The organism is Collinsella sp. MSK.8.10 (assembly GCF_019041915.1).
In the GTDB taxonomy this organism is placed as follows: domain Bacteria; phylum Actinomycetota; class Coriobacteriia; order Coriobacteriales; family Coriobacteriaceae; genus Collinsella.
Window position 1 is genome coordinate 1 of sequence record NZ_JAHPYF010000004.1, and the last position, 57671, is coordinate 57671.

Here is a 57671-nt window from a genome sequence, read left to right on the forward strand (position 1 = left end):
GCGGCGTGGTGGACGCCTCCGGGGGCATGGCTCCGCATGTGGTGGTTGAGCCCGAGGGCGCCACGGCGCCGGCGGGGGAGACCGACGGCGCGGGCGAGCCGGCTGGTGGCGCGGGCGAGCCGGCTGGTGGTGCCGGCCCCACCGTTGAGCAGCCCGGTGCCGGGCCCGCGACGGGCCCCGTCCCGAAGCCCGCGACCACAACGCCCAAGACGACCACGACAAGCAAGACGACCGTGACCAAGGCCACGGCGCCCACGCCATCCAAGGCCAAGACTGCTAGCGCCGCCACCGCCACGCTCCCCAAGACCGCCGACAGCAACTGGCCCGCCGCCTCATTAGCGCTATTCCTGCTGGGAACAGCGATTCTAGGTAGGCCAAAGCGCAAGGGCGATTGACCGAGCTGCCATGCACTTTCTAGGTAGGGGCAATTGCGACGTGTATGCCGCAAAGTAGGGGCGCACGCGGCGCACAAGAAAGGCGAGAAAGCCCCGGCAAGCTTGACGGACGGCCGAGCATGTGGTACTTGCACGAATACACTGATACGGCTTGGGTACTCTACGGAGCCCAAGACTGAGGAAGGTCGTTCGCCACGAGGCGGGCGGCCTTCTCTCATTTCAGAGAGGAGCCGGCATGGCCCGCAAGCCGTTCAAGACCCTCGAAGAGCAGGTGGCCATCCTCGAGTCCAGGGGGCTCTCCATGCCGGAGTACGCCGCCTACGCCCTCCTCGGCGAGGACTACTATTGCGTTGTCAACGGGTACAAGGAGCCGTTCCTCGACAAGGAGGCCAGCGCCGAGGCGGGTCACGATGTCTACGCCGAGGGAACGGGATTCGGAGACCTCTACGGCCTTTTCCTCTTCGACCGCGACCTGCGCAACCTTACCTTCAAGTACCTCCTCAAGGCGGAGGCCCGCGTGCGCTCGGTCGCCGCCTACACCTTTTCGGAGGCCTATCGGGAGCTCGATGCCTACCTGAAAATCGCCAACTACACCGATGCCAAGGACTACATGGTGGGGCCGATCCATTACGACGAGGACCTGGCCGGGCTCATCGCCCTGCGCACCCTCGTGGACTTCCGCAACATCTGCGCCCGCGACGAGCGGCTTTGGTGCGCCAGGGTCGGGCCCGTGAGGGACGAGGACTTCTCGACAATGGTGGCCAAGCTGGCTCTCATCCTCGACTCCGAGACGATCAGCTCCTTCAAGTCCGAGCTCGCGTCCCTTGTCGGGGGCTACGCCGCCGAGAGCCAAAGGCTGGGCGAGGTGCTCTACAACTCTGACCTCGGTGTTCCTAGACCGGAAGACGACAAGTGAATCGCAATTTGCTCCCTGGTCAAAAGGTCGCGCGTCTTTCTCGCGTCGGGTATGCGGGCCAGAGGGCCGCTGCCGCCTTTGAGCACGAACCGCTCCCCGACGCCGGCGAACACGCGGCAGAGGAACCGGTCGCGCAGCATCTAACGATAGGCGTTACCGGCCACCCGACCCGACTCCCGTATCGCCTTCTTGGCGGCGCGATCGAAGCGCGTCGGCCCGGCCGGGCGCGGGCTGTCCGTCGACGCCTCGCGGCTCGATGCGGCCGGTGCCGATGGCGGCGTCGCATGCACGGGCGGGTCGCTTATGTCCGCGCGATTTGTGACGCCAGTGGGCGGGGCCTTCGGCGCCGGCGGGGTGGTGGATGCCCCAGGGGCCATGGCGCCGCATGTGGTGATCGAGTCCGAGGGCGCCGCGGCGCCGGCGGGGGAGGCCGACGGGTGCGAGGTGCCCGGTGGCGCGGGCGAGCCGGCCGGTGGCGCCGGCCCAACCGTTGAGCGGCCCGGCGCCGGGTCCGCGACGGATCCCGTCCCTAGGCCCGCGACTGCGACGCCCAAGACGACCACGACAAGCAAGACGACAGTTACCAAGACCACGGCGTCCACGCCATCCAGGGCCAAGACTGCTAGCGCCGCCGCCACGCTCCCCAAGACCGCCGACAGCAACTGGATCGCCGCCTCCTTAGCGCTATTCCTGCTGGGAACAGCGCTTCTAGGTGCCACGCGCTGCTGCTGGGACACCCGTCCAAGTTACTGACGAAGTGGGGCTTGCTTTGGCAGTGTTAGCAATAAGGGCGGCTCCGCTAGTCTCGGGAGACCGCGGCATTCGGCTGGCTTGCTGAGTGCCGCGGGCAGTAGCGGACAGTAGCATCAAACCCTCAATTCAATCTCCCTCGTACGTAGGGAGGCCCCGCCATGCTGTCCACCGCCGAGCCCCTCACCAAGGCACTCGATACCCTCTTCAGGCGCAAGACGGTCAATGTGGCCGCGTTCGCCAACGGCGACGGACCCGTGAGCGAAATCTCGTTGGGCTACTTTTCCAGCGACCACGTCAAGAAGCACCCAGAGAAGTCGAATAACGGGTTTGCGGTCGAGCACGTCGTGCTTATGGCGAGGGCCATTGCCGACGAGATCGCGGACTATCGCGCCGCCGCCGGCTGGCGCGGCCTGGACGAGGCGCCCTTCGAGGGCTACGCGTACGGCGTCGACGACTTCTACTCGGTCAGCTTCTTGCATCCGTGCCAGGACAAGGGGAGGGGCAGCCTGTAGAACGAGGTCGGCTCCATAGAGATCTCCTCGAGCCTTCCGTTGCCTCGCCGAACCCATGGAATCCCATTCGCGTCGACGAAAGCCGTTTCGGGCGCCGTGCGCACTCCCATTCCGTGCCCTCCCGTTGGGAGCCATATGTACCATGCTCCAGGAGGAAGCGTGCCGACGCAGACGCGGTCGGGAAAAGCGGGACCGTTGTCCTCTCCTTTGAAAGAAGGGCCGGCTCCGCTAATCCCGACGCAGGTGACGATTGCGTCGTAGACGGGGGACTCGCTTTCGTTTCGAAGCACGACGAACTGCCAGAAGAATCGGTTGTCATCGGGCTGATCGATTCGGTTTCGACCTTCTTCGTACCATGCCGATATGCGGGATGGCTGATGCCGCTTGATATCGTCCTCCCTGTTTCTTTTGGTCTGGTTGTTTTGACAGAATGCGGCAATCAAGGTCCCCAAGGTAGCGGCTCCGATGAATGCTTGGACAATCAGATTGGCGGTGTCTATATCGATGCCAAATATCATTGGATGGTCACCGGCTTAGTATCGTGGGGCGAATATTCTAACTCTGAATAATACGGCATGATTGATGGTTGGCGTTGACCGAATTCCCATTGACGGTAACAACCCACCGCACTCCTCGACCACCTCGATTGCCTTGCGATTCTGCTTCTCGAGCGCGGAGACGATAGCGAGGAAGCACCGCTCTTTCTATCGGGGGCTATAATTAACCGTTCAAGCCAGATTCTGCCGTCTGTGGTAAAACAGCATGCTATTAAAGATTCTGGCCTTGATTAGAGTTTTTTATCCCAGTCATTGTCGCCGGATCTCCCTATGCGGCGGGGCTCGACTTCGAGGACGTCGTCGACTCGGCCCTCGAGCGTGCAAGACTTGCTGAGCTAGGTGGACTAGAGTAAGAAAAGAGAAATCAAAAGGCGAATTTACCGCGAGGAGCAAAATGTCCCATATAAATCAGATCCAAGAAGAGCTAAGGCAGATCGAAGGCGGGCGTTTTCAAACACTAGCAAATCAGTATCTATATAGGAGATATTCGCTTAACAACATCATTGAATTGGGATCCCAATGCGGCACGGATAAAACTACGACCGGAGTGCCCGATATGTACTCCGTAGGAGAGAATGGACACTACATCTTCGCGGCATACACAACCTCTAAATCCGACATCCGCAATAAGCTGCTAAATGATGCTATAGACTGCCTCGACAGGAGCAAAACCGGCATCGATCCGCAACTCATAGATCGAATCATCCTGTGCCACACATACTTTCGCCTTTCACCTCTGGTACTCGAGGAAGTCCGCGCCATCGATCCACGGATAGAAATAATCGGGCCAGAGACAATTGCGAGCGACCTTGATAGAAAATTCCCTGCGCTAGCGCATACGGTTTTGGGCATTCCGCTCGGAAAGGGGTCATTCATCGCCCCAGACCGCTTCATCGAGCGAAGCCTGAACGGCCGTTTCACAACCGACCTGTCGAAGCCCCTCATGCACAGGGATTCCGAGTTTTCAGGCATCATCGAATCGATAGAGCAAAGTAGGGCAGTAGTGATTCAGGGGCAGTCTGGATCGGGGAAAACCAAGATCGCCCTCGACGCATGCCTCTCATTCAGCAATCGGCATCACTGGGATCTTCTGATCTTGGACTCTAGGTATTCGTCGCATCTCGACGATGATATTGAGCTGATTTTGTCGGAGTCGGAAAACATTATCCTTCTGGTCGATGATGCAAACGGCAACCTGTCACTTGAGCACTTGCTGGGAATCTGCTTGGAAAACAAAAAGCTAAAGATTGTCCTCACCTGCAGGAAGATGCACCGAAGCGAGTTGACCGCGAAAATCGGCAGCTATCTAAATTTCAAAGAAATAGAGCTGGAGCCTCTAACCGCGGAAAACATTGAAGCGATACTCGAGACCGAATACAACATAAAAAACCTAGCACTGAGGGAGAGAGTATCGGCAATCGCAAACGGAAACCTGCGCTTGGCTATCATGGCAGCAAGCCCCATAGCAGACGGCAATTTCGAAGCCATCCAAGAGCCATACGATCTTCTGAACATCTATATGAATTCCGCCTTAGCTGGGTACTCCAGCAGGGAGCAGCGTCTCGCAGAGGTCCTTGCAATCTACGATTGCTGCGATCTTATTGAAGGAGACCCTTGTTACGAGGAACTCTTGGGCCTGGAGTACGACGATGCCGAGATTCGGGATTTTGCATCCAGATTGAACGACCAGGAAATCGTCACGATCCTTACCTCCGCTGGTGGCGTGCTAGCCATAAGAATGGAAGAGCAGAATCTTCGTGACTTCTTGATATGCCGCCACTTCGCAAAAGAAGGGAACGGCAGTTTTGCGGATTTCATTCTGCATACCGCAGAAATGCCGAACGCGCCGTATCTCAAAGCCGCCAAGTCAATGGCTGAAGTGTGCGGAAGTGCGAGCGTGTACGACTACCTTCGAAGGGAATGCGGGAAAGCTTGGGATGAAATTAAGAATCGGGATGCGCGAATTGCCGATCAGTTCATAATCACATTCAATCAACTCCTTCCCATACAGGCGCTCGCCTTTGCCTCAAACCGCATCGAAAGCGCTGCTTGCGCTGACGTATCGGAAGATATTCTCGGCATGAATTCGACATCCGACGGATCTATGCCCCTGCATATTTCCGTATCCCTGATGAGCTCGAGCGAGTATTCGCAAACAGCCTTAGAGTTGTTCGTGACGTGTGTAGAAAGAGGCACCGAGCGAGCGGCCGAGTACAACTGGGCATGCGGACCAGACGGTGCTTTCGCTTATGATCTCGATCGTACGGGATTCGATTTGGAAAACAGCAAACTCGATGCCCTCGCTCAAAAATATCAACAATCGCATTCCCGTAATGTTGCAGCATGTCTGATCGTCTTGACGAGTTCATACCTCTCTTCAAGGGCCCAGCGCGTTTGGCAAAATGGCATAACGTACACATACAACACCCTGACCTTCAGTTTCACATCAGAGTTGGCCGAGCTCCACGCCCATTGCTTCCGGGCGCTCTCCGTTCTAGTCGAAACCGAATTCAGCAGGCAAGTTAAATCCACCTTTCGGCAGCACTTCTCGTTCTATGGCAAAGAACCTGAAGCGGAGCACGCAGAAAACATGCATTCGGTGCTCTCGAGGATCGAAGAGCTATTCCCCAAATATATAAGCGAAGACTCGACAACCGATCTTTCATGCGGCTTAAGCATCAACCAGATTTACGAAACATGCGCGCAGAACTCCCCTCTGAGCCTCGATGGGTTCCGCCAGAGCACATTCGACGCGCTTGGCTTGGAGAACTCTTGGTCTCTCGAAGAGAAAGAACCTAGAATATCCGCGGAAGAGTTACCGCTAGAACGACTGACCGAAGCCCTGGGAAAGCTGGCCGAAGATTATGAGATTTCCGGTAAAGAGTGGGAGTCGGGCAGGGCTATCGGAAAAGTCCTTCTGGAAATTGCCAAAAGGACCCCAGATACCGCTTCAAGCATAATCGCACGCAATATCGCATCGTTGCCCTCGACGATCCCCGTTCCGTATGAAGCACTTGATTACCTTGCTGAAGCCATCGGCAGGAGGGTCCTTAGAAACGAGCTGGGCGCGGTGCTCGACGTGAGTGACCATCCGGCCCTGTTTGACTATCTTGATTTGCTAGCAATAAAGAGCGGGCCCGACAAGGAGGAGCTCGACGAGATCCTCGCAAGACTCGATGACGGCAGAACGCATCTCTGCTTGGAAGATTTGGAGATAGTCGAGCCAAAGCATCCTGGCTATATGCTCAAATATGCTTTTAGGTTTTCCGAACATACACACAATGATGAGGTTTGGCGGTTTTTCGGCAACTGCGGAGACGAAAAGCGCGTCTCCGCTCTAGATTCGTACTTCGGATCCAATCCCTCACCGGCTGTCAACCTGTATTTTCTCGCACTTGAAGGACGCCCTTCTTTCGACTATAACCTCGCTTTCCTACGCTGCCTTTTACGCCTTGACAGTTCAATGATTGACCGTTTTTTGGAATACGCTGCCAACCTCGACTACCGACAAAGGCACGATCTCCTGCGAAGAATCAGCTCGTTTTGGACCGTCCAGGACGATCACGCTTGGAATCTGCTGAAAGCAATGATCGATGAAGCGCTGAGCAAACCACTCGGCAGGTATGAAATAGCCTTTTTGTTTCCCGTTCATGATGCAAATGCGCTCTCGAGCGATATTTTTTGGGAGCGCCTGGAATATACCATCCGCGAAAGGATCGCCGACGCAAATAGTCTCGATAGAATAAGCTGGGCCTTGTCCGATTGCAATGACGAGGCGAGGGTTAGGGCTATCACCCTCATTCTGACGCTCGATAAAGACGGGATATCGATCAACCATTTGGATCTCCGTCGATCTTCAATGAGCGGGTCCCCTGAAAAAGGCTTTATTCCAGCAAAGCTCAAGGAGATTGAGGCGATTGACTCGATTGCTGCTCAGCTGCCCGCAGGTGTTGCATATTTAAAACACAGAGAATGGCTGTCAAAAGTGAAGTCATCAATTGAAGGAGACATCGAAGACGAAAAGTGGGGGCTATTCCACGACAGGCAGTAATCGACTTTGACACCTAGAATTAGGACAAGCCTCGGGGCTCCTGCCTAGCCCTTCGACCTGCACTGCGTGCAGAAGACGGTCGAGGGCGAACCGTGGTGCAGCTCCATGAGCTCGAGCTGCATCGCCCTGAACAGGTCCTCGGGCTTGTTCAGCAGCCGCTCGTCGATGTTTGTGTCAACGGCCTACTGAATACTGTTCAGTTTTACGCTACCACTGACGGCGAGGTCGAAGTGGCTCGTTGCTATTTCGAAGCCGCGCGCGCGGCGCGGAAGGGCGGCGTGGACCCCGAGGCCACTGCCTACAAGCTCGACAAGATGATTTGGTTGCTCTGCACAAGCGACTTTTACCTCGAAGGGGGTCTAAAGCTCTTTTCAACCAATGCACTTGTTGAATCGAACCTGAGCGCTTATTCGGGGGATGGCATTTAAATCGGAGCCACTTTCAGAAAAGCGGCGCTGCAAACGCATGCCAAAACTGGCAAATTATTATGAAAGGTAATCTTATGGCAAACGCAGAGGAATCAACTAAGGCCGGTCTATCGCGCTTGCAAGACGACGCAAGGCCGACTATTTGCAGCGACTCTCTCGAACTTATTTCGAATATCGCAGAGGTTGGCCTGGACGAAATTCTCCAAAACGAGTTCTTGAAGGACATCCCCGTCATCTCAAGCCTAGTGAGCATCTACAAAATCGGAAACAATATCCACAATGCGCATCTGCTGAAGAAGTATGCGTGTTTCCTCGATGAGTTCAACCGCGACTCTTTTGAAAATGGCTCATGGAACAAGTACAAGCAATACTTTGAAGAGTCAAATAGGAAGCGCGATATTGAGTACCTGCTTATCCTGCTCGAAAGATACATTGAGGAGGACAAAGCGCGGCGACTAGCAAAGATTTATGAGGCCTACCTAGATAAAGAAATTAGCTGGGACGATCTTCGTTTGTTTGCAGAGACTTTGGACAGATTTCTACCTGGAGACTACGAAATGCTTCGAGAAAAGGAAACTTTTCAGACGCTCAGAGGCAGAGATGCAGAAGTTCTTCTTCGATTAACCGGACTGGGATTGCTGATTGAGGATATCCATCGGCAGCAGTGGGACGTAGTAGATACGACGCTCATCTTCGACGATCCCGACGAAATTGAGAAAGAAGAAAGGGTTTATCGTAGGACCGAATTTGGAAACAGGATGGTATCTATACTTGGCTAGCTACTGCAGACAGCAATCTGAGCGCGCTCTTGTCGTCTTGGTTAAACTGCTCGGATCTACCAGTGATTTTTACTGCATTAGGCATTCGTAAAGGGAATCGGTTCTTCACGATTCGCATCCTTTCTAGTGCTGCCTTTATTTAATGATCGAGATATGCTCGGCGACTGCGGTGTTCTGCCCCTTAGGTTACAGACGGTTGTTTCTATTGAGCTTCCAGAGGAAATACATGGGGTTCTCTTTTGCCTTGGCTTCTCGCAAGAAATCTGCGGATTGAGATGCAACGGCCCCTATGCCGGCAGCCCCGAGGAAGGCCATGGCATCAGAAGGTGATGCGATTCCGTATTGCCCCAATGTAAAGCTCGCAATTCCGATAGCGGCTTCAATGCCTGCGGAGGTGACTAATCGGGATCGCTCGTTTTTCATCACTAAAGATATCTTGTGAAGCTCGGGCTCAATTAGGTCGTTCTTCAGGTCAGCTAATGTCGAGGTGTCGATGGGCCTTTCGCTCAGGCCTTTGGACAAGGTATCCCTAAACACAAGAAACGACTCTTCGTTTCTAATGCGGCAATCAAGGATGCTACGCAACGTTGCATTTTCAGCAATGGGGAGGGGGCAAGATAACCGGCGAATGGGTATGGTCTGATCTTTTCGAGGATAAAGGGTGGAAGTTGCGGACTCGAGGAACTCAATCTGAGCTGGACGAGTGGTTAAATACGAGCTATTCGAAAAATAGGGATTGACGAGGGCTTGAAAGCAATCGTCCAACAATGGCAGTAGGATAGTCAAGATGCCGCCTTTCTCCAGCATGTCTCTATCCAATCGCGTTTCGCCTTGGCTTGCATAGAGCGATTCGTATTCAGACGGGATTACCAGGAAATCGACATCCATCTCATCATGGGACCCATATGCATCCATTCCCTCAATCGCTACATACAGATTCCCATCTGGTGCTTGTTTTAAAGTGCACGAGGTAGAGGAACAGAATTGTCGTACGAGTTCATCCCAATAACTCGATATCAATCCTTTTGCTTTTGATTCTCTTTCGATTTGTCGTGCTAGGCAATCTTTGCAAAGAGGAATGTAATTGCTCGAAAATCCGAGTATTCCAGCTTTGACTATGTCTTCGACTCGCATGGTCAAATAGATCCCGAATGCAAGTTCATCGACTGAGACATAATCATCGTGCCCCATTTCGAATGCCGATTCTATAGGGCAATGAATCAGTGTTTTATCTGCATACAATGCTGAGAACTTTGCCAAATGGTAAATGTTTTGCTCTCGACAGGCATAGTCAGTGCAGGGGAATTTGCCTCCTTCAAGGGTGGAGTCAACAGAAAAATTGAACAGGGATTGATTTTCGATTTTTTCGATTGGGATAAGGGGTGCAAGGCCCCTAATAAAGGCGTCGAACCTCCTTTGCCCCAGTTCTTCTAGGTACGCAATTATTTCGGCAAGAGAGCTGTTCTTGAATGCGGCTAGATAAGAATAAAGGTCATCGTATGCATGAGTCGCCATTTCGCTCACCTACACTTTCGGAAAGAGTTTTGCGTCGTTATTTCCGAGGCGTCGTTGGGCTCGCAATCGACTCTAGTGTGCAGCTGCTTCTCGACGTACTCCCTCATGTTCTGCCTCCACATGTAACTAATTGATTTGCTATGTGCCATTATGAATGGTATATAGCAAATCAATTAGTTACATTTAATGGAGCATTGCGAGCGTGGCGCGCGCAAAGAAGAGTCGTTGTATGGAGGCTTCCGGCAACGGCCTTTTGTACGTCCGTGAATGTTGGGTGCTATCGCGGATGACGTCATTGTTGCCTGCACTCTCGATCCAAGGATGTAATTACGGAAGTGCGGGGAAAATCGAGAACCTTCGAGCACAACGCGATTTTTAGCACCAAAACCGCAGTTCGCGGAAGCGAAAACTGGGGCCTGGTTAGCATTTCTTCGATTTTCCCCGCACTTCCGAATTTGACCCCTTGCCGCACCTTGATCACGTCTTCAAGTGGCTGGTTCATCGCTAATGGAGTTTTCTGCGGTGCTTGAATTGCGGTGTTGTGATTAGGGCAAAAGGCTCTTGGCTCCGGGGAGGCTCATCGCACGAAAATTCAAGTTGCTTCTGAAGTAGGGCTTGCTTCGGCAGCGCTAACAATAAGGGCGGCTCTGCTAGTCTCGGGAGACCGCGGCATTCGGCGGGCCTGCCGAATGCCGCGGTCAGTAGCGGTCAGTAGCGGTCAGTAGCGGTCAGTAGCGGTCAGTATATTCTTCGGAGCCGTTTCTCTGGGCTTCGGCGGACTTGCCAACTCGCGCTTGGGCACTACTCAGTAGATTACTCAGCAGTGCCCAGTAGATTACTCAGTAGTGCCCAGCAGGGGGAGGGCAGCAAACGCAATGGGCCTGTTTCCCGGCTAGGACCTGCAGCCTCAAACTTCGCTTGGCATCCTGTAGAACTGGTGCGGGTCTTTCGGGCTTTTCCCTACCCATTCCAACAGGCCTCGCCCGGCAAGGTCTTTCAGAGTCTTCGAGGCCGTTTTCCTACCGACATTGGACTCCCGCGCGAGGTCGGAGGTCGTGATTTTCCCCTGAGCGGCGGCAATTGCCATCGCTGCTCGTTCGCGCTCGCTGAGGAGCGGTCGGTTGTCGGCCGCGGTTCTCCTGAAGGCCGCTTTCTGTAACCCAGGACGCTCGAAGACGACGACGGTGCTGTTGACGGTCTGCTCGAAGCGGAACCTCACGCCGGCTGCCTCGCAGGCCTCCTTGATGCGCGGTATGCCCGTGCCGTACTGCTCGATGACGCCGGCGCGGAACAGGGTGCGCGCGATCGCGGGGTTTCGGAGGCCGAACTCGCTCGCGGTACCGTCTAGGTGCTCTTGCGGCGAGTCGCCCTCGGGGAACAGGCCCGGGCTCACGATCTGGACGGTGTCCATGAACACGTTGACCTCGACGGCGGTGCCGGTGGTGTAGTCGCGGTGGCACAGCGCGTTGGCAACCGCCTCGCGGATGGCCTCGGCCGGGATCTCGGGGATCTCCTTGCGGTACATGCCCGTCTCGCCGATGACGAACTCGCGCCTGATGTTCGACGTCACGAAGTACTCGGCGAAGTCGAGCAGCTTGAGCATGGTGCCGCACTCGCGGCGCAGGTCGAGGATCTTGGCCTTGGTGTTGCCGCCCAGAAGCCCCAGCTTCATCCTGGGGTAGGTGTCGGATCCCTCGCAGAACAGCTCCACCGCGGCGTTTCTTAGGCTGCCGTCGGGCGCGACGAGGTCGAGCCTTGCCAAGGTGTCCTCCACGCCGGCGAACCCGCCGCCCACGCGTCCGGCCCTGCCGCCGCGCGCGACGAAGTCACGCACCGCCTGCTCGTCGGCGTCGGAGACGGGCCTGCCGGACGGCAGCGAGTCCCACGGGCTACGGGCGCGCTCACGCTTGACGACCATGGCGCTCAGCTCCGAGGCCGACAGCGCTTTGTTCGAAGTCCCCACGCGGGTGAAGTAGCGTCCGTCGGCGGAGTAGGGGGCGTCGGCACCTGAGAAGGCAATTTTGATGTATCGCAGCCCATCATCGGCGTCGAGGCACTCGACCGTCGGGAACACCGCGGGCTCGATCTTGTCGGACACCCACGACGTCACCTGGCGCAGCGTTGCGTCGCTGACATCCTGGCCGATGACATCGCCGTTGTCCTTCACGCCGAAGTAGAGCTCGCCGCGGCCGTGCTTGTTCAGCATGGCGCTGATGGCTTGCAGTGCTTCTTTATGCTCGCCAGTGGACTTCTTGAACTCGACGGTCTCGCTCTCGCTGCCCAGGTTCATCCGCGCTGCCTTTCCCGTTCGTTGCTTGTCTCGTTGGATTATACCGTGGTCACCATGGGCGAAAACGTGGAAGCGCGCTTGCTTGCCTCTACCATGTTCTCATGCGCCTTAATGCCCTTTGTGAAGAATCATCCCATTGGGAAACGGGTCCCTATGGAACGATTTTGGTATCAGGCATAGGGGGGCGCTATCGTGGATGTCGTCACCATTGCCTGCGCCCTCGATCCAGAGATGTAATTACAGAAGTGCGGGGAAAAATCGAAAACCTTCGAGCACAACGCGGTTTTTTTGTATCAAAACCGCAGGTCGCGGAAGCCTAAAACGGGGGTCTGGTCAGCATTCCTTTGGTTTTCCCCGCACTTCCGAATTTGGCCTCTCGCCACATCCCGATTACGTCTTAAAGTGGCGCAAAAAGCCGTGTGCTCTGCTTGATTTTGCTCAGGAATTATGCCTGAGGGGTAGTGGATTCGCCTTTCTCCGCCGTGCAGCGGCACGTGTAGGGCTCTCTGGCTCAGGCGCGAGTCGCTTCCCGTCTGAAAAAGTTCTTAAAACAGCTTTAAAGTTGCCTTTGGCCTACATTGACAGCGTACAATACGCATGTTTACCATGGCAAAAGCTAAATTTGGGGAGGGGGAGCGCACGGTGGAAGTGCTGGTTGTTGGCAATACCGCGTATGTCGATGACGACTTTTGTGCCAAGGCGTTTCCCGGTGACCATGTTCAGGTCGTGGCGGCCAACGAGGCGCGCCGCGACGGGTCGTCGCTCCATGCGTCTTGGAAAGAGCTGCTGCAGCACCTGGACCAGGCTTACGAATTCGACCGTGTGGTCTACCTCTCTACCTATCTCACGCCGCATACCGAGGCCGTTGGCGACATCGAGCTGCTGCGCTCCGTCTTTCGAGCTTGCATGGGTCGCCAGATTCAGCTGCTGTTTGTGACTGGTCCCATGGGAGCGGACGGTGCGGTGGACGTTGCGGGGCAAAACGGCAAGGGCATCATTGCCCGTGCGGCCAACGACCTGTGCCGCTACTATGCGGTCCGCGACGGCATTCAGGCCAAGATCTTGCGCGTGCCGTATCTGTACACCGCCTCGCCCACGCTGGAAGACCCGATTTTGACCCCGCTGTTCGAGGCGTGCTCGCAAGGCTCTGCTGTCATGAGGGCTGGGGCGGACTCACCGCTCGGTGCCCTCTGCGCCGAGGAGCTGGCCGTTCTGGTGCGTCGCATCTTCGACAGCTGGGATGCCACATTCGAGGAACTCGAGGTTCCGGATAGCTTTGCCCACACCGTGGGAGACCTGGGCGAGGCGCTCAAGGGCTTGTTCCCGGGGCTCGACATTACCTACGACGGGGACGCCGTCGTCTCCATTGCTCCGAGCGATACCGTCCGCACGCGCTACGGGTGGTTCCAGCGCTATGACGTGCTGCGCGATCTTTCGACCATACACGCCCGCTGGGAGCAGACCCTCGCGGGCAAGCGCCATCCGCTGCGTGCCGCCATCGACCGCATGCGCGGGCGGACACTGCCCATCAAATGCCTGGAGACCGCGCTGGCCTGGGTGCTCTTTGAGGGCCTGGAGCTGGTGTTTTCGCAGTCTGCTCAGCTTAACGTGCTCGACTACCGCCTGCTGTACGTGGTACTGATCGGCACGCTGTATGGGCTCGATTTTGGCCTGGTTGCGGCGCTGCTGGCGTCGGTGGGTTTGGCCGCGAGCTACTTTACTCAGTACGGTTATACCTTCCAGGGTCTCTTTTACGAGCCGTCTAACTGGCTGCCGTTTATTGCGTACTTTGTGGTGGGCGCCGTGTGCGGCTATGTGCAGCTTCGCAACAGCGAGGCCATTAAGGCGGAGCGTGACGAGAACGAGCTTGTGCGAAACCGCAACACGTTCCTAACGCGGCTCTATCACGACGCGATTGAGGACAAGCGTGCCTATAAGCGACAGATTGTGGGGCGCCACGACAGCTTTGGCAAAATCTTTGCTGTGACACAGGAGCTCGACGTACTCAACCCGCGTGATATATACCGCAAGTGCTGTGAGCTGCTGGGCGAGATTCTCGAGAACGATTCGGTGACGATCTACCATGTTTCGGGTGGGGCATTTGCGCGCCTGGTAGCGGCGAGCCCGGCGATTTCCAACGATGTGCCGCGCTCGCTCTCGCTCGATGACCTTGCGCCCGTGCTCCAAGGTGCGATCTCGGGTTTGTGGGTGAACCGCGCACTGACGTCGGGGCTTCCGATGTTTGGCTATGCGATCGAGCGCGATGGAGCCCCAGCCGTATTGATCTTTGTGCGTCACGTGGCCGAAAGCCAAATGACCCTGTACTACCAAAATCTGTTCCGCATCCTGTGCGGCCTGGTGGAAAGCGCGCTGGGACGCGCCTTCGATTACGAGGCAGTGGCGCAGGATAAGCGCTGCGTTGCCGGCACGTGCGTGCTCAACCACGACGCCTTTGGCCAGGAACTCGCCGCCGAGCAGGCGCTTGCTGACAATAAGATGGGGAGTTTCTTGCTCTTGCGCGTGGTGCCGGGCATGGAGCCTGTTGGCGAGCTGGTTGGCGCCATCGGGTCGGCGATTCGCGAGAGTGACGCTGCGGGCCTAGTCGATGGAGACACACTTTACTTGCTTATGCGTCAGGCAACCGAGGCCGACCTGCCCGTTATTTGTGCGCGCTTGGCGGCCAAGCACATTACAGTGGAACCTGTCGGCAGCGAGGACGTTGTGGCCCTGATGCAACGCATCGCGCCCACCGGAAGCGGTGAAGGGGAGGCCGCTTGATCTCGCTTGTCGTTGCTACCGCACTGCTATTAATTCATGCGCTGGTGTGTCTGGTGCTGTGGACGCTTATGAAACTGGGCCTGCTGCCGGTGCGCGGGCACATGCTTGCCGTGATGGTGCTCGTACCGCTGTGGGGCCCGTTGCTCGTGGCACTACTCTCGGTACGTAGCGCGGTGTTCGGCGACGACCTTAAGGACGCCACGCTTGAGATGCTGCGCATTAACGAAGACATGCATCGCAGTTTGCTCGTGCAGGTGCGCGAGGGCGATGATGGCGTGGTGCCGCTCGAGGAAGCGCTGATCGTCAACGACCCGGGCGACCGCCGCCGTCTGATGCTCTCCATGCTTACCGAGGATCCGGATGCGTACCTCGCACAGTTGCAGGCAGCAAAACTCAACGACGATGTTGAGGTCGCGCACTATGCCGCGACGGCGGTGGCGCAGATCTCCAAGGAGTCCGACCTTAAACTGCAACAGCTGGAGCGCGCGTTTAAGACCGATTCCAGCTCGCATAACCTGGATGCGTATTGCGACTTTTTGGGCACCTATCTGGACTCGGGTTTGGCGGAGGGCCGTGTGGCACAGATTCAGCGTCAGCAGTATGCACGCTTGCTCGCGCGTCGTTGCGAACGCGAGGACGGGCCGGCGTTGCGCATCCGCTATGCCACGGCGCTGGCCGATGCCGGCGAGATCGATAAGGCAGAGGACGTCGCGAGCCAGTTGGTGATCGATGCGTCAGACGAGCAGGACGTGTGGATGCTCTGCCTGCGCTTGGCTGTGATTCGTCGCGATGGGCAGGCGGTACAGCGCGTAATCGACGCGATCGACAAGCAGCATGTGTATTTGAATGCCGAAAATCGTGAGAGGCTGGCATTTTGGCGCGAAGGAGAGGAGGCCCGATGAGCGTGGTGCAACATATCCGCGAGCGTGCGGGCCACTTTCGCTGGATGGGGCTGCTCGTGGTATGGGCGGTCTTTATCGCCATGGCCGCCGTGCTGTTGATCGAGCGTGCCGGCGTGCAGTACAGCGCCGGGCAGCATAAGCTGGGCATGCTCGCTGCCAACGACGCGGTGCCGGCAAGCTCGGCGATGTTTGGCCAAAAGCCCACGTGCTTGGTTATTACCGACTCGGACCAAGATGGCGTCGAGGACGTCAAAGAGCAGTTCGACCAGATCTTGCTTGACATGAAGATCGCTCACCGCGATGTGGATATTGCCACCGATGGTGTTGATGCGATTCCTTCCCTCACATCCTTCGACCGCGTGATTTTACTGATGCCGTCGCTCGACGGGCTCGGTACGCACCTCTCCGACATCATGAGCTGGGTGAGCGCCGGCGGTTCGCTGATGCTCGCCATGACGCCGGATAATTCCAGCTACCTGCAGGCAATCGGTCCCAAGCTGGGCATCGATTCTGCCGGCTATGAATATGCGACGGCAGAGAGCATCGTGCCGAGCGAGGACTTTATGATTGGCGGTGGCCAGCGTTATGAGCTCTCGGACCCCTTTGATTCGTCGCTTTCGGTATCGCTGCGCGAGACGGCTTGTGTGTGGGCTAAGACCGGCGATGCGGGCGCCCCGCTCATTTGGTCGAATGACTGCGGTAGCGGGCGCACCGTGGTATGCAATATCGGTATCTATGACAAGGTCATGCGCGGCTTTTACGCCGCGGCGATCAGCCTGCTGGGCGATGCCACGGCCTATCCGGTCATCAACAGCGCTGTCTTCTATCTGGACGACTTTCCCAGCCCCGTGCCCTCGGGCGACGGCACCTACATCAAGCGCGACTACGGGCTTTCCATTGCCGACTTTTATACCAAGGTCTGGTGGCCCGATCTGCAAAAGCTCGCGCAAAAATACGGCATTCGCTATACCGGCGTGATGATCGAAAACTACGAGGACACGGTCAACCAGACCGAGCCCGCGCGCCAGGCCGATACCACGCAGTTCCGCTACTTTGGCGGCATGCTGCTGCAGATGGGCGGAGAGCTGGGTTTCCACGGCTACAACCATCAGCCGCTGGCGCTCTGGGACACCGACTATGGCACGCTGTACGACTACAAGACGTGGAAGAACAAGGAGACGCTCGTCGCATCGCTCAACGAGCTTATAGCCTTCCAGGATGAGGTGCTGCCCAACGCGCACGGCTCGGTCTATGTGCCACCGTCGAATATCCTTTCGGCCCGTGCGCGCCAGCTTATCGGCACCGACGTTCCGCGCATTAAGACCATCGCCAGTACGTATTTTGAGGATGGCACCGCCCTGCCATACGTGCAGGAGTTTGACGTGGCGAGCGATGGCATTGTGGAGCAGCCGCGCATTGTCTCGGGCGGCATGGTCGACGATTCCTACATGCGCCTGGCTGCCGTGTCCGAGCTCAACATGCACTACGTAAGCACGCACTTTATGCATCCGGACGACCTACTGGATCCCGATCGCGGCGCTAAGGAGGGCTGGGAGGTCTACAAGGGCGGCTTGACCGACTACCTGGATTGGCTTACCAAGTTTGCGCCCGACTTGCGACGCCAGACCGGTTCGGAATGCTCGGGCGCTATCCAGCGCTTTTCGTCCGTGACGGTGAGCGTGGATACCAGCGCGGATTCCTGGACGCTCAGCCTGGGCAATTTCCACGACGAGGCGTGGCTCATGTTCCGCTCCAACTACGGCGAGCCGGGTGCAGTCACGGGTGGCGAGATTACGCATCTGACGGGCGATCTGTACCTGGTTAAAGCCACGGACAAGACGGTGACCATTGCACGCAAGGAGGGTGGCGACAAATGAGAATCTGTTTGGTACTCGAGGGTTGCTACCCTTATGCGCACGGCGGCGTATCTACCTGGATGCATGGCTATATCCAGGCCATGCCCGAGCACGAGTTTGTGCTGTGGGTGATTGGCGCGCATGCTGCCGACCGCGGCAAGTTTGTCTACGAGCTGCCCGGCAACGTGGTCGAGGTGCACGAGGTATTTCTGGACGATGCCCTGCGGCTTTCGGGCGAGCAAGAAGAGGCCGACTTTAACGCCCGCGAGCGCGAGGCGCTGCGTCGCCTGGTGTCGCTCTCCAATCCGGACTGGGACGTGTTGTTCGATATCTTCCAGCGCCGTCGCGTGCATCCGCTCTCGTTTTTGCAGAGCCGCACGTTTATGGATATCTTTCGCGACGTGTGCCTGGCCGAGTACCCCTACACGCCTTTTGCCGACGCATTCCACACTATGCGCTCCATGTTGCTGCCCGTGCTCTACCTTCTGGGCAGCGAGGTGCCGGTGGCCGATGTGTACCACGCCATCTCGACCGGCTACGGCGGCCTGCTCGCCTGCCTGGGCTCAAGCGTTCACCAGGCTCCGGTGCTGCTGACCGAGCACGGCATTTATACCCGCGAGCGCGAGGAAGAGATCATTCGCGCCGACTGGGTCGTGCCGTCGTTTAAGGACCGCTGGATTCGCTTTTTCTACCTGCTTTCGGAGGAGATCTACCGCCGCGCCTTCCGCGTGACGAGCTTGTTTCATAACGCCCGCAAGACGCAGATCGATATGGGCTGCGATGCGGACAAATGCCTGGTCATCCCCAACGGCATTCAGTTCGACCGCTTTAAGGACATTCCCTTAAAGCCCGATGACGGCTGGGTGGACATTGGCGCGGTGGTGCGTCTGGCGCCCATCAAGGACGTCAAGACCATGATCTATGCCTTCTTTGAACTGCACGAGCGCCTGCCTAAGGTGCGCCTGCATATTATGGGCGGCGTGGACGATGAGGAGTACGGCGCCGAGTGTCATGCGCTGGTGGAGACATTGGGCGTGCGTGACTTGATCTTTACCGGCCGCGTCAACGTGGTCGAGTACATGGAAAAGCTCGACTTTACCATTCTGACGAGCATCTCCGAGGGCCAGCCGCTCAGCGTGCTGGAGTCGCTTGCAGCGCGCCGTCCCTGCGTGACGACCGAGGTGGGCTGCTGCCGCGAGCTGCTCGAAGGCGCTCCGGGCGATGACTTTGGCGTGGCAGGTTTTGTGACGCCGCCCATGTATCGCAAGGGCTTGGCCGATGCCATGGAGCGCATGTGCACAAGCCGCGCCCGCCGCATTGAGATGGGGGAGCGCGGCCAGCGTCGCGTCGCCACGTACTTTTTGCACGAGCAGATGCTCGCCAACTATCGCGCGCTGTACGACGAGACAGCGCGTGCGTTTGACCTGCCCAGAGAGGGGGAGTAGCCGGTGGCCGGAATCGGTTTTGAGCTCAAACGCCTGTTTAGGCGCAAGGGTCTGTTTGCCACGATGCGCGCCTATGGCTACGCCGGCATTGTGTGCACGGGCCCCATGCTGCTTGGCGTGCTGCTCCAGGTGGGTATTTTGGTGCTGTGCGGTCTGTGGGGTGTGGGCCGCGCCAACCAAGATCTGCTGGTGTGCATGGTGACCTATACGCTGCTGGCATCGCTCACGCTCACAAGCTTTTTCTCCATGCCGGTCACGCGCTTTTTGGCCGACATGCTCTTTACCGAGCGCGAGGATGAGATCCTGCCTTCGTTTTGGGGATCTAATGCCATCATGCTCGTTGCGGGCACGGTGCTCTACGGCGTCTTTTTGCTGTTCTCGGGCGCCACGCTGCTGCAGGGGCTGCTGTGCCTGTGGCTGTTCAACATTATGATCGTCAACTGGAACGGCATGAGCTATCTCACGGCCATCAAGGATTACCGTGGTATCCTGTGCAGCTTTGCGGCCGCCATTGGCGTGGCGTGCCTGTTCGCTCTGGCCGCGCTGGCGCTGGGGCTGCCGCCGGTCGAGGGCCTGTTGGCATCAATCGCCCTGGGCTACGGCGTCATGCTCGCCTGGGATGTGGTGCTGCTGTACCGGTATTTTCCTCAGAGCGACCGCAGCCCCTGGTTCTTTTTGCAGTGGCTCGATCAGTTTATGCCGCTGGCGCTCACGGGCTTGTTTACCAACCTGGGGCTCTTTGCGCACTTGGTGATAATTTGGGCCGGTCCCATTGGCGTGCAGGTCAAGGGCTTATTTTATGGCGCGCCCTACCACGATGTGCCGGCGCTCATCGCGTTTTTGACCATTCTGGTCACGACCGTCAACTTTGTGGTCTCGGTCGAGGTCAACTTTTATCCGCGCTACCGCGACTACTACAGCCTGTTTAACGACGGCGGCGTAGTGGGCGATATTGTGGTGGCCGAGGAGGAGGTGCTCGCCACACTCAACCGGGAGCTGTGGTTTTGCGCGCTCAAGCAGCTGTTTGTGACTGCGGCGGTCATCTCGCTCGAGACCACGGTGCTCTCGGCCCTGCCGCTGGGCTTTAACAGCCTTATGCACGGGTATTTTCGCACGCTGTGCGTGGGCTATGGCCTGTATGCCGTGGGCAATACGGTGATGCTCATCTTGCTGTACTTTACCGACTACAAGGGAGCCGTGCTGGCCTCGGGCCTGTTTGCCGGTGTGGCAGGGCTGGCAACCGCCGTGTCGTTGCTTTTGCCGCAGCAGTTTTACGGCTTTGGTTTTTTGCTGGGTGCGGCGGTGTTTTTTATCGTGGCGCTGCTCCGGCTCGATACCTATACCGCCAACTTGCCGTATCGTATCCTGAGTCAACAGCCCATGGTGGCGACCGACAAGACGGGTCGCTTTACACAACTGGGCCGCTTGCTCGACCGTGCCGAGCAGCGCTATGAGGAAGGCCGCCATAAGGGTGAGCCGCATGGTTGGTTTGAGCGCACGGTGGTCCGTGTGTATCGCAACCATTGGGGAGGTTCTGATGACCGATAGGATGATGTCTCGCCGTCGCCTGATTGAAGCGGCTGCCGGCGCGCTGCTGCTTTCGGGCTGCTCGGTGCAGGAAGACTCCTCGACCAAAAAGGTCAAAAAGCAGGACAAGATTAAAAAGGCCGAGACCTCGGACAAGGTCAAGCACCTGCGCGACAAGGACGAGCTCTACGAGGTCTACGATGACTCGGGCATTGTGACCATGTACCTGACGGTCTCGCGCGGCAACAGCTCCGAGAACACTGATCATAGCTGGGCCGATATCAATACGTACTCGGTGTATGACTACGCCGACATGGGTGTGGCGCGCTATAAGGTAATGGGCCTGCTGCAGGCGGGCGACGAAGACGGTCCGGTGGCCGGCGAGGTTGGCTATGGCGAGGAAGCGCCCAATGCCACCGTGCAGGTGCGCGGCCAGACATCGAGCATGAACTCGCAAAAGAATTACAAGGTAGAGCTCAAAAAGGGCAAGGGTACCTGGCGCCACCAGCGCGCGATTGCTCTTAACAAGCATATGGGCGAGGGTATGCGTTTTCGCAACAAGATGGCCTATGACCTTATCCGTGGGATTCCCCAGATGATGGGCCTGCGCACGCAGTTTGTGCATCTGTGGGTGTGCGACCAGACTGAAAAGTCCAACGATACCTTTGAGGATTACGGCCTGTTTACGCAGGTGGAGCAGCTCAACAAGACGGCGCTTAAGGCGCACGGCTTGGATAAGAACGGGCATCTGTACAAGGTGAACAGCTTCGATTTCTATCGCTACGAGGACACCATTAAGCTTGCCGACGATCCCGACTACAACCAGGAAAAATTTGAGGGCATGCTCGAGATTAAGGGCGACTCGGACCACACCAAGCTCATCGAGATGCTCGATACGCTCAACGACGAATCGCAAAAGATCGATGACGTGCTCGACACCTACTTTGATACCGAGAACCTGGTCTATTGGTTGGCGTTTCAGATTCTGACGGGCAACTGCGATACGCAGAACCGCAACTGCTATCTGTACAGCCCGCTCAACTCAAATACCTGGTACTTTTTAGATTGGGACAACGACGGCATGCTGCGTAAGCTGGAGCTGAGCCTAAAGGGTTTCTCGGACTATGCGAGCTGGGAGCGCGGCGTAAGCAACTACTGGGGCAACGTGCTGTTCAACCGTGCGTTGCGCAGCAAGGCGTTCCGCAGCGAACTCGACCGTGCCGTCAAGGACTTGCGCTCGTATTTGACCGAGGCGCGCCTGAGCAAGATGATCAAGCACTACCGCGAGGTTACTGAATCCCTGGTTTTTGCCTCGCCCGATATCGACAATCTGCCTGTCACCAAGGACCAATACGAGCAGATCGCCGCGGCGATCCCCTCCGAGATCGAGGAGAACTATAAGAGCTATTGTGAGAGCTATAAAAAGCCCATGCCGTTCTACATTGGCGTGCCGCAGATCGATAACGGTAAGCTGCGCATGAACTGGGATGCGTCCTACGACTTTAAGGCGCGCGACATTCGTTATACCGTCGAGCTGGCGCGAGATTATGCTATCAAGGACGTGCTTTTTAAGGCCGAGGACGTGCTGCTTCCCGAGGTGACCTGCGATGCGCCTGATACCGGCCAGTATTTTGTGCGCGTGCGTGCCACCAACTCCGACGGCCATACGCAAGATGCGTTTGACTACTATGTAACCGACGACGGCAAGCACTACGGCATGAAGTGTTTTTACGTGCAAGGCGGCGGTAAGGTCGTGGAGGACACGTATGAGGAGGGCTAGCGCGCTGCTTGAGCGCTTGGCGGCCCCGCCTATGCGTGTCACGCAGGAGCGTTGCCGCCACGAGCTCAAATATCTCGTTAACGAGGGCGAGCACGCCGCGCTTGCCTGTCGCATGGCGCCGGTGTTTAAGCTGGACAAGCATGCGCGGGCAGGCGGTTACACCATTCGCAGCCTGTACTTTGACGACTACTGCAACTCGGCCTACGAGGAAAAAGGCGCCGGTATTCTCATGCGCAAAAAGTATCGCGTGCGCATCTATAACGGCAGCGACAAGGTGATTAAGCTCGAGCGCAAAAAGAAGTACGGCAGCTGGATCTACAAGGAGGACGCGCCGCTCACGCGCTGCGAGTTTGAGCAGATTCTGGCCGGCGACTACGGCTTTTTGCTGAGGAGCCCCTATCCGCTCTGCCGCGAGTTCTACATCGAGTGCATCTGCAACATGATGCGCCCGCGGACCATCGTGGACTACGAGCGCGAGCCGTGGGTGATGGACGAGGGCACCGTGCGCGTTACGTTTGACATGAACGTGCGTGCCGCGGTGGGAAGCTTCGATATCTTTGACGCGACGCTGCCCGCGCTGCCGGTCCTGGAGCCCGGCAAGCTGGTGATGGAGGTCAAGTTTACGGAGTTTTGCCCGCAGCTGGTGCGCGATATGGTGCCGCCGGGAGCGGCCGAGCTTACGGCGGTCTCCAAGTACTGCCTGTGTTACGAAAAGACCGCCTACCTGCGCGGTTTTAACTATTGGGAATCGGATTTTGAGAACCGAGGGGATATTTAGACCATGAGCACCAGGGACTTTTTTAAGAACTCCGTCTTGGAGGCGTTTGGCCAGGTCGACCCTGCCAAGATTGGCCTTTCGCTGCTCGTGGCGCTCGCCATGGGCATCCTGATCTATTACGTGTACAAGCGCTTTTTTACCGGTGTGGTGTATTCGCGCAGCTTTGCCGTGACACTCGTGGGCATGTGCGTGCTTACCTGCATGGTCACGCTCGCGATTTCGACCAACGTGGTCATCTCGCTCGGTATGGTCGGTGCTCTGTCAATCGTCCGCTATCGTACGGCGGTTAAGGACCCGCTCGACCTGCTGTATCTTTTTTGGGCCATTACCACAGGCATTACGGCAGGCGCCGGCATGTACGCGCTCGTGGGGCTTACGGCAGTGGTGATTGTGGTGATGATTGCCGGCTTTGCGAGCCACCAGGACAAGGCGCGCGTGTACATGATGGTCATTCACTACACGGGCCAGACCACCGGCGACGATATCGTTCGCGCGTTTGGGCGCACCAAGTTTACCGTCAAGTCCAAGACCATGCGCGGCGACAAGGTCGAGATGGCCGTGGAGGTGTTCTCGGACGGCGTTGACATGCCCTATGCGGACGCCATTCGCGCGCTCGATGGCGTGGAGGACCTGACGCTCATCCAGTACAACGGCGAGTACCACGGCTAACTTTGTCCCGCGTTTTAACAAACGCCGGACCGCTCGACGCTGCGCGGGCATCTGCCGGGCGATCTGCCGCTCAAACCGTCGCTCGCGTACATAAAGTACGCTTCGCTCCTCTTTCGCGGCACCTCGCCACGGCAGCTGCCCGCTCGCTGGCGTATGCTCGACCTGGGTGGGCCGATTTGGTTCGTATGCCGTCTTCACGGGTATCATGGTGAAAGCGATTTCAATGACAGGGGTGCTCGTGGTAAAGATGAAAGATGTGGCCGAGCTTGCGGGCGTTTCGAGCGCCGCCGTCTCGCGCTACCTCAACGGTGGATATATCTCGGCGGACAAGGCCGAGCGCATTAAGCAGGCAATCGAGTTGACCGGATACGTGCGATCCAGCCAGGCTCGCGCGCTGCGCACCGGTTCCACCAAGCTCATCGGCGTCATCGTGCCTAAGATCAACTCGGAATCCGTGAGCCGCATTACCGCTGGCATTGGCCAGGTGCTCGGTCGCCGTGGCTACCAGATGCTGCTTGCCAACACCGACAATGCGCCCGATCGCGAGCTCGAATACCTCGATTTATTCCAAAACCATCCGGTTGATGGCATTGTGCTGGTGGCAACCATGATCACCGACGAGCACCGTCGGGCGATTGACTCGTGCCGCGTGCCCATTGTGCTGATCGGTCAGCATGTCGAGGGCGCGGCGTGTGTCTATCACGACGATTACGAGGCTGCCTTTGAGCTGGGCCGTGCGCTTGCGGGTCGCGTGGACGGCAAGATCGCCTACATTGGAGTTTCCGAAGAGGACCGCGCGGCCGGTTTCGACCGTCGTCGCGGTTTTGAGGCCGGCTTGCGCGCCGCGGGCGCGGTGCTTGATCCGAGCCTGATTCGCCAGGGGTCATTTACGCTCGACTCGGGCTATCGCGCTGCGCGCGAACTGCTCTCCGTCGATCCCGATGTTTCGTTTATCGCGTGCGCGACCGACACTATGGCGGCCGGCGCCCTGCGCGCTTTTGACGAGCTGCGCGGCGTGGGCGAGGGCGTGCGTCGCGTGAGCGGTTTTGGCGACAACGCGTTTTTGCGCGCGCTGACGGGCGGCATTCCCACCGTGCATTATGGCTACCTGACCAGTGGCGTCGAGGCGACCAATATGCTGCTCGACGCGCTCGATGGCGAGGAGGGGGAGAGCGGCCTGCGGACGCTCAAACTTGGACATCAGCTCATGAATGTCTAGTCCTTGGACGCGTCTGCCTGCCTTTGAGTCCCCAGTTTTTGTCTCAAAACTACCATTCGCCGGCTTTTTCCTACCGTTCACCCTACTGTGAAAACGATTACAGACATATGAAACTGAAAACGATTACAGTGTAAGTGTCAAAGATGGCCGGGTGCAGATGCGCCCGTTGGAGGAAAGGGAAGTCATGGACTACCGCAAATCAGCCCAAGAGGTGCTCGACAACATCGGTGGCGCCGGCAACGTTGTTTCGGCCGCACACTGCGCCACGCGTCTGCGCCTGGTGATTGCCGATAACGCCAAGGTCGACAAGGAAGCCCTCGAGAACGTCGACGGCGCCAAGGGCGTCTTTGAGGCCCAGGGCCAGCTGCAGATTATTTTTGGCACCGGCACCGTCAACAAGGTCTACGAGGAGTTCATCGCGCTCAGTGGCGTCGAAGCTGCTACCAAGGCCGAGGTCAAGGAGGCCGCGGCGCAGCAGCAGAACATCTTTATGCGTGCCATTAAGGTGCTCGGCGACGTCTTTGTCCCCATCATCCCCGCCATCGTGGCTTCGGGCCTGCTGCTGGGCATTATGAGCGCCCTCAACTTTATGGCCTCCAACGGCTTTATCGCGCTCGACACCAATAACTTTATCTATAAGATCGCCGACCTGGTCTCGGGAACGTCCTTTGGCATTCTGCAGATCCTGATCGGTTACTCCGCCGCTAAGGCCTTTGGCGCCAACCCGTATCTTGGTGCCGTCGTAGGCGGTGCGTTCATCAACTCCTCGCTGCAGAGCGCCTACACGGTTGCCTCCGAGGGCGTGCAGACCATGGTCACCGTCATTCCCGGCGTCTACAGCTTTGAGTGGGTCGGTTATCAGGGCCACGTTATCCCCATCGTTATCGCCTGCGCCATTCTGGCCTTCCTCGAGAAGCGCCTGCACAAGATCGTTCCCGAGATGTTCGACCTCTTTGTGACCCCGCTCGTCTCGGTGTTCGTGACCGTGCTCGTGACGCTCGTTGCCGTCGGCCCCATCTTTGTCTGGGCCGAGAACGCCATCCTCGGTCTGATCCAGGCCCTGCTGACCCTGCCCTTCGGCATCGGTTCCTTTATCGTCGGCCTGTTCTATGCCCCCACGGTCGTTACCGGTATCCACCAGATGTACACCGCCATCGACCTGGGCCAGCTCGCCCAGTACGGCGTGACCTATTGGTTGCCCATCGCCAGCGCTGCCAATATCGCCCAGGGTGGCGCCGCGCTCGCTGTTGCCTTTAAGACCCGCGATGCCAAGATCAAGGGCCTGGCGCTCCCTTCGGCCCTGTCCGCCTTCATGGGCATTACCGAGCCTGCCATCTTTGGTGTGAACCTTCGCTTCTTTAAGCCCTTCATCGCCGGCTGCATCGGCGGCGGCTGCGGTGCCCTGGTCTGCGCGCTCACCTCGCTTGCTGCTTCCGGCACCGGCGTTACCGGTATCTTCGGTATCCTGCTGTGCCTGGCCCAGCCCGTGCAGTACGCGATCATGTTTGCGGTCGCCGCGCTGGTTTCCTTTGGCGTCTCGTTTGTCCTGTACAAGGACGAGCCCAAGGCTTCCGAGCAGGCCTAAGAGCTTTTGATTGAGGGGTGCCCGCGGGTTGTATGCTCGCGGGCATTTCCCGTATCTGGTGCCGATCTCTGGTGCCTTGTAACTTTCGATCCGTTAGGACTTTGATATGTCTAATGCACTTGGTCGCGACCTTGCAAAGCTGGTTGCCGCAGTAGACGCCGCCGCCTCTGAGTGCGGTCATGGCGCGTATGGCCAGCACTTTCATATTATGCCGCCGGCGGGTTGGCTCAACGACCCCAACGGTCTCTGCCAGGTGGGTGGCGTGTTTCACGCGTACTTCCAGTATGCCCCGTTTGATGTGAACGGTGGCGTAAAGATGTGGGGCCATGCCACAAGCCGCGACCTTATGAACTGGGAATATGTTGGCGCTCCACTGCTGCCCGACGAGCCGTTCGATTGCCACGGCGTGTATTCGGGCTCCGCGCTTGCCGAGGACGGCCGCATTCGCGTACTGTACACAGGCAACGTTAAACTCTCCGATGCAGACGGCACGTACGACTACGTCAATACCGGCCGCCGCGCCGATACTGTTTATGTCGAGAGCGTTGATGGCCTTGCCGGTCGGGAGTTCAGCCAAAAGCGCGTGGTGCTGGCGTCCGAGGATTATCCCGAGGATTTGACCTGCCACGTGCGTGACCCCAAGGTGTGGCGCGATGATGATGGGCGTTATCACATGGTGCTGGGCGCGCGTCGTCGAGTTGACGGGCCGCACGTCGAGAGCCGTTTTTGCGCCATGCATGGCGAGGGTGCCGGGCGCGATGTGGGCGAGATCCTGGTGTATGGCTCGGCCGATATGCTGAGCTGGGAGCTCGAGAGCCGCGTGTCTACGCCCGAGCGTTTTGGCTTTATGTGGGAGTGCCCGGGGTATCTGGAGATTGAGACGGATGGCGGTGTACCGGCGAAGTGGCTGTCCTTCTCGCCTCAGGGGCTCGAGGGCGGTCGTTGGGACCGCGGCAATGTGTATGCCGCTGGCTACATGCCTGTAACGGGCGACATCACTGGTGGTGACGGTGCCTATGAGCTGGGCGATTTCCGTCTGTGGGACGCCGGTTTTGACTTCTATGCTCCGCAGGAGTTCACGGCCGAGGACGGTCGCCATATTCTAATCGGCTGGATGGGCATGCCCGATGAGCCGACCTATGGCAACGCGCCTACCGTGGCGTGCGGCTGGCAGCACTGCATGACGGTGCCGCGTGAGCTTACAGCCGGTGCCGGCGGCGTAGTGCTGCAGCAGCCGGCGCGCGAGATTGAGCACCATTATGCCTCGGTGCGTGTGGGGGCGGGCTCGTTGGAGGTTGACGGCGATACCTGCTTTGACGTTGTTGTTGGCGACGTCGACGGCGCATTTACCGCGACCGTTGATGGCGGGCTGAAGCTGGCGTTTGTGCCCGCCGAGGGCAACCTGCCCTCACGCTTTGAGATGCGATTTATCGATGAGGGTCGCGCTTCTGCCGGCTGCGGTCGTACCGTGCGTTGGGAGCCCGTCGACGAGGTTTGTAACGTGCGCATTGTTGGTGATGTCTCGTCGGTCGAGGTGTTTGTGAACGATGGCTCTCTCGTGTTTTCGACGCGCATCTATCCCGAGGCCTATGGCGTGACCGTTGACGCTCCGGGCGCGAATGTGACCTACCACGCGCTCAACATCTAGGCGATTCGTCGCATATCGGCGCTATACTGCAGCCGTTGCCCACGATGCGGGAAACATCCGCATCGTGGGTTTTTGCTTATGAAGGGACGGTGCCACGTGGATGTGCAACAGCTAGAAGAGGCCTGGGCTGCAAGGGCCGGCGCGCGTGAGGCGCGTCTTGTTGCGGCCCTGCATGTGCCGGCAGGGCTGTCGCAGCTGGGGATTGTGCGTCCCGGTGACCGCCTGGTGGCCTTTGCGGACGACTTTGTCGATGCGTTTGCGAGCGGCTTTGATTGCTGCGATGTCGCGCTGGTGGGCTCGTCGTCCGCCGAGGCGTTTGCCGCTGCGTCCGAGGGCTTTGATGCTTCGTTTGATGCCGAGGGGCCGCACCTGTGGTGGTTCGTCAACTCCATCGGCGGGTTTGGTCTGCGTGTGCCCGATCTGCGTGCGCTGGGTCGGGCGGCGCGTGAGGCCCATGCGCTGCTGGTTGTTGACAACACCGTGGCGTCGGCTTTTGGCTGCGATCCGCTGCGGCTGGGTGCCGTGCTGTCGCTCGAGGCGCTCGACCGCGTGTGCGCCGGCAAGGCTCCGCGCAAGTTGGTTGCAGTATCGGTCGCGCGCTCGCAGCTCAAGCGCCATCGTGTGGATGCTGCTGCCGAGTGCGCGCATGCCCTGCTTGAGGGCTGTGGCTTGGCCAAGCTTGATATGCCTGCTGACGAGGCCGGTGTGCTGGAGCGCGGGCTGGACTCGCTCGATGTCCGCATGCAGGCGCATTTCGATCGCGCCCGTGCGCTGGCCGAGTATCTGGCCGCCAACGAGATGGTGCGCAACGTACGCTATCCCGGGCTGAGCTCGCATCCCGACCATGCTGTTGCAACGGGAATCCTCGAGCACGGCTTTGGCCCGGCAGTTGAATTTGATCTTATCGAGCGTAGTGCGGGCGAGCTGTTCGATGCTTTGTCCGGGGAGTTTCGCACATCGCCCGCCGGCGGCGCAACGACGCGCCTTTCGGCTCCACGCGGCAAGCAGGGGAGCACCGTCCGCCTCTTCGCCGGCACCGACGACCCCTTGATCGTGGCCGCCACCCTGGACAACGCCCTCCGATGATTTTTCTGGGACGGGGATTAAAAAATCATTAGGTACACAATGATTTTTTAATCCCCGTCCCAGAAAAATCATCTATGGTGGCGACCGGCTAAAAAGCCCCGTCTCAAATAGGCTACTCTTTGATGCTGGCGATGAGGTCGTTGGCTTTGGTGGCAATGACGTTGTTGATGTCGGCCTGCAGTTCCTCGTAGACCGCTATGGCTCGCTCGCCGGCGGGGGTGAGCGTGGATCCGCGGGCGCCGTCGCGCTCGATGAGCTTGCAGCCCAGCTGGCCTTCGGCCTCGTTTACAATGCGCCAGGCCTTGGAATACGCCATGCCCATGCTCTTGGCGGCGCGGTTGAGCGAGTGCTCGCGGGCGATACCCTGCAGCAGCAAGACACAGCCGTGTCCAAACACGCCCGGCAGATCTTTGTCGAACGCTTGAATGACCAACTTTGCCGTCGTCTTGTACTCCATGTGCTCCACGTCTTCCCGCTAAAGTGTTTGCTGGGCAAACGCAAAGCCTGCGTCAAACCCTCGTGTGCTCTTCTTAAATCATGCATTGTAGCAGTCAAAGTGCGTTAAGATACTTCCCCAGTATTGGGCGCCCAAGGTTGGGCTGGGTCCTACGAGGCCTGCAGCCGACCGGTCGCATGGAAAAAGGAGAAACATGGCTACGTTCTTTCCCGGTGAGTCCCACACGTTTTCGGAGTATCTGCTGGTCCCTGGTTACTCGTCCTCGCAGTGCATCCCCAACAACGTCTCTCTTAAGACGCCGCTGACCCGCTTTAAGCGCGGTGAGAAGCCGGCAATCACCCTGAACATCCCCATGGTTTCCGCCATCATGCAGTCCGTTTCGGGCGTCGACATGGGTGTCGCGCTCGCTACCGAGGGTGGCCTGTCCTTCATTTACGGTTCCCAGAGCGCCGAGTCCGAGGCCGCTATGGTCAAGGCCGTCAAGGATCACAAGGCCGGCTTCGTTCAGTCCGATTCCACGCTGACCCCCGACATGACCATGGAGCAGGTCATCGAGCTCAAGGAGAAGACCGGTCATTCCACCATGCCGGTCACTGACGACGGCACTCCCAAGGGTAAGCTCCTGGGTATCGTCACCAGCCGTGACTATCGCCCCAGTCGCGATGACCACCAGACGAAGGTCTCCGAGTTCATGACCCCGCGTGAGCAGCTCATCGTGGGTGACAAGAACATCAGCCTCAAGGTTGCCAACGACGTCATCTGGGACAACAAGCTCAACGCCCTGCCCATCGTTGACGACAACGATCACCTCATGGGCATTGTCTTCCGCAAGGACTACGACAGCCACAAGACCAACCCCAACGAGCTGCTCGATAACGACAAGCGCTACATGGTTGGTGCCGGTATCAACACCCGCGACTATGCCGAGCGCGTGCCGCTGCTCATCGAGGCCGGTGCCGATGTCCTGTGCATCGACTCTTCCGAGGGCTTCAGCGAGTGGCAGAAGCGCACCATCGAGTGGATCCGCGCCAACTACGGCGAGGACGTCAAGGTCGGTGCCGGCAACGTCGTCGACGCCGAGGGCTTCCGCTTCCTTGCCGACTGCGGTGCCGACTTCATCAAGGTCGGTATCGGCGGCGGTTCCATCTGCATCACCCGCGAGACCAAGGGCATCGGCCGTGGCCAGGCCACCGCGCTGATCGATGTCTGCCGCGCTCGCGACGAGTACTACGAGGAGACCGGCGTCTACGTGCCCGTGTGCTCCGACGGCGGTATCGTCTACGACTACCACATGACGCTCGCCCTGGCCATGGGTGCAGACTTTATGATGCTGGGTCGTTACTTCGCCCGCTTTGACGAGAGCCCGACCGAGCGCGTCAACGTGAACGGTCAGTACATGAAGGAGTACTGGGGCGAGGGTTCTGCGCGTGCCCGCAACTGGCAGCGCTACGACCTGGGCGGCGCCGCGAAGCTCAGCTTCGTCGAGGGCGTCGACTCCTACGTTCCCTACGCCGGTTCCCTCAAGGACGGCGTGGGCGGCACGCTCTACAAGGTCAAGTCAACGATGTGCAACTGCGGCGCCCTCTCGATCCCCGAGCTCCAGGAAAAGGCACGCCTAACGCTGGTCAGCTCGACCTCGATCGTCGAAGGCGGCGCCCACGACGTAGTCGTCAAGGACTCCCAGCAAAGCGTCAGCTATCGCTAAGCGGCTTTCCCAAGCACCGCACCTTGCCGTTCAAACCGTCGCTCGCGTACCAAAGTACGCGTCGCTCCTCTTTCACGGCAATCTGCGGCACTTGGAAAACTCGATCATGCTTGGGCGGGTAACAATTAGCGGTTGATTCACAACCACGTTATTTAGATAAAGCGAGATGCCCGCAAGTCGCAGGCATCTCGCTTGTCGTATTTGCTATCATCAGTCAAGTTAACCTTAGGGTCGGTCGGCTTGGCTTTGTTCGCTACAAGTTTCGCACGCAAAGAAGAGCACTTAATGTGCTCTTCGTCTTGCGCAGGACTGTCCGCAGTAGCGAATAAAGCTAAGCCGACCGACCCCAGCTAAGATTAAAGGAGCTGATATGTGCGATTGCACAGATCATAAGGACGAGATTCCTGTCTACGACGCGCAGGCCATTGAGTCCAGGTGGATGAAGGCCTGGGAGGACTCCAACCTCTTTGCCGTCGACACCGACGACAGCAAGCCCAAGAAGTACGTGCTCGAGATGTTCCCGTATCCGTCGGGCGACCTGCACATGGGCCACGCGCGCAACTACACTATCGGCGATGCCATGGCCCGTCAGGCCCGCATGCGTGGCTACGACGTGCTGCATCCCATCGGCTTTGACGCTTTTGGCCTGCCCGCCGAGAACGCCGCCATCAAGCACAACACGCAGGCTGCCGCCTGGACGTATAAGAACATGGACCAGGCGCTCGCCACGATGAAGCGCATGGGCTTCTCCTACGATCTGGATCGCATGGTCAAGACCTGCAGCCCCGACTACTACCGCTGGGGCCAGTGGATCTTTGAGAAGATGTGGGAAAAGGGCCTGGTCTACCGTAAGAAGAACCCGGTCAACTGGTGCCCCACCTGCAAGACCGTTCTGGCTAACGAGCAGGTTACCGAGGGTAAGTGCTGGCGCTGCGGCACCGAGCCCGAGAAGCGCGACCTGGAGCAGTGGTACTACAAGATTACCGAGTACTCCCAGGAGCTGCTCGACGATCTGGAGAAGCTCCCCGGCTGGCCTGAGCGCGTCAAGCAGATGCAGGCCAACTGGATCGGTCGCTCTGAGGGCGCCGAGGTCGACTTTACCCTGTGCGACCAGGATGGCGAACCCATCGAGGGCGACGAGGGCAAGATCACCGTTTTCACCACGCGTGCCGATACGCTCTTTGGCGTTTCCTTCTTTGTCCTGGCTCCCGAGTACGCCGGCTTGCACGAGCTCGTCGAGGGCACGGAGTACGAGGAGGCCGTCACCAAGATCGTCGAGGACTCCAAGCATATCTCTGCCGTCGAGCGTGCCCAGGGCACCCTCGAGAAGCACGGTGCCTTCACGGGCCGCTATGTGGTAAACCCCGTCAACGGCGAGAAGGTCCCCGTTTGGGTTGCCGATTATGTCGTTGCCGACTACGGTACCGGTGCCGTCATGGCCGTTCCCTGCGGCGACCAGCGCGACTTTGAGTTTGCCCGTAAGTACGACCTGCCGATCGTGCCGATCATCCTGGACGATGACGATCGCGCTGCCGTCGAGGCCAGCGGCGAGAGCATCGATACCTTCCATGCCGAGACCGTCGACTGGGATTGCGCTCACGCTGCCGAGGGCACGCTCGTCCAGTCCGGCAAGTACACTGGCATGCGCGGCGGTAAGCACTCCGAGGGTGAGGCTGCCATCGTGGCCGATCTCGAGGCCATGGGCTGCGGCCGTCGCAAGGTCGAGTTCCGCTTGCGCGACTGGCTCATCAGTCGCCAGCGCTATTGGGGCAACCCCATCCCGGCTATCCACTGCGAGCACTGCGGCATCGTGCCCGTGCCCGAGGATCAGCTGCCGGTGACGCTGCCCGAGAACCTGGACCTGGGCGCCGGCGAAACCCTCGCCGAGTGCAAGGAGTTCTACGAGACCACCTGCCCGGTCTGCGGTCGCCCGGCCAAGCGCGAGACCGATACCATGGACACCTTTACCTGCTCCAGCTGGTACTACCTGCGCTATACCGACCCGCACAACACCGAGCTGCCCTTCTCCAAGGGAGCCGCCGACCGTTGGATGCCCGTCGATAACTACATCGGCGGCATCGAGCACGCCATTCTGCACCTGCTCTACAGCCGTTTCTTTACCAAGGCACTGCGCGACCTGGGTCTGCTGAGTGTGGACGAGCCCTTCACCAACCTGCTGTGCCAGGGCATGGTCAAGGACGAGAACGGCGACACCATGTCCAAGTCCAAGGGCAACGTCGTGCCCCCGAGCTCGGTTATCGAGCCCTACGGTGCCGACACCATGCGTTTGGCGATCCTGTTTATCGCCCCGCCCGAGAAGGACTTCGACTGGGATCCCAAGGCCGTCGAGGGCGCCAACCGCTTCATCAAGCGCGCCTGGCGTATCGTTTGGCAGCTCGTCCAGTCCGGCGACGCCAACGTGGCCTTCGACAAGTCCGCGCTCGACGAGGTCGCGATGAAGCTCTATCGCGAGCGTCACCGCACCATCGCCAAGTGCACCGAGGACTTCGATCGCGGCCAGTTCAACACCGCCATCTCGGCCGTCATGGAGCTCGTCAACGCGGCGAGCGCCTACCTCAACGCCACCGAGGGTACCGCCCGCGACAAGGCGCTGTGCTACGGCGTGGCCAAGGATATCGTGAGCGTCCTTGCCCCCATCTGCCCGTTCTGGGCCGACGAGCTGTGGCACGAGGCGCTCGGCTGCGAGGGCAACGCCTACACCGCCGCCTGGCCCGAGTTCGACCTGGCCGAGTCCGTTGAGGACACGGTGCAGATCGTGGTCCAGGTGCTCGGCAAGGTCCGCGGCCGCGTCGACGTGGCCCGCGATGCCTCCAACGAGGAAATGCAGGCTGCCGCCGAGGCCGCTGTCGCTAAGTGGACCGAGGGCAAGACTGTCGTCAAGGCCATCTGCGTGCCCGGCAAGCTGGTCAACCTGGTGGTCAAGTAAGCACTGCGCGCATAGCTGACATGCAATGAACGAGGGGCGATCCGATTGGGTCGTCCCTCGTTTTGCATGTACCTGCCTAGGTGCCTTCGGCCAATTGTCCTATTCTTGTGGAGAAGCTGTGCGCACGCTGACCTGCAGATTCGTACTGTGCTTGCACGTTTCCGCAGCTATTGGTATAGTTTGCTTGCAAATGTAGTTGTAATTGAAAGAAGTGGGGTTTCGGCCCCGCTTCTTTTTTGTATGGATGGAGGTGCCGCAATGGTCAAGACCAAGACCGAGCAGGCGATCATCGACGCGCTCGAGGCCGTCGCTCCCCAGCACGATGTCGACATCGTCGACGTCGAGCTCGTGGGCGCCACCAAGGCCCCCTGCGTGCGCGTGCGTATCGAGGGTGCCGAGGGTCAGAGCCTGTCTCTCAACGACGTCACGGCCAACACCAAGTGGGTCGGCGATGTGATTGAGGAGCTCGACCCTATCTCTTCGAGCTATACGCTTGAGGTGTCGAGCCCGGGCATGGCGCGCCCGCTGCGCCGCCCGTGCGACTTTGCCCGCTTTGTTGGCGAGAACTGTGAGCTCACCTCCACCGCCACCGAGGGCCGTCGCAAGTACGCCGGCAAGATTGTCGCTGCGACCGAGACCGACGTGACCCTCGAGCTCGAGGACGGCGAGTCCGTCACCCTCGATTTCTCTGATGTTAAAAAGTGCAAGTTGAAGCCCACCTACGACTTCAAGCCCGCGAAGGAAGGAAAGTAAGATGGCAGCATCCGACATGATGTCCGCCCTGATGGAGCTTTGCCAGGAGAAGCACATCGACCAGCTCTACCTGATCGACCGCCTGGAGCAGTCGCTCGCCAAGAGCTATGCCGAGATCCTGCATCTTGAGTGGGGCGCCAAGGTGACCATCGACCGCACCACCGGCAAGATCTACGTCTACCGCCTGGAGCCGATCGACGATTCCATGGACGAGGAGGGCAACTTCACCGAGTTCGAGGAGATCGACGTCACCCCCAAGAACACGAGCCGCATCGCTGCCCAGCACGCCAAGGCCGAGATCAACGCCATCGTGCGTAACTCCGCCCGCGAGCAGATCTACGAGGAGTTCTCCGGCCGCATCGGTGACCTCATCAGCGGCACCGTGCTGCAGTCCACGCCCGACTTCACGATCGTCAAGATTCGCGAAGGCGTCGAGGCCGAGCTGCCGCACTTCGATCAGCGCCGTTACGAGAACGAGCGCAACGAGCGTCCGATGGGCGAGCGCTACCTGCACAACCAGCACATCAAGGCCGTGATCATCGACGTTCGCGACCCCAACTCCAACCTGCAGCCGGTTCGTGGCGAGCACAGCCGTCCGCCGATTGTCATCTCCCGCACCCACCCCGAGCTCATGCGTCGTCTGTTTGAGCAGGAGGTGCCCGAGATCTATGAGGGCACCGTCCAGATCAAGTCGATCGCCCGCGAGCCCGGTCAGCGCTCCAAGGTCGCCGTCCATTCGCTCGACGATCGTCTGGATCCCGTGGGCGCCTGCGTCGGCCCCAAGGGCAGCCGTGTTCGCGCTGTTGTGGGCGAGCTCCGTGGCGAGCGCGTCGACGTCATCCTGTGGGATGCCGATCCTGCCGTCTATGTCGCCAACGCCCTGTCGCCCGCTAAGGTCACCCGCGTCCTCATCGACGAGGAGAAGGCCTACGCCGGCGTCATCGTGCCCGACGACCAGCTGTCCCTCGCCATCGGCAAGGAGGGCCAGAACGCCCGCCTCGCCGCGCGCCTTACCGGCTGGCACATCGACATCAAGTCCGAGACGCTTGCCGCCGACATCCTCAAGAACGTTCCCGTTCACGAGGAGCCCGCCGCCGACCTGATCGGTGACGAGGAGGACGAGGACGTCCGCCGCTGCGAGTACGTGTCCGAGGACGGCATCCAGTGCCGCAACCAGGCTCGTCCCGGCTCCCGTTTCTGCGGTGTCCACGACACCGACGCCTTCGATGATGCGGAGGACCTGATCTAGCGCGCGGTTGCGCCGGGCGGGTCCCGGCGCGTCTCCCACGCTCGTTCAGTCTCTAGGCACCCAAGGTGCCAGAAAGGGTAGGTGAAGTCATATGGCAAAAGTCCGTGTGTCCACCCTGGCCAAAGAGTTCGGCATGACCTCTAAGGAACTGATGGGTCATCTCGCCGATATGAAGATTCCCGCTAAGTCCGCTTCCTCCACCTTGGAGGACGCCTATGTCGCCATGGTCCGCAAGCAGCTCGCCTCGGTGATCGAGGCCCGCGCCCAGGAAGTCGAGGCCGCCAAGCAGGCCGAGGAGCAGGCAGCTGCCGCCGAGGAGGCCGCTCGCGCCGCCGAGGCCGAGCGCGAGCGCATCGCCGCCGAGAAGGCCCGCGAGGAGGAGCGTCGCCAGTTTGCCGCAGCCCAGGCTGCCGAGGAGGCCGCCCGCGCCGAGGCCGAGGCTAAGAAGAAGGCCGAGCAGGAGCGTCTTGCCCGCGAGAAGGAGGAGGCTGCCCGCGAGGCCCAGCGCCGCGCCGTTCCCGCTTCCGACTCCGGTTCGCGCTTCCGTTCGCTGCTCGACCAGATCGCCGCACAGGAGACCGTGCTCAAGGAGAAGAAGGACGCCGAGGACAAGGCCAAGGCCGAGCGCGCCGCAGAGCGCGGTAACCGTCGTGGCGGCAATAACGACCGCCGCGGTGGCCGTCGTAACGATCGCAACGCTTCCGACAACAACTCCGAGCGCAATGCCTCCGAGAGCCGTCCGCACAGCCATCGCACCAACGCCAGCAACAACGTCGCTGCCGGCATGGACTTCCCCAACCCCGATAAGCAGGGCAAGGGCAAGAAGCGCAAGGGCGGTCACAACAACGAAGAGGACCACTACAGCCGCATGGCTCGCGAGGCCGAGGAGTACAGCCGCGAGAAGGTGCTCGAGGAGGCTCGTGCTGCCGTCGAGGAGGCCTCTCGCGAGTCCACCGGTCGCCGCAAGAAGCGCAAGGAGAAGCGCGAACGCGAGGCTGCCAAGGCTCAGGAGGAGCGCAAGATAGAGGAGGCGCTGGCCCAGGGCGTGAACCCCGAGGACCTCGACGCCATCAAGGTCTCCCAGGGCGTTACCGTCCAGGAGCTTGCCGAGGCGCTTGACGTTCCGGCCAACGACATCATCAAGCGCCTGTTCCTGCTGGGTACGCCGCTCACCATGACGCAGTCCATGTCCGACGACCTCGTCGAGCTCGTCGCCGACGACCTGGGCCGTCAGATTAAGATCATCACCCCCGAGGAGGAGAACACCTTCTCGTTCTACGACGATCCCGCCGACCTTAAGCCGCGCGCCCCGGTCGTCACCGTCATGGGCCACGTCGACCACGGTAAGACGTCGCTGCTCGACGCCATCCGTCATACCGGCGTTGCTGCCGGCGAGGCGGGCGGCATTACGCAGGCCATCGGCGCTTCGCAGGTCATGATCAACGACCGCAAGATCACCTTTATCGATACCCCGGGTCACGCCACCTTTACGGCTATGCGTGCCCGTGGTGCTAAGGTGACCGACATCGTCATTCTGATCGTGGCCGCCGACGACGGCGTCATGCCCCAGACGGTCGAGTCGATCAACCATGCCAAGGCCGCCGGCGTTCCCATCGTCGTCGCCGTCAACAAGATCGATAAGCCGGGCGCCAACCCCGACCGCGTGCGCCAGGAGCTCACCGAGTACGGCGTCATCCCCGAGGAGTGGGGCGGACAGAACATGTTCGTCAACATCTCGGCCAAGCAGAAGATCGGTATCGACGACCTTCTGGAGACCGTGCTGCTTCAGGCCGACGTTCTCGAGCTCAAGGCTAACCCGGACACCTTTGCCTCCGGCAACGTCCTCGAGGCCAAGCTCGACAAGGGCCGCGGCTCGGTCGCTACCGTGCTCGTGACCCGCGGTACCCTGCACGTGGGCGATACGCTGGTCGCCGGCCTTACCTACGGCCGCGTCCGCGCCATGCTCGACCCCAAGGGTCGCGCCGTCACCGAGGCCGGTCCCTCCGACGCCGTCGAGATTTTGGGCCTGCAGTCCGTGCCCAACGCCGGCGACGAGTTCCGCGTGTTTGAGGACGAGCGCGAGGCTCGCGCCCTTGCCGACGAGCGTTCGCTCAAGGCCCGTATCGAGGAGCAGAGCCGCGTCAAGCACGTCACGCTCGAGAACCTCTTCGAGACCATCGCCGACGCCGAGGTCAAGGAGCTCAACCTGATCATCAAGGCCGACGTCCAGGGTTCCATCGAGGCCCTTCAGGACTCGCTCGACAAGATGGATCAGTCCGAGGTTCGCATCAACACGATTCACTCCGCCGTTGGCGCCATCAACGAGACCGACGTGGTCCTGGCCGACGCCTCCAACGCCATCATCATCGGCTTTGGCGTCCGTCCCGACGGTAAGGCCCGCTCCGCCGCCGAGCGCGAGGGCGTCGAGATCCGTTGCTACGACGTCATCTACAAGTGCCTCGAGGAGCTCGACGCCGCCCGTATCGGCATGCTCAAGCCCACCGAGGTCGAGGTCGCCACGGGTACCGCGACCGTCCTTGACACCTTCAAGGTGCCCAAAGTCGGTATCGCCGCCGGTGTCCGCGTCGAGGAGGGCGAGATCGCCGCGACCGATTCCGTGCGCCTGGTGCGCGACGGTATCGTGGTCTTCAACGGCAAGATCGCCTCGATGCGCCACTACAAGGACGAGGCCAAGAGCCTCAAGAGCGGTTCCGAGGGCGGCATTGGCCTGGAGAACTTCCAGGACATCAAGCCCGGCGACCAGATCGAGGGTTACCGCATCGACCAGGTTGCCCGTACCGAGTAGGGGGTAGCGCTATGAAGCAAACGCAGGCAACCCGCCGTCTGGGCGAGCAGCTTCGCGAGAAGCTTGGTTATATCCTGCTCTTTGAGGTTTCCGATCCGCGTCTCGACCTAGTTACTTTGACCGCGGTCGAGGTCGCGGTGGACCGTTCGTTCGCGCGTGTGTACGTGTCGTGCGATGCGAGCCGCTACGATGAGGTCATGGAGGCGCTCGCAAGCGCCAAGGGCCGTATTCGCAGCCTGTTGGCTCGCTCGCTCGATTGGCGTGTTACGCCCGAGCTCGATTTTCGCATCGATCGCTCGACCGATGAGGCCGAGCGCATCACGCGTGCGCTGGAAAACGTTCCCGCCACGCTTGCGATCGAAAAGGACGAGGACGGCTATCCGATAGCGGATGCCGCCCAGGAGGCAGCTTTAGATGACTAATTCCGCCGACCTCGCCTCGTGCGAGTCTGCAGATATTCAGCGACGCATCCTCGAGCTCATCGAGGGTGCGTCCTCCATTGCGATTTCGGGACATACTTCTCCCGATGGCGATGCCTTGGGCTCCGTGCTGGGTCTGGGCCTCTCGCTCATGAAGTTTTTCCCCAACAAGGACATTGCCCTGCTGCTGGCAGACGATGACCCGGTTCCGCGTATCTACCGCTTTATGGAAGGCTCCGATCGCCTGGTGCCGGCATCTGCGTACACTGGCAATCCGGACCTGTTCATCTCGGTGGACGTACCGGTCGTCGAGCGCCTCAACGACTCTGCTGAGGTGCTTCGTCGCTCCAAGCATGTGGTGTGCTTCGATCACCATCCGGCTCGCGAGGAGTTTGCCGAACTGAGCCTGAGGCGTGTTGAAGCTGCAGCCTGCGCTATGATCATCGACCGCTTCTTGGACAACTGTGGCATTGTCGCCCGTGATGGCGTTGCGACCTGCCTGCTGTGCGGCTTGGTTACCGATACCGGCCGTTTTCAGTACCAAAACGCCGATGCCGCTGCGTTCCATGCGGCTTCGCGACTGGTTGCCCACGGTGCCGATCCGGCGCGTGTGGCACTCGAGGTATATCAGAGCATGCGCGTTGAGTTTTTGCACCTCAAGTCCATCGTTATGGGCCGCATCAAGACAGTGGCCCACGGGCGCGTCGCGTATAGCTACGCGTACCAGAGTGACCTTGAGGCTTGCGGTGTCACCTCGGATGAGTGCGACGGCCTGGTTGACGTGGTGCGCTCAGTGATGGGCGTCGAGGTCTGCATGTTCTTAAAGGGCATTGAGGGCGATACCAAGGTGCGTGGCAACCTGCGCTCCAAGGGGGACCTCGATGTGTCCGAGATTGCTGCCAACTTTGGCGGTGGCGGGCATCATGCTGCCGCCGGTTTCTCCAACAACGGAACGATTCTCGAGACGCTCACCGTGGCACTTCCCATGCTGGCCGAGCTGGTAGGGGAGGATCCCGCTTCGGTGACCGTCGAGCTTTAACTTTTTGGATGGTACATGGCTCGTCGTACGCCTTCACAACTGAATATGCTGCTCGCCGTCGATAAGCCGGTGGGCTGTACGTCCCACGATGTGGTCTCGCAATGCCGACGCGCCCTCCATGAGCGGCGCGTCGGCCATGCCGGCACGCTCGACCCCATGGCATCTGGCGTCATGGTGGTGGGTGTGGGCCAGGCCACCCGTCTGCTGGGCATGCTCACGCTCGATACCAAAAGCTACGTCGCCGATATTTCGTTTGGCGCCGAGACGAATACCGATGATGCGGAGGGCGAGGCGGTCCGCACGGTGGCTGTTGCCAACGAGCTCCGCGATCCTGCCTATGCGCGTGAGCAATTGGCCTCCATGCTGGGTCCGCAGATGCAGGTGCCGCCGGCGTTTTCGGCTATCTCGGTCAATGGCGTTCGTGCCTACAAGTCTGCTCGCGAGGGCAATGCGGTGGACCTACCTCCGCGTCCCGTCGAGGTCTATGCCGCCGACCTGATCGCCGTGGGCGGCGAAGGTGATACGTGCGTGTGGACCGTGGCGTTCTCGGTGAGCAAGGGAACCTATATCCGAGCGCTCGCTCGCGACCTGGGCCGCGCCTGCGAGAGCGCCGCGCACATTTCCGCGCTGCGCCGCACGGCCTCCGGTGTTGTTTCCATTGGCGCTTGTCATGCGGTCGAGGAGCTTTCTCCCGAGTCCGCGGCTGGCTTTGCCCTGGATCCCATTGCGGCCCTGGGCGCCACACGTGTTGACTTGCCGGGCAATCTTGCCGACGACCTTCTCTGCGGCCGACGCATTCCCGTTGAGCGTGCGCTTGCCGATTTCGATGCCTCGAAGGCGCCGTTTGCGTTGGTGCTCGATGGGGGACTCAAGGCGCTCGCCCGCATTGAGGGTGGCCGCTTTGTCATGGAGCACGTGTTTCCGCAGGCAATCGGCGGTGTTCGATGATGTTGTCCGTTCGCGAGCTCGCGCGTATCTTTTTCGCGGGCGAGTCGGACGAGGCTCGCATCGTTACTGCCGATGTGTTTGATAAGTGTGAGCACCTGGGTGCCGCATCGATTGCCATCGGCGTGTTCGACGGCGTTCACCGTGGACACCGGGAGCTCATTGCGGCGCTTGTCCGTGATGCCCGTGCCCATGGCTGCAAGGCGGTCGTAGTTACCTTCGATCCCGACCCGGACGTCGTGGTGAGCCCTTCGCCCGCTCAAAAATTGATGACGACGGCCGACCGTCTGCATGCCCTGGCTCAAACTGGGGTCGATGCGGTGGTGGCCGTTCCCTTTACGCCTGAGGTTGCGGCGCTTGACCATGTTGCTTTTCTCTCGCTGGTGTCGCGTCTGGTCGACATTCGATCGATTCGCGTTGGCAGCGACTTTAGGCTGGGTCGTGGCGGTGCTTCTGGTGTTGACGAGATGCGCGCCTGGGGTGCCGAGCGCGGCGTTGACGTATACGGGCACGACTTGCTTTGCGAGGGCGGTGAGGCCATTTGCGCCACCCGCATTCGTCATGAGCTGGGACAGGGCCATGTGGAGCTTGCTGCTGAGTTACTCGGCCGTCCGTATATGGTGCGTGGCGGTGTTATTCGCGGCCGTCACGAGGGTTCTGGCATGGGCTTTCCCACGGCAAACCTGCAGGTTCCCGACGGTATTCAGGTGCCTGCCGATGGCGTGTATGAGGGTCTGGTGCTGGTCGATGACACCGCGTGGCCCGCTGCCGTGAACGTCGGACTGCCGCCGACGTATGCCGACGATGTCGCTTCGGCGCATCTCGAGGCTAATTTAATTGGTTATACGGGCGACCTGTACGGCTCTTCTGTTTCGCTAGCGTTTACGCGTTGGCTGCGTCCGTCGCGTGTGTTCGATTCGCTGGATGAGTTGATTGCGACCGTCGAGGGTAATATCGAAGATATTCGTCACAACTTGGGCAAGCAGGGGGTGAGCATCCGTGATTAGCGATGAGGAAAAAGACCAGGTACGCGCTGCGTCTGACCTGGTTGCCATCGTGCAGGAAACGGTCGAGCTCAAGCCCCGCGGCCATGAGTTTTGGGGATGCTGCCCCTTCCATGGCGAAAAGACGCCGTCCTTCCACATTATCCCCGCCACGCAGGTGTGGCATTGCTTTGGCTGCGGCGAGGGTGGCGACGTTTTCACGTATATCATGAAGCGCGAGAACTTGAGCTTTCCCGAGTCAATCCGTTATTTGGCCGATCGCGCGGGTATTGAGCTGCATGACACCGGAGATCGCCGCGAGCGCGGCACCAAGCGTGCCCGCATCTACGATCTGTGCGCCGAGACCGCCCAGTTCTACCACACCATGCTCATGCGCGGTAAGGACGGCCGTCCGCGCGAGTACTTTGCCAGCCGCGGCATGGGCGGCGACGTCTGCCGCCGCTACTGCCTGGGCTTTGCACCGGGCCGTAACGCGCTGGTGTCGCACCTGTCCCAGGCGGGTTTTACCCCGCAGGAGATGATCGACGCCAACGTTGCCGTGAGCCGCGGGCGCGGGCAGCTTGCCGACCGCTTTTACGACCGCGTGATGTTCCCCATCTTTGACGAGCAGGGTCACAACATTGCCTTTGGCGGTCGCATTATGGGCGACGGTCAGCCTAAGTATCTCAACACCGCCGAGACGAGCGTGTTCCATAAAAAGCGAAACCTCTACGGTTTTAATTGGGCCAAGGAGTTTATCGTCGCGCAGGATACCGCCGTCGTGGTGGAGGGCTATACCGATTGCATCGCCTGCTGGGAGGCGGGGATTAAAAACGTTGTCGCCACGCTGGGCACCGCGCTCACGGAGCATCATGTCAAGACGCTCATCCGCTTTGCCAAGCGCATCGTGTACATGTTCGATGGTGACGCCGCCGGCCAAAAGGCCGCTCGCCGTGCGATTCAGTTTATTGAGCAGGATTCGATGGACCTGCGCTGTGTGGTGCTGCCCGACGGTAACGATCCCATGGAGTTCATCACGGCGCACGGCGGAGAGGAGCTGCAGAAACGCATTGACGCCGCCGAGCCTCTCATGGACTTTGTGTACCGTTCGCTGCAGGAGTCGAGTGACATCACCACGCCGGGCGGTCGCGCCAAGGCGCTGGAGGATGCGCTGACGCTTATCTATCCGTTGCGCGACAGCTATATGATCGACACGTACTTTATCCAGATTGCCGACCTGTTGGGTTTGGATCTGGAGACCGTGCGCGCGAGCTCGGGCCGTGTGTTTCGCGATGTCGCCAAGCGCGAGGATGTGGAACGACGTCGTGAGCAGAACTATGAGCGCCAGCGGGCACAGGCTGAGCGGTCCGGTAGCGCGGGCGGTCGGACGTCGGGTTCTCGCGATGCCGGTCGCGGTGCTTGGGCATCGGGCGCGAAGCCGCCGGTGTCCGCGCCGGTCGAAGAAGAGCCGTACGACTACGTCCCGCTTGATGCCTACGGTGCCGCGCCCGTGGAGGTCGTCGAAGATCTTCCGCCGATCGATGTGCCTGATGGTATGGGCGCTGTGCCTGCGGCTGACGGTTCGGGCGCACCGGCTGCGGCGGCGCCGATGGTTCTTACCGATCTTGAACGCAAGTCCTTGGCAGGGGAGCGCGAACTGTTGACGATGCTCACGAGCTACCCCGACCTGTTCCGCACGTATGCCGACCGCATCTGCTCCATCGAGTGGGTTGACCCACGTCACGAGTCCATCGCATGGGCCGTTCTGGCAACGCCGCCGGGAACCGATCCTGCAGCCTGCATGGATGCGGCGCGCTCAGTGTGTCCCGATGCGGCAACGCTTGTGAGTGCCGGGCGCATCTCGGCGACGAGCAAGCACCCCACCGAGACGAACATCGTGTTTATGCTCGATACGCTCGAGCTCTACACCATCAAGCGTCGCATGCGTGCCGCACAGGCCAAGCTGCGCCAGGACCGTTCGCTCGATGATGAGGCCCGTCGCGCGCTGACCGTGCAGGCCGCGCAGGATTCGCAGCGTCAGCGCGAACTGCAAAAGTCGATCGGCGGCGTGGCAGACCCGTTTCGTTTGATCGGCCTGGAGGCCGCAGGCACCGAACAAGCCTAGATGTTGTGGTCAACCAGCGTATTCTCGCCTATATCCAGTCCTCTTTTTGGGTATAGACGTCACTGTGTGTGCTAAAGTATTGAGTCCTGTGGACTATGAAGGGAGAATCTGTGCCAAAAAAGACTGAGAGCACGGGTACTGGGCTGGAATCCTACGTTGCAAAGCTTATGGGCAACGGCTCAAACAGGACTTCGGTAACCGAGGACGAGATTCAGGTCGCCCTGAAGGATATCGATGTAACTGATGAGCAGCTCACCGCGGTGTATTCCGCGCTGCGCAACAGCGGCATCCAGATTATCTCCGCGAGCGGTAACGACGACGCCCCCATGGACGTCGACGATGACGATAACGATACCGATACCGACGATTTCGATGACGACGACGAGCACGATTCCGGCTCGCTCGACGATCACGAGCTCAAGATGGCCCGTCAAGCCGACGCCGAGATGGGTTCTTCCAAGAGCAAGAAGAAGCGCGCCGTGCGCACGTCCCGTTCGCGTTCGCGCGTGCGCGGCATCGACGCCTCCACGGTGATGCTGACCGGCGACCCGGTCCGTATGTACCTCAAGGAGATCGGCAAGGTCGACCTGCTGACCGCCTCCGAAGAGGTCGATCTGGCTATGAAGATCGAGGCCGGTCTTGAGGCCACCGAGAAGCTCGAGGCTGCCGATGCTGGTGAGCTCGAACTCACGCGTGCCGAGATGCGTCGTCTTACGCGCATTGAGAACGTGGGCCTCGAAGCCAAGCAGGCGCTCATCAGCGCAAACCTTCGTCTGGTCGTCTCCATCGCCAAGCGCTATGTCGGTCGCGGCATGCTTTTCCTGGACCTGATCCAGGAGGGCAACCTCGGTCTGATTCGCGCCGTCGAGAAGTTCGACTACCAGAAGGGCTTTAAGTTCTCCACGTACGCCACGTGGTGGATCCGTCAGGCCATCACGCGCGCGATCGCCGACCAGGCCCGTACCATCCGTATTCCCGTGCACATGGTCGAGACCATCAACAAGCTCGTCCGTGTGCAGCGCCAGCTCCTTCAGGACCTGGGTCGCGACCCGACCCCCGAGGAGATCGGTGCCGAGATGGACATGAGCGCCGACCGTGTCCGCGAGATCCAGAAGATCTCGCAGGAGCCCGTGTCGCTCGAGACCCCCATCGGCGAGGAAGAGGATTCCCAGCTGGGCGATTTCATCGAGGACTCCCAGGCTATCGTTCCGCCCGATGCGGCCAGCTTCTCCATGCTGCAGGAGCAGCTCACCCAGGTGCTCGACTCGCTTGCCGATCGTGAGCGCAAGGTTATCGAGCTGCGCTTTGGTCTTGTCGACGGACATCCCCGTACGCTCGAGGAGGTCGGCCGCGAGTTTGGCGTCACGCGCGAGCGCATCCGCCAGATCGAGTCCAAGACCCTGGCCAAGCTCCGCCATCCCAGCCGTAGCAGCAAGCTCAAAGACTATATCGAGAGCTAGTCAAGCAAGAAGCGCCCTCAAGCACATCTGCTTGGGGGCGCTTTCATGTAGTCGTTGGGGACGTTCTTGAATGACTAGTCGTTCAAGAACGTCCCCAATGACTGGGTCGGAAAATTTCTTAAAAAAGTTCTTGCCCTAAGCTGATTCGTCCGTATAATAAACTTCGTTGCTTGAGAGCACGCACCTATTCCTCGGTAGCTCAATGGTAGAGCACGCGGCTGTTAACCGCGCTGTTGTAGGTTCGAGTCCTACCCGGGGAGCCAGAATTTTCCAGCCCTTTCCGTTGGGCTTTAAATTCCTCGGTAGCTCAATGGTAGAGCACGCGGCTGTTAACCGCGCTGTTGTAGGTTCGAGTCCTACCCGGGGAGCCAGGTTGTAAAACCCGTCGCTTATGCGGCGGGTTTTTTCATGCCGCGATCGCTGTTCGCGAACGTTACCGTATCAACATTTCGTGTCGAGGATGTAATCCCGAGGCTCGCCACCTCAACATGGCGCGGTCGTTGTAGAATATTGCAATGATTGCTCCCACGAGATGGTGCCGCGAGCACCAGATAAGGAGATTCTTGTGTCTGAGACCATTAACGGCAGCCTGAGCGTCTCGAACGACGTTATTGCCGATATTGCCGGTTATGCCGCGATGACGTGCTATGGCGTCGTCGGTATGGCTGAGCAGCTCCAGGGCGCCGAGAGCGTGCGCCTGCTTGCCGGTCAGCGCCTCCGCAAGGGCGTGCTTGTCTCCGCCGACGAGAACGGCCTTACGGTCGATCTTCACGTCGTGCTCGAGAACGGCGTCAACATGAAGTCCGTCTGCCACAATCTTTCGAGCTCCGTTGCCTTCACCCTGCAGGAGATCGCCCAGATCGATCCCGCCAGCCTTAAGATCGGCATCCATATCGACGCGCTCAAGAGCCGTCTGAACTAGCATCCGAAAACGGAGATTCAAATACCCATGATTGCAAAGACCATTCGCACCTGTTTTCCGATCGCTGCGGCTGCTGTTTCCGACAAGGCCGAGGAGATCAACAAGCTCAACGTCTTCCCCGTACCCGACGGCGACACCGGTACCAACATGTCGCTCACGCTCGCTTCGGTGACCAAGGAGCTCTCCGCCCTTCCTGCCGATGCCGATATGGAAGCCATCGCCGGCGCCATCACCCACGGCTCCCTCATGGGCGCCCGCGGCAACTCCGGTGTCATCACCTCGCAGATCCTGCGCGGTGTGGCCGAGGGTCTCGTCTCTGCCGACGATCCCATTACGTCCGCCAACATCGCCTATGCGTTCCGTCGTGCCGTCAAGGTCGCCTTCCAGGCCGTCCGTAAGCCCATCGAGGGCACGATCCTCACGGTGCTGCGCGATGTCTCGACTAAGGCCGACGAGTGCGAGAAGAAGAAGTTCTCGGCTGAGGATTCGCTCGATGCCATCGTCGTTGAGGCGTATCAGTCCGTCGCTCGCACGCCCGACTTGCTGCCCGTCCTCAAAGAGAACGGCGTGGTCGACTCCGGCGCCTTTGGCTTTGCCATCTTCCTGGAGAACTTTGTTGCCGCCGCGCTTGGCCGCAGCACCGTTGTCGAGGATTTCTCCGCCACGTTTGATTCCGCTGGCTCTGCCCGCGATGCGGCCCTTGGTCGCGTTGAGATCGAGGCCAATGACGATTGGGAGGGCTCGGAGTTCCGCTACTGCAACGAGTTCCTCTTTAAGGCCGACGCCCCGTTTGACGAGGACGAGTGCCTTAAGTTCCTGGGCTCCATGGGCGACTGCGAGCTGCTCGTGGGTGCCTACCCCGACTACAAGATCCATGTGCACTCCAACACCCCCAACCTGGTGCTCGAGCACATGCTGCAGCTTGGTCAGATCTATGAGGTCTTTATCCACAACATGGAGATGGAGGCCCACGACCGTACCGCTAAGATTCACGAGGACCAGGAGAAGGCCGCCGAGCCCGCCAAGGCCTTGGGCTTTGTCGCCGTTGCCGCCGGTTCCGGCGAGGCAGACATCCTCAAGTCCCTCGGCGTTGACGTGATCGTCTCGGGTGGCCAGACCATGAACCCCTCGACCGCCGACCTGCTGGGCGCCGTCGACCAGGTCAACGCGACCTCGGTCATCATTTTGCCCAACAACGGTAACATCCGCATGGCTGCCGAGGCCGCTGCCTCTGCCTGCGCCGATAAGAAGGTCGCCGTCGTTCCCACGAAGACCGTCCCGCAGGCCTTCTCCGCGCTGTTCGCGGTCCTGCCCGATTCCGAGCTTGAGGACGCCGTCGCCGCCATGGTCGACGCCATCAGCGAGGTCCGCGATGGCGAGGTCACCCGCGCCGTGCGCGATTCCAGCGCCTCGGACGGCTCGCCGATTCACTCCGGCGACGTCATGGGCATCATTGCCGGCTCCATCGACGTGGTCGGCTCCGACGTGAAGCAGGTCACGCTCGACTGCATCAACCGCATGCAGGAGGAAGAGGAGGGTGACGCGCTGACGATTCTGGCCGGCGAGGAGCTGTCCGATGAGGCCTTCCAGGAGATCGTCGACGCTATCGAGGAGGCTCAGCCCGACCTGGAGATCGACGCCCATCGTGGCGAGCAGCCGCTCTATCCCGTGATCTTCTCGATCGAGTAGGCAACTGCCCATGTCCGAGCTGTGCTCCGTGCCGCGCGTCTCGGAGCGCTTTGCCCAGAGCAATGCGCTCGACGAAGATATCGCGCGACTCAAATATGTTTCGGGTAAACGTGAGGAGGCCCTTCGCCGTCTGGGAATTCGGACAGTGGGGGACCTCCTTCTCCATATTCCTCATCGATACCTCGACTTTACCCGTTCGTGGTCCATCGAGATGGCGCCCATCGGTACCGTGTGCACCATCATCGCCACGGTCGATCGTATCGTCCAAAAGCAGCCGCGTCCGCGCATGCAGGTGACCGAGGTCTCACTCGTTGACGAGACGGGCGTGCTGCAGGTCGCCTTTTTCCGCCAGCCCTGGATTGCCCAACAGCTTAAGCAGGGCGACCGCCTGGCCGTGATGGGCAAGGTTGAATTTGCCTACGGTTTTAAGCAGATGGCCTCGCCGCACTTTGAAAAGCTCGAGGATGGGCGTGCCGCAGGCACCATCCTGCCGGTCCATTATGTGAGTGACGGCGTGAGCCAGGCGTGGATGCGCCGCATCGTAAGCGGCGCGCTCGAGGTCGTCGGCAATCCCTTCGACCCGATTCCCGCACGCTTGCGCGTCAAGCGACGCCTGATGAGCAATGCCCGCGCGCTTCGATCGATCCACTTTCCATCGAGTATGGCTGAGCGGGATATCGCGCGACGTCGCCTTGCTTATGAGGAGTGCCTTTACCTTCAGCTGGCGCTGCGCCTGCGCAACGATGGCGGCCTAGTCGATGTGGTGCCCTATGCCCACACCGCGGGCGAGCACCTGGCCGCACTCAAGCAAGCCCTGCCGTTTTCGCTGAGCGACGAGCAGGAGGCCGCGTTCCAAGATATCCTGCGCGATATGTGCGATGGCGGGCGCGTGATGAACCGCCTGCTGCTGGGCGATGTCGGTACCGGCAAGACCGCCGTTGCCGCCTGCGCGCTGGCTGTGGCTGCCGATAGCGGCACGCAGGCCTGTGTTATGGCGCCCACGGGCGTGCTGGCGCGCCAATATGCCGATAAGACCGGCCCTCTGCTCTCTCAGGCCGGCATGTCCTGGGCGCTTCTGACGGGTGCCACGCCGGCCGCAGAGCGCGAGCGCATTCATGCCCAGCTGGAATCGGGCGAGCTCGACGTGCTCTTTGGCACCCACGCGGTGCTTTCAGATAACGTTGCGTTCAAGCATCTGTCGCTCGTGGTCATCGATGAACAGCACCGGTTTGGTGTGGGCCAGCGCAATGCCCTGCGCGCCAAGGGCCCCGGTGCGGACCTGCTCGTTATGACGGCGACGCCGATCCCGCGTACGTTGGCGCTCTCTGTCTATGGCGACCTGGACACGAGCATCATTCGCCATCGGCCTGTTCCGGGGGCAGGCGTTACGACACGCGTGCTCACCGAGTCGAGCCGTGACTTGGCCTACGGCGCCATCCGCGAGGCGCATGAAAAGGGCCAGCAGGCCTATGTGATCTGCCCCCTCGTGGAGCCGAGTGACTCGGCCGATGAGCTGGAAGACGTGCCCGGTATTGCCCGCGACGATGAGGGCCGCGTAACCGTCCCCGTGCCGCTGCACGATACGGCAACCGAGCTCGACCGCCTGCGCCTGGCGTTGCCGGGTCTTGTCATCGAGCGCCTTCACGGCCGCATGCCGGCGGGGGAGAAGGACCGCGTGATCGATGCCTTCAAGCGCGGCGAGATCGACGTGCTCGTATCGACCACGGTGGTCGAGGTGGGTGTCGACGTGCCCAACGCCACCGTCATGGTCATCGAGAACGGTGAGCGCTTTGGCTTGGCGGCCCTGCACCAGCTGCGCGGTCGCGTGGGCCGCGGCAGCGTGTCGGGCACGTGCCTGGTCATGACGCACTCCAAGGGCAACGGCGGCGCGTCGGCGGCGCAAGATCGTCTGCAATCGCTCGAAAAAACCTCGGATGGCTTTACGCTCGCCCAGATGGACCTGCGCCTGCGCCACGAGGGCGAAATCCTGGGGTACCGCCAGCACGGCGGTGTGACCTTGCGCTTTGTGGACCTGGACGCCGATGAGGACCTTATCGAATGGGCCCATTTGGACGCGGTCGAGCTCTTGAGGTATGCTTGCAACCTTGACTCTGTGGCGACGCGTCCCTTGCGCGACGCGGTCGCCATGCGTTATCGACATATCTTTAAGGAGGTCAGCGGAGGATGAGAATCATCGGCGGCGAATGGCGCGGTCGTAAGATCGAGGAGCCCCGTGGTCGCGATGTCACCCGCCCCACGACTGATCGCGTGCGCGAGGCGTGCGCATCTATGGTCATGTCGGCATTCGATTTCGATTTGGACGAAGTTCGTGTGCTGGACGCCTTTGGCGGCTCCGGTGCCTTAGGGTTAGAGATGCTCTCTCGTGGGGCCCGCTCGCTCACGACGTTTGAGATCGATCGCAACGCCGCGCGGCTCATTACCAAGAATATCGAGTCGCTCTGCCGCGACCGTGCGCGTTGGCGCGTGGTCACGGGCGACATGCTGGCGAGTGCCTCGCGCGGTCGTGTACCGGGCGGCCCCTTTGATCTGGTCCTACTCGACCCGCCCTATGCTTTTGGTGCCGAGCCGGTCGAGGAACTGCTACAGAACTTGGCTCAGCAGGGTCTGCTTGCACCTGGCGCTTATGCCCTGTTTGAGCATGCCGCCGCCGATGCGGGCGCGCATCCGGCAGACTTTGAGACTGTACGTGAGAAGCGCTACGGCATTACCTCGGTCGACCTGCTTCGTTGGGTCGGCGATGACGATGGTGAGGGCGATAGCGCCGGCACCGATGCTGACAACAACGATGCCACGACGTTTCAGGAGGATGCTCATGAGTGACACCATCAATCGCGTGATCGTCCCGGGTACCTTCGATCCCATCACGTTTGGCCATATCGATGTGATCCGCCGCGCCCGCCGCATCTTTCCCAGCGTGATCGTCGCTGTTGCCGAGTCGCAGGGTAAAAACGGTGTGGGCACCACGTTTACGCTCGATGAGCGCGTGGCGCTGGCCCGCGAGGCGCTCGGTGATATCGACGGCGTTGAGGTCCTGCCCTTTACCGGCCTGCTGGTCGACTTCGCTCGTGAGCAGGGGGCGGGGGCCGTGGTCAAGGGCCTGCGCGCCATGACCGACTTTGAGTACGAGCTGCAGCAGGCCGACCTCAACTATCGCTTGGATAACGAGCTGGAGTCCATCTTTGTCATGAGCGCGCCGCAGTACGGCTATATCTCAAGCTCGGTTGTTCGCCAGATCGCCTCGCTCGGTAGTGACGTATCGACGTTTGTCCCGCCCAACGTGGTCGAAGCGCTCAAACATCGCTTTTCGTGACGTTTCTTATTGCCTGGTGGCATGTGGTAAACTAGCACGATGATATGTTACCTATGAAAGGAGACCGGATGCCGGGCGAGAATTTTCCTGGCGATAGGATCGTCAGCTTGGTCGATGAGCTCGAAGGGCTGATCGAGGAAGCCAAGCCGCCTTTCGGCAAGAACGCTCAGTTCAAGGTCATCGACGCCGACGTGTTCTTCAACATCCTCGACGAGATCCGCATGAGCTATCCCGAGGAGTGGCAGAAGTCCCGCCGTATCCTTAAGGAGCGCGAGGAGCTTATGGCTTCCGCCGCCGCTCAGGCCGATTCCATCATCGCCGACGCTCAGCAGCAGGCCCTCACCATTGCCGGTGAGCAGGAGATCGTCCGCCTTGCGCAGCAGCAGGCCGACGACATCCGCGATCGTGCCCAGCAGTACGAGCGCGAGACGCGTTATGCTGCCGAGGACTACGCAGAGCAGGTCTTTACGCACCTTGAGGAAAACCTCAAGAGTCTGACCGGCACCGTTACCCGTTGCCGTCAGCAGCTCAACGAGGGTGCCGCCCAACAGAATGGTCAGTGGTAATGGCTGAGTTCCCGAGCGTTACCGTCGATCTTTCTGAGCAGCTCGAGTTTCCTGGAGATTCGTATCCGCTGACCGGTAAGGTCGATGTCCCCACCTACACGGTGGGCGAGAAGGACTACCAGCTGCAGGACGGCATCGACTACGACGTTGTCTTTACCAATGCCGGTACCGGCGTCTTGCTCACGGGTATGGTCCGCGCGCACGCCACCGGCGAGTGCGACCGTTGCCTGGAGCCCGCCTCGTTTGATATCGCCGGCGAGATCGAGGAGTTCTACCTCTTTGAGGAGCCCGAGGATCCCGAGGCCTACGAGGACGGCTACGAGCTCCTGGGTGAGGACCGTCTAGTCGATCTGGGTGAGCCCATCAATGACGCGGTCGTTATGGACACGCCGTTTGTAGTGCTCTGCAAGCCCGATTGCCGTGGTCTGTGCCCCACATGCGGTTGCAATCTCAACGTCGAGCAATGCGATTGCGCCGCCCAGGCAGAGGCGGAATGGGCCGCTGCCACGGAAAATCCATTTGCAGCATTGAAGAATCTCAAGCTCGATGAGTAAAACTGTGGTAGTATCGCTACTTGCGCGTAATCGCCACACTGGATAGTTCATAAGGAAGGTCACTATGCCCGTACCTAAACAAAAGCAGGGTCGTATCCGCACTCACACCCGTCGTTCCGCCAACATGAAGATCTCGGCTGCGGCTCAGTCCACGTGCCCCCGTTGCGGCGCTGTCAAGCTTCCGCACCACGTGTGCCCCAGCTGCGGTTTCTACAAGGACCGCGAGGTTATCGTTACCGAGTAACGGTATACTCTGGATGCGATGCCGTTCCAAATGGAACCACAATGGCCGGCTCAATGAGTCGGCCATTTTTGTATAAGGAGCATGTATATGAGTAACGTTCGCGTTTGTGTAGACGTTGTGGGTGGAGACGAGAAACCTCAGGTCGTTCTCGATGGTATCGAGGCTGCACTTGCCGCCGATCCCGATATCGAGGTCTTGGCAGCTGGCCCCGCCGAAATCGTCAATCCCTTTGCTGCTTCCCACGCACGTGTTGAGGCCCTTGAGGCACCCGACGTTATCGCCATGGATGACGATCCCATTCGCGCCGTGATGACCAAGCGCAAGTCTTCGATTGTGCTTTCCTGCCGCGCCATTAAGAAGGGCAACGCGGACGCGTTCTTCTCTGCTGGTTCTACTGGTGCTATGACCGCCGCGGCCACCGCTTACGTGACGCCATTTAGGTATCAGGCCGAGGGCAAGAAGCAGCCGGTGCGTCCGTGCCTCACCAATGCGCTGCCCAATCGTTCCGGCGGCCTGACGGTCCTGTGCGACATGGGCGCCAACCCCGATGTCGAGGTCGATGACATGGTGCGTTTTGCTCAGATGGGTAGCGCCTATGCTCGCGTCGTCCTGGGCATCGAGCATCCCCGCGTGGGCCTGCTTGCTAACGGCACCGAGGACGAGAAGGGCTCCAACTTTACCAAGGCCTGCTTCCCGGCCATGAAAGCCGCCGTTCCCGGCTTTTTTGGTAACTGCGAGGGAACGGACATCACCTCCGGTAACTTCGATGTCGTCGTTGCCGATGGCATGTCGGGCAATATTGCGCTCAAGGCCACCGAGGGCGCTGCCAAGTTTTTGCTGCAGGAACTCAAGGGTGCCTTTATGTCTTCGCTTGGCACCAAGATCGCCGCGCTGCTCATTAAAAAGCAGATGCGCGAGATAAAGGCCAAGCTTTCGGGCGACGCCAAGGGTGGCGCGATTCTTTTGGGCCTGCGCGGCGTGGTCCTGATCGGCCATGGCGCCACTTCGGTCGAGGCTGTTAAAAACGGTACGCTCGCGGCGGCCGAAGCCGTGCGCGCCGGGCTGGTCGAGAATGTCGCCAACTCCATGGACGGCATCGTTTTATAACAGCGGCGTTATGCGTCTCGGGGCGTGCGTCGTGGGGTAGAATCAGAACCGTGTCTTGGTACCGCCCGGGCGGTACCATTCTTTTGGTATTCATGCACTATGAGAGGAAGCGCTATGGACCGCTCCGAAATCTTCGACAAGATCGCCGAGGTCGCTGCTGACGTTCTGGGCGTCGATGTTGCCGAAATTAGCGATGAGACCACCTTTGACGACCTCGATGCCAACTCGCTCGAGCGCCTGCAGCTGGTTACGGCTATCGAGGACGAGTTCAACCTCGAGATCGATGACGAGACTCTGCTCTCGCTCAACTCTGTCGCCGACGCCGTCGACGCGATCGAAAATGCCAGGGAGGCCTAAGTCTTGGCTTTGTCTGAACGACTTACGCGCGCCCAGGAAATCCTGGGCCATGAGTTCAATAATAAGGTGCTGCTGCGCGCGGCCCTTACGCATCCCTCGGCAGTCGAGGGCCAGCCGGTTTCTGCCAGCTATGAGCGCCTTGAGTTCTTGGGCGATTCCATTTTGGGCGCTGTGGTCGCACGCTCCCTGTTTGAATCCTATCCGGAGTTTGACGAGGGCAAGCTCACGCGCCTGAAGGTGTCGCTTGTCTCGGGCGCTACGCTGTCCGAGGTTTCTCACGAGCTGGGCATCGACGACATCATCATCTTTGGTGCCTCCGAGACCGGTACCGGTGCGCGCGGCCTGCATTCGGCGCTCGAGAACGTCTATGAGTCGCTCGTGGGCGCGCTGTACCTGGATGCTGGCTGGGATGCCGCGGCAGAGTTCATTCACCGTACGCTTAAGCCGCATTTGGCTTCCGAGCGTGCCGAGCATCCTGCGAACCCCAAGTCGTTTTTGCAGGAGTGCGTGCAAGCCGACGGTCACGAGCCCCCGGCGTACAAGCTCGTTGGCTCCGAGGGCCCGGCGCATGCGCCCACCTTTACCGCCGTGGTTTTGATCGATGGTATTCGCCAGGGTCGCGGCTCCGGCTCCTCAAAGAAGGAAGCCGAGGGAGCCGCCGCGCTCGAAGCGCTCGACCGCATGGGTTACACCACCAACGGCGTGATTTTGAACAAGAAGCACGTGTAAGCGAGGAACCGTGTATCTCAAGTCCCTCACGCTCAAAGGGTTCAAGTCGTTTGCCGATCGCGCCCATATGACGTTTGAGCCGGGCCTGACCGTCATCGTCGGTCCCAACGGCTCGGGAAAATCGAACATCTCTGACTCGATTCTGTGGGTCCTGGGCGAGCAGAGCGCCAAGCAGCTGCGCGGCCAGGCCATGGAGGACGTCATCTTCTCGGGCTCGTCAGCGCGCAAGCCGGTGGGTATCGCCGAGGTCACGCTGGTGCTCGATAACTCGGACCATATGCTGCCCGTCGATTTTGACGAGGTCGCCATCACCCGTCGCATGTATCGCTCGGGTGAAAGCGAGTACCTCATCAACTCGAGTCCGTGCCGCCTGATGGACATTCAGGACATCCTGCACGATTCAGGCCTGGGTAAGGATACGCATTCCATCATCAGCCAGGGCAAGCTCGACGCCATTTTGCAGAGCCGCCCGGAGGAGCGCCGCGCCCTCATCGAGGAGGCCGCCGGCATCTCCAAGCACAAGCGCCGCAAGGAACGCGCGCTCAAAAAGATTAAGTCGATGGACGAGCACCTGACACGTGCCCGCGACATCAATAAGGAAATCGCCCGTCAGCTGCGACCGTTGGAGCGTCAGGTCGATCGCGCGCGCAAGTATAAAGAGCTGTCCTCGCGCGCGAACGAGCTTACGCAGATGCTAGCCGTCGACGAGCTGCGTTCGCTGCAGTCGCAGTGGAACGACCTGGAGAGCCGTTCCAAGGAAGGTGCCGCCGAACTTGAGCTTGCGCAGTACCGCTTGGGCGAAAAGGAGCGCGAGCTCGAGAAGCTTCAGGTCATGCTCGAGGAAAAGGGCCTGTTTGTGGGCGACCTGGGCGAGCAGCGCCGTCATATGCAAGATGTGGTCGGCCGCATTAACTCCGACATGCGCCTGCTCGAGGAAAAGGGCCACAACATGGTGTCGCGCCTGTCTGACATGCGCGGACAGATTTCGAGCTCCGAGCATCAGCGTCGTCGCGTGGTCGAGGAGCTCGAGGACGCGCGTGCGCAGCTTGAGGAAGTGACCGGTGCGCACATGCAGGCCCAGGAGGACGTTGACGCCGCTGGCCCTGCCGCTGCCGAGCTCCACGAGCGGCGCGTGGCGCTCGACAATCAGATCTCGCAGCTTACGCGTGAGCAACGCGATGTGCAGCGCGTAGCCGATAATGCCGCGCTCGAGCTCGCCAAGGTGAAGGATTCCTTGAGCAATGCCGAGGTCGAGGACAACATTTATGCCTCGCGCCTGGAGCAGATTGACGAGCAGCTCGAGGAGGTCATGGCCTCGCTCGAGAGCCGTCGTGACCGCGCCGAGGAGCTTGAAGGCGCTCTTGAGGAAGCGCGCCAGGCCCAGGCCGATGCACGTGAGGCCACCGAGGTCGCCCGTGCAGCCCTGAAGGACTTGCGTAATCGTGAGAGTGAGGCGCGCAACAAGCTGTCCGAGGTGCGCTCGGAGCTTGCCAGCCAAAAGAAACTCGATGCCCGCATGGCCGACAGCTCGCCGCTCGTGAGCCGTCTGGTGGGTGTGCTGGGCGACGATGTCTTGGGTCGTCTGGGCGACGTGCTGGAGGCCCCGCGCGAGCTTGAGGGCCTGGTTGAGCAATTGCTCGCCGGCGATATCGATGCGCTGCTGTTTGATGACGCCGCCACGCTTGAGCGTGCCGGTCGTGCGGCTCTGGACCAAAAGAAGGCCTCGGGCGAGGCATTGCTGGTGGCGCGCGGCGTGAGCGGCTCTACCGCCGCTGAGGGCGCTGCCGGTACCCGCCTGGTTGATCGTCTGTCCGT

The 57671-nt window shown here is 60.0% G+C and carries 46 protein-coding genes and 2 tRNA genes (1 of these 48 running past the window's edge); 45 read left to right on the forward strand and 3 right to left on the reverse strand.

What is annotated here, in order from left to right; genetic code table 11:
- From KTF55_RS05460 to KTF55_RS05495, 8 genes are all read left to right on the forward strand, one after another.
- Positions 1-395, forward strand: a 395-nt coding sequence (locus tag KTF55_RS05460) for a hypothetical protein (protein WP_217108536.1), incomplete at its 5' end; no start/stop codon positions are given.
- 235 nt (positions 396-630) lie between these two features.
- Positions 631-1311 carry an Abi family protein gene (locus tag KTF55_RS05465; protein WP_217107832.1) on the forward strand — a complete coding sequence of 227 codons (681 nt, stop codon included), beginning with the start codon at positions 631-633 and terminating at the stop codon, positions 1309-1311.
- A 375-nt stretch (positions 1312-1686) separates the two neighbouring features.
- A complete protein-coding gene (locus KTF55_RS05470; protein WP_217107833.1) occupies positions 1687-2064 on the forward strand; it encodes a hypothetical protein in 378 nt (125 codons plus the stop codon).
- 158 nt (positions 2065-2222) lie between these two features.
- The gene (locus tag KTF55_RS05475; protein WP_217107834.1) at positions 2223-2576 is read left to right on the forward strand and encodes a hypothetical protein; all 354 of its coding nucleotides are present in this window, start codon (positions 2223-2225) and stop codon (positions 2574-2576) included.
- 377 nt (positions 2577-2953) lie between these two features.
- Entirely contained in the window at positions 2954-3145 is a 192-nt protein-coding gene (locus tag KTF55_RS05480) for a hypothetical protein (protein WP_217107835.1), read from the forward strand.
- Positions 3146-3527: 382 nt separating this feature from the next.
- Positions 3528-7184 (forward strand): hypothetical protein, encoded by a 3657-nt coding sequence (locus KTF55_RS05485; protein ID WP_217107836.1) that lies wholly within the window; start codon positions 3528-3530, stop codon positions 7182-7184.
- A gap of 92 nt (positions 7185-7276) precedes the next feature.
- A complete protein-coding gene (locus KTF55_RS05490; RefSeq protein ID WP_217107837.1) occupies positions 7277-7612 on the forward strand; it encodes a hypothetical protein in 336 nt (111 codons plus the stop codon).
- A 74-nt stretch (positions 7613-7686) separates the two neighbouring features.
- Positions 7687-8391 carry a hypothetical protein gene (locus tag KTF55_RS05495; protein WP_117774270.1) on the forward strand — a complete coding sequence of 235 codons (705 nt, stop codon included), beginning with the start codon at positions 7687-7689 and terminating at the stop codon, positions 8389-8391.
- Positions 8392-8577: 186 nt separating this feature from the next.
- Here KTF55_RS05495 and KTF55_RS05500 read toward each other — a convergent pair whose 3' ends face one another.
- Together KTF55_RS05500 and KTF55_RS05505 are read right to left on the reverse strand one after the other, a co-directional pair.
- Positions 8578-9906: a hypothetical protein gene (locus KTF55_RS05500; RefSeq protein ID WP_117774271.1), complete on the reverse strand. Its 1329-nt coding sequence runs from the start codon at positions 9904-9906 to the stop codon at positions 8578-8580.
- 907 nt (positions 9907-10813) lie between these two features.
- Complete coding sequence (locus KTF55_RS05505; protein WP_117774272.1) at positions 10814-12196, reverse strand: RNA-binding domain-containing protein; 1383 nt, start codon at positions 12194-12196, stop codon at positions 10814-10816.
- A gap of 642 nt (positions 12197-12838) precedes the next feature.
- Here KTF55_RS05505 and KTF55_RS05510 point away from each other — a divergent pair.
- From KTF55_RS05510 to KTF55_RS05565, 12 genes are all read left to right on the forward strand, one after another.
- Entirely contained in the window at positions 12839-14974 is a 2136-nt protein-coding gene (locus KTF55_RS05510; protein WP_217107838.1) for a DUF4118 domain-containing protein, read from the forward strand.
- Positions 14971-15876 carry a hypothetical protein gene (locus KTF55_RS05515; protein WP_217107839.1) on the forward strand — a complete coding sequence of 302 codons (906 nt, stop codon included), beginning with the start codon at positions 14971-14973 and terminating at the stop codon, positions 15874-15876. Before KTF55_RS05510 ends, KTF55_RS05515 begins: the two co-directional genes overlap by 4 nt.
- Entirely contained in the window at positions 15873-17753 is a 1881-nt protein-coding gene (locus KTF55_RS05520; protein ID WP_217107840.1) for a DUF2194 domain-containing protein, read from the forward strand. The genes KTF55_RS05515 and KTF55_RS05520 overlap by 4 nt, the downstream gene beginning before the upstream one ends.
- A complete protein-coding gene (gene pelF, locus KTF55_RS05525) occupies positions 17750-19177 on the forward strand; it encodes a GT4 family glycosyltransferase PelF (protein ID WP_217107841.1) in 1428 nt (475 codons plus the stop codon). Before KTF55_RS05520 ends, pelF begins: the two co-directional genes overlap by 4 nt.
- Positions 19178-19180: 3 nt before the next feature.
- A complete protein-coding gene (gene pelG, locus KTF55_RS05530; RefSeq protein WP_226790711.1) occupies positions 19181-20725 on the forward strand; it encodes an exopolysaccharide Pel transporter PelG in 1545 nt (514 codons plus the stop codon).
- Entirely contained in the window at positions 20715-22484 is a 1770-nt protein-coding gene (locus KTF55_RS05535; RefSeq protein WP_217107842.1) for a CotH kinase family protein, read from the forward strand. The genes pelG and KTF55_RS05535 overlap by 11 nt, the downstream gene beginning before the upstream one ends.
- Entirely contained in the window at positions 22471-23262 is a 792-nt protein-coding gene (locus KTF55_RS05540) for a polyphosphate polymerase domain-containing protein (RefSeq protein WP_217107843.1), read from the forward strand. The genes KTF55_RS05535 and KTF55_RS05540 overlap by 14 nt, the downstream gene beginning before the upstream one ends.
- A 3-nt stretch (positions 23263-23265) precedes the next feature.
- Positions 23266-23931 (forward strand): DUF4956 domain-containing protein, encoded by a 666-nt coding sequence (locus tag KTF55_RS05545; protein ID WP_089571688.1) that lies wholly within the window; start codon positions 23266-23268, stop codon positions 23929-23931.
- Between the two features lie 247 nt (positions 23932-24178).
- On the forward strand, positions 24179-25150 hold the full coding sequence (locus KTF55_RS05550) for a LacI family DNA-binding transcriptional regulator (protein WP_226790723.1): 972 nt from the start codon (positions 24179-24181) through the stop codon (positions 25148-25150).
- Between the two features lie 184 nt (positions 25151-25334).
- Positions 25335-26735, forward strand: coding sequence for a PTS transporter subunit EIIC (locus tag KTF55_RS05555; protein WP_226790713.1), 1401 nt, complete (start codon positions 25335-25337; stop codon positions 26733-26735).
- Positions 26736-26841: 106 nt separating this feature from the next.
- The gene (locus KTF55_RS05560; protein ID WP_217107845.1) at positions 26842-28383 is read left to right on the forward strand and encodes a glycoside hydrolase family 32 protein; all 1542 of its coding nucleotides are present in this window, start codon (positions 26842-26844) and stop codon (positions 28381-28383) included.
- Positions 28384-28479: 96 nt separating this feature from the next.
- A complete protein-coding gene (locus tag KTF55_RS05565; protein ID WP_217107846.1) occupies positions 28480-29469 on the forward strand; it encodes a PLP-dependent transferase in 990 nt (329 codons plus the stop codon).
- A 112-nt stretch (positions 29470-29581) separates the two neighbouring features.
- Here KTF55_RS05565 and KTF55_RS05570 read toward each other — a convergent pair whose 3' ends face one another.
- On the reverse strand, positions 29582-29926 hold the full coding sequence (locus tag KTF55_RS05570; protein WP_217107847.1) for a winged helix-turn-helix domain-containing protein: 345 nt from the start codon (positions 29924-29926) through the stop codon (positions 29582-29584).
- Between the two features lie 193 nt (positions 29927-30119).
- Between KTF55_RS05570 and KTF55_RS05575 the strand changes: the two genes are divergently transcribed.
- The 25 genes from KTF55_RS05575 to smc form a co-directional block, all read left to right on the forward strand.
- Positions 30120-31631: an IMP dehydrogenase gene (locus tag KTF55_RS05575; RefSeq protein ID WP_006234046.1), complete on the forward strand. Its 1512-nt coding sequence runs from the start codon at positions 30120-30122 to the stop codon at positions 31629-31631.
- A gap of 370 nt (positions 31632-32001) precedes the next feature.
- On the forward strand, positions 32002-34578 hold the full coding sequence (gene leuS, locus KTF55_RS05580; RefSeq protein ID WP_217107848.1) for a leucine--tRNA ligase: 2577 nt from the start codon (positions 32002-32004) through the stop codon (positions 34576-34578).
- A gap of 258 nt (positions 34579-34836) precedes the next feature.
- The gene (rimP, locus tag KTF55_RS05585; RefSeq protein ID WP_217107849.1) at positions 34837-35331 is read left to right on the forward strand and encodes a ribosome maturation factor RimP; all 495 of its coding nucleotides are present in this window, start codon (positions 34837-34839) and stop codon (positions 35329-35331) included.
- Between the two features lies 1 nt (position 35332).
- A complete protein-coding gene (nusA, locus tag KTF55_RS05590) occupies positions 35333-36580 on the forward strand; it encodes a transcription termination factor NusA (protein ID WP_006234042.1) in 1248 nt (415 codons plus the stop codon).
- 91 nt (positions 36581-36671) lie between these two features.
- Positions 36672-39386: a translation initiation factor IF-2 gene (gene infB / locus KTF55_RS05595; RefSeq protein ID WP_006234040.1), complete on the forward strand. Its 2715-nt coding sequence runs from the start codon at positions 36672-36674 to the stop codon at positions 39384-39386.
- A gap of 11 nt (positions 39387-39397) precedes the next feature.
- Positions 39398-39808, forward strand: coding sequence for a 30S ribosome-binding factor RbfA (rbfA, locus tag KTF55_RS05600; protein WP_006234038.1), 411 nt, complete (start codon positions 39398-39400; stop codon positions 39806-39808).
- Positions 39801-40844 carry a bifunctional oligoribonuclease/PAP phosphatase NrnA gene (locus KTF55_RS05605; RefSeq protein WP_217107850.1) on the forward strand — a complete coding sequence of 348 codons (1044 nt, stop codon included), beginning with the start codon at positions 39801-39803 and terminating at the stop codon, positions 40842-40844. Before rbfA ends, KTF55_RS05605 begins: the two co-directional genes overlap by 8 nt.
- 15 nt (positions 40845-40859) lie before the next feature.
- Entirely contained in the window at positions 40860-41792 is a 933-nt protein-coding gene (truB, locus tag KTF55_RS05610; RefSeq protein ID WP_217107851.1) for a tRNA pseudouridine(55) synthase TruB, read from the forward strand.
- Positions 41789-42796 carry a riboflavin biosynthesis protein RibF gene (gene ribF, locus KTF55_RS05615; protein WP_226790715.1) on the forward strand — a complete coding sequence of 336 codons (1008 nt, stop codon included), beginning with the start codon at positions 41789-41791 and terminating at the stop codon, positions 42794-42796. Before truB ends, ribF begins: the two co-directional genes overlap by 4 nt.
- The gene (gene dnaG / locus KTF55_RS05620) at positions 42789-44897 is read left to right on the forward strand and encodes a DNA primase (RefSeq protein ID WP_217107852.1); all 2109 of its coding nucleotides are present in this window, start codon (positions 42789-42791) and stop codon (positions 44895-44897) included. The genes ribF and dnaG overlap by 8 nt, the downstream gene beginning before the upstream one ends.
- Before the next feature lie 110 nt (positions 44898-45007).
- The gene (gene rpoD, locus KTF55_RS05625) at positions 45008-46357 is read left to right on the forward strand and encodes an RNA polymerase sigma factor RpoD (RefSeq protein WP_217107853.1); all 1350 of its coding nucleotides are present in this window, start codon (positions 45008-45010) and stop codon (positions 46355-46357) included.
- Between the two features lie 188 nt (positions 46358-46545).
- Positions 46546-46620 (forward strand) — tRNA-Asn (locus tag KTF55_RS05630).
- 33 nt (positions 46621-46653) lie between these two features.
- Positions 46654-46728, forward strand: a tRNA-Asn gene (locus KTF55_RS05635).
- A 161-nt stretch (positions 46729-46889) separates the two neighbouring features.
- The gene (locus KTF55_RS05640) at positions 46890-47279 is read left to right on the forward strand and encodes an Asp23/Gls24 family envelope stress response protein (RefSeq protein WP_187361832.1); all 390 of its coding nucleotides are present in this window, start codon (positions 46890-46892) and stop codon (positions 47277-47279) included.
- Positions 47280-47306: 27 nt separating this feature from the next.
- Positions 47307-48968 carry a DAK2 domain-containing protein gene (locus tag KTF55_RS05645; protein ID WP_217107854.1) on the forward strand — a complete coding sequence of 554 codons (1662 nt, stop codon included), beginning with the start codon at positions 47307-47309 and terminating at the stop codon, positions 48966-48968.
- A 10-nt stretch (positions 48969-48978) separates the two neighbouring features.
- Positions 48979-51156, forward strand: a complete 2178-nt coding sequence (gene recG, locus KTF55_RS05650; RefSeq protein ID WP_217107855.1) for an ATP-dependent DNA helicase RecG — start codon at positions 48979-48981, stop codon at positions 51154-51156.
- The gene (rsmD, locus tag KTF55_RS05655; RefSeq protein WP_217107856.1) at positions 51153-51809 is read left to right on the forward strand and encodes a 16S rRNA (guanine(966)-N(2))-methyltransferase RsmD; all 657 of its coding nucleotides are present in this window, start codon (positions 51153-51155) and stop codon (positions 51807-51809) included. The genes recG and rsmD overlap by 4 nt, the downstream gene beginning before the upstream one ends.
- A complete protein-coding gene (gene coaD / locus KTF55_RS05660) occupies positions 51802-52299 on the forward strand; it encodes a pantetheine-phosphate adenylyltransferase (protein ID WP_117820276.1) in 498 nt (165 codons plus the stop codon). Before rsmD ends, coaD begins: the two co-directional genes overlap by 8 nt.
- A 68-nt stretch (positions 52300-52367) precedes the next feature.
- Positions 52368-52865 carry an ATPase gene (locus KTF55_RS05665; RefSeq protein WP_040358176.1) on the forward strand — a complete coding sequence of 166 codons (498 nt, stop codon included), beginning with the start codon at positions 52368-52370 and terminating at the stop codon, positions 52863-52865.
- Positions 52865-53419, forward strand: coding sequence for a DUF177 domain-containing protein (locus tag KTF55_RS05670; RefSeq protein WP_217107857.1), 555 nt, complete (start codon positions 52865-52867; stop codon positions 53417-53419). The genes KTF55_RS05665 and KTF55_RS05670 overlap by 1 nt, the downstream gene beginning before the upstream one ends.
- A gap of 64 nt (positions 53420-53483) precedes the next feature.
- Complete coding sequence (rpmF, locus tag KTF55_RS05675) at positions 53484-53663, forward strand: 50S ribosomal protein L32 (protein ID WP_022094017.1); 180 nt, start codon at positions 53484-53486, stop codon at positions 53661-53663.
- A gap of 87 nt (positions 53664-53750) precedes the next feature.
- Positions 53751-54770: a phosphate acyltransferase PlsX gene (gene plsX / locus KTF55_RS05680; RefSeq protein WP_217107858.1), complete on the forward strand. Its 1020-nt coding sequence runs from the start codon at positions 53751-53753 to the stop codon at positions 54768-54770.
- A 114-nt stretch (positions 54771-54884) separates the two neighbouring features.
- Positions 54885-55127, forward strand: a complete 243-nt coding sequence (locus KTF55_RS05685; protein ID WP_055309519.1) for an acyl carrier protein — start codon at positions 54885-54887, stop codon at positions 55125-55127.
- A gap of 3 nt (positions 55128-55130) precedes the next feature.
- Positions 55131-55856 carry a ribonuclease III gene (rnc, locus tag KTF55_RS05690; RefSeq protein WP_117716046.1) on the forward strand — a complete coding sequence of 242 codons (726 nt, stop codon included), beginning with the start codon at positions 55131-55133 and terminating at the stop codon, positions 55854-55856.
- A gap of 10 nt (positions 55857-55866) precedes the next feature.
- Positions 55867-57671 carry the 5' portion of a chromosome segregation protein SMC gene (gene smc, locus KTF55_RS05695; RefSeq protein ID WP_217107859.1) on the forward strand. It continues 1732 nt past the right edge of the window, so 1805 of the gene's 3537 nt are visible here — the first part of the coding sequence; its start codon is at positions 55867-55869; its stop codon lies off the right edge, out of view.

Bases quoted from the DNA above. Each gene is read 5' to 3' on its own strand.
- KTF55_RS05505 (WP_117774272.1), bottom strand. From the start codon at position 12,196: ATGAACCTGGGCAGCGAGAGCGAGACCGTCGAGTTCAAGAAGTCCACT.
- rsmD (WP_217107856.1), top strand. From the start codon at position 51,153: ATGAGAATCATCGGCGGCGAATGGCGCGGTCGTAAGATCGAGGAGCCC.
- leuS (WP_217107848.1), top strand. From the start codon at position 32,002: ATGTGCGATTGCACAGATCATAAGGACGAGATTCCTGTCTACGACGCG.
- rpmF (WP_022094017.1), top strand. From the start codon at position 53,484: ATGCCCGTACCTAAACAAAAGCAGGGTCGTATCCGCACTCACACCCGT.
- KTF55_RS05555 (WP_226790713.1), top strand. From the start codon at position 25,335: ATGGACTACCGCAAATCAGCCCAAGAGGTGCTCGACAACATCGGTGGC.
- KTF55_RS05495 (WP_117774270.1), top strand. From the start codon at position 7,687: ATGGCAAACGCAGAGGAATCAACTAAGGCCGGTCTATCGCGCTTGCAA.
- KTF55_RS05640 (WP_187361832.1), top strand. From the start codon at position 46,890: ATGGTGCCGCGAGCACCAGATAAGGAGATTCTTGTGTCTGAGACCATT.
- KTF55_RS05550 (WP_226790723.1), top strand. From the start codon at position 24,179: ATGAAAGATGTGGCCGAGCTTGCGGGCGTTTCGAGCGCCGCCGTCTCG.
- KTF55_RS05605 (WP_217107850.1), top strand. From the start codon at position 39,801: ATGACTAATTCCGCCGACCTCGCCTCGTGCGAGTCTGCAGATATTCAG.
- ribF (WP_226790715.1), top strand. From the start codon at position 41,789: ATGATGTTGTCCGTTCGCGAGCTCGCGCGTATCTTTTTCGCGGGCGAG.
- KTF55_RS05520 (WP_217107840.1), top strand. From the start codon at position 15,873: ATGAGCGTGGTGCAACATATCCGCGAGCGTGCGGGCCACTTTCGCTGG.
- KTF55_RS05665 (WP_040358176.1), top strand. From the start codon at position 52,368: ATGCCGGGCGAGAATTTTCCTGGCGATAGGATCGTCAGCTTGGTCGAT.
- KTF55_RS05485 (WP_217107836.1), top strand. From the start codon at position 3,528: ATGTCCCATATAAATCAGATCCAAGAAGAGCTAAGGCAGATCGAAGGC.
- KTF55_RS05465 (WP_217107832.1), top strand. From the start codon at position 631: ATGGCCCGCAAGCCGTTCAAGACCCTCGAAGAGCAGGTGGCCATCCTC.
- coaD (WP_117820276.1), top strand. From the start codon at position 51,802: ATGAGTGACACCATCAATCGCGTGATCGTCCCGGGTACCTTCGATCCC.
- KTF55_RS05535 (WP_217107842.1), top strand. From the start codon at position 20,715: ATGACCGATAGGATGATGTCTCGCCGTCGCCTGATTGAAGCGGCTGCC.
- KTF55_RS05575 (WP_006234046.1), top strand. From the start codon at position 30,120: ATGGCTACGTTCTTTCCCGGTGAGTCCCACACGTTTTCGGAGTATCTG.
- KTF55_RS05560 (WP_217107845.1), top strand. From the start codon at position 26,842: ATGTCTAATGCACTTGGTCGCGACCTTGCAAAGCTGGTTGCCGCAGTA.
- KTF55_RS05670 (WP_217107857.1), top strand. From the start codon at position 52,865: ATGGCTGAGTTCCCGAGCGTTACCGTCGATCTTTCTGAGCAGCTCGAG.
- KTF55_RS05685 (WP_055309519.1), top strand. From the start codon at position 54,885: ATGGACCGCTCCGAAATCTTCGACAAGATCGCCGAGGTCGCTGCTGAC.
- pelF (WP_217107841.1), top strand. From the start codon at position 17,750: ATGAGAATCTGTTTGGTACTCGAGGGTTGCTACCCTTATGCGCACGGC.
- KTF55_RS05480 (WP_217107835.1), top strand. From the start codon at position 2,954: ATGCCGCTTGATATCGTCCTCCCTGTTTCTTTTGGTCTGGTTGTTTTG.
- KTF55_RS05645 (WP_217107854.1), top strand. From the start codon at position 47,307: ATGATTGCAAAGACCATTCGCACCTGTTTTCCGATCGCTGCGGCTGCT.
- rimP (WP_217107849.1), top strand. From the start codon at position 34,837: ATGGTCAAGACCAAGACCGAGCAGGCGATCATCGACGCGCTCGAGGCC.
- KTF55_RS05570 (WP_217107847.1), bottom strand. From the start codon at position 29,926: ATGGAGTACAAGACGACGGCAAAGTTGGTCATTCAAGCGTTCGACAAA.
- nusA (WP_006234042.1), top strand. From the start codon at position 35,333: ATGGCAGCATCCGACATGATGTCCGCCCTGATGGAGCTTTGCCAGGAG.
- truB (WP_217107851.1), top strand. From the start codon at position 40,860: ATGGCTCGTCGTACGCCTTCACAACTGAATATGCTGCTCGCCGTCGAT.
- KTF55_RS05500 (WP_117774271.1), bottom strand. From the start codon at position 9,906: ATGGCGACTCATGCATACGATGACCTTTATTCTTATCTAGCCGCATTC.
- infB (WP_006234040.1), top strand. From the start codon at position 36,672: ATGGCAAAAGTCCGTGTGTCCACCCTGGCCAAAGAGTTCGGCATGACC.
- KTF55_RS05545 (WP_089571688.1), top strand. From the start codon at position 23,266: ATGAGCACCAGGGACTTTTTTAAGAACTCCGTCTTGGAGGCGTTTGGC.
- rbfA (WP_006234038.1), top strand. From the start codon at position 39,398: ATGAAGCAAACGCAGGCAACCCGCCGTCTGGGCGAGCAGCTTCGCGAG.
- KTF55_RS05540 (WP_217107843.1), top strand. From the start codon at position 22,471: ATGAGGAGGGCTAGCGCGCTGCTTGAGCGCTTGGCGGCCCCGCCTATG.
- recG (WP_217107855.1), top strand. From the start codon at position 48,979: ATGTCCGAGCTGTGCTCCGTGCCGCGCGTCTCGGAGCGCTTTGCCCAG.
- KTF55_RS05475 (WP_217107834.1), top strand. From the start codon at position 2,223: ATGCTGTCCACCGCCGAGCCCCTCACCAAGGCACTCGATACCCTCTTC.
- plsX (WP_217107858.1), top strand. From the start codon at position 53,751: ATGAGTAACGTTCGCGTTTGTGTAGACGTTGTGGGTGGAGACGAGAAA.
- KTF55_RS05470 (WP_217107833.1), top strand. From the start codon at position 1,687: ATGGCGCCGCATGTGGTGATCGAGTCCGAGGGCGCCGCGGCGCCGGCG.